Genomic DNA, 56,011 nt, shown 5'->3' on the forward strand with positions numbered 1-56,011 from the left:
CCCCCTTGACGCCGAATGGTGACCGGTGTCACAATAGATCCACAGCGTGATCAATCGATTTATCAGCTTCTTCACAAGGGACGTGACTTTTCTTGGGCCAGCCTCGCATCTCAGACGTCGCCCAGGCTGCCGGCGTCTCCGCGAGCACCGTTTCGCTGGTCCTGAACGACGCGCCTTCCCGCATTTCCGCCGTAACCCGCCTGCGGGTCAGGGAGGCGGCGGAGAAGATCGGCTACCGTCCCAGCTCGCTGGCGCGGGGTCTTCGGACCCGGCAGACCAGAACCGTAGGCCTCATCTCGGACCAGATCGCCACGACACCGTTCGCCGGCCGGATGCTCGCCGGAGCCCAAGATGCCGCAAGAGAGAACGGCCGCCTGCTTTTGCTCGTGGACACCGCCGGCGACCCGGCTGTCGAGCGGGACTCGATCAGCGCACTGGCCGCCCATCAGGTCGACGCGATGATCTACGCCAGCATGTACCACCGGGTCGTGCCGGCACCGGAAGGCCTCGTGAAGGAAACGGTGTTCCTCGACTGCCGGCCGTCGCAGGCCTCGCACAGCGCCGTCGTACCGGACGACCAGGCGGGCGGCCGTGCGGCGGTCCGGGAACTGATCGCCGCCGGCCACCGGCGGATCGCCTACGTGGACAGCAACGAATCCGGCGTGCTCGCTTCGGGTCTCCGCCTGACGGGATATCGGGAGGCCCTCGCGGCCGCGGGGCTCGAGGCGGATCCCGCACTCCACGTGCGTGGGGACACCACAGCTCTTGGTGGCCGGACCGCCACCGACGAGCTGCTGGATCTGCCCGCGGAGAAACGCCCGACGGCGGTCTTCGCCTTCAACGACCGCATGGCGGCGGGCGTCTACGTCGCCGCCCACCGCCGGGGCCTGCGGATTCCCCAAGACCTCTCCGTGGTCGGCTACGACGATCAACAACTCGTGGCCGCGGAGCTGGATCCCCCCTTGACCACCATCGCGCTTCCCCATTACGAAATGGGCCGCTGGGCGATGGAGACCGTGCTCGGCGTCAACACGGTAAAAAACGGCACCGTTCACCGCATGGAGTGCCCCGTCGTGAGACGGGAATCTGTGGGCCCGCCGCCGGCCAAGCCGGCAAGCATCGACCGGCAGCGAGCCTGAACATCCGAGACGCCGTCCCGCTGGGGCGGCACCCGAACAATGGCCGGCGCTGAAGCCGTCCACCTATGAAAGGTAACCACAATGGCGCGACGCACCGCACCACTACTTGTCTCCACCGCCCTCGTTTCCGTCCTAGCTTTCACGGGATGCGGCCAGGCAGGGCAGGACAACACCACGGCCGACGGCCGTTCCGAGTTGAAGATGTGGACGCACTCGGCCGGAAACCCCGCCGAGCTCGCCGTCTACGAACGGATCATCAGCGACTTCAACGAGTCGCAGGAGGACTACACGGTGGTCCACGAGTCCTTCCCGCAGGGCGCCTACAACGACGCCGTCGTGGCCGCCGCCGCCTCGGGCGACCTTCCCTGCCTGCTCGACCTCGACGGCCCGATCATGCCGAACTGGGCGTGGGCCGGCCACCTTCAGCCGCTGAACCTCCCCACCGAGCTGACGGACAACCTGCTTCCGACCGCGGTCGGCGAATGGGAGGACGAGATCTACTCGGCCGGCTACTGGGACGCCGCGCTGGGCATCTTCGCCCGCAAGTCGGTCCTCGAGGCCGAGAACATCAGGATTCCGACCATGGAGCAGCCGTGGACCAAGGACGAGTTCGGGTCTGCCCTCGAGAAGCTCAAGGCCGCGGGATACGAAACGCCGATCGACATCGGCGCCGAAGACACCGGCGAGTGGTGGCCCTACGCCTACTCGCCGTTTCTGCAGAGCGCCGGTGCGGACCTGATCGACCGGGAAACGATGCTTACCGCCGACGGCGCGCTCAACAGCCCCGAAGCCGTGGAGTGGGCGGAGTGGTTCGCCGGGCTGTTCGAGTCCGGTTACGCCAGCAACGACGGCACGGTGGGTAACCAGGAATTCATTGACGACGAGGTCGCCCTCAGCTACACGGGCGTCTGGAACGCGATGGACGCCATCGACGCCGTGGGCGACGACCTGCTGATCCTACCGCCGGTCGATCTGGGCGAGGGCCCGAAGATCGGCGGCGGCTCCTGGCAGTGGGGCATCTCCTCCTCCTGCGCCGCGGCCGACGGCGCCCGCGAGTACCTCGAGTTCAGCTTCCAGGACGAGTACATCACCGAGTTCGCGGACAAGCAGGTGGTCATCCCGGCCACCGAGGCCGCCGCCCAGGCCTCGGAACACTTCGGCGACGACGGCGTTCTCCGGCCCTTCGTCGAGTTCTCCCAGGAATACGCCGTCCTTCGTCCCGAGACGCCGGCCTACGCCGTCATCTCCAGCACCTTCGAGAAGGCGGCGAAAGACATCATGAGCGGCGCCGACGCCCAAGAGGCACTGGACTCCGCGGTCAACGAAATCGACGCGAACATCGCCTCCAACGACGGCTACGGCTTCTAGGGATCGGCACGGCGGCGGGGGCTCCCGGCCCCCGCCGCCCCTGACGGAAGAACACGATAATGACCGCTGCAGCACCCACGACGACGGCGGCCCGCCGTCGTCCCCCTCGCAAGTTCCGCTCCGCGCGCGGCCGGGAGAGTTGGGCCGGGCTCGCGATGATCGCGCCGGCCGGAATACTCCTGGTGACGTTCCTGCTGATCCCAGTCCTCCTGACCTTCACGCTCTCCTTCACCAATGCGCGCCTGATCTCGCCGAACCCGCCGCGCGCGGTCGGATTCGACAACTTCCTCCGCGTCTTCACCGCGGACCCCGTCTTCCTGGACTCCGTCTGGAACACGGTGATCTTCGCCGTCGTCGTGGTCCCCGTGCAGGCCGGGCTGGGTCTGCTGCTCGCGGTGCTGGTCAACCAGAAGCTCCGCGGCGTAACCGCCTTCCGGGTGATCTTCTTCATCCCCGTGGTGACGTCGATCGTCGTCGTATCCATCCTCTGGAAGTTCATGTACCAGAAGGAGGGGCTCATCAACTCCTTCATCGACATGCTGACGTTCGGTCTGTGGAGCGGCGTCGATTGGCTGCAGAATCCGGATACGGCGCTCGGCGCCATCATTGTGCTCTCCATCTGGCAGGCCGTGGGTTTCCACATGATCATCTGGCTTTCCGGCCTGCAGACCATCCCGGATGAGCTCTACGAGGCCGCGCGCATGGACGGGGCCGGCCCATGGAAGCAATTCACGAACGTCACCTGGCCCGGGCTCAAACCGACCATGGTATTCGTCCTAGTCACCATCACCATCGCCGCGCTCGGGTTGTTCGTACAGATCGACGTCATGACCCAGGGCGGACCGCTGAACTCGACCACCACCCTGGTCTTCCACGCCGTCCGCAAGGGCTTCGAACAGCAGGAGATCGGCTACGCGGCCGCCATTTCCTTGATCTTCTTCATCGCCGTCCTGCTCATCACGCTGGTTCAGCGCTGGCTTACCCGAGAGAGGACCTGACATGGGCACCACACAACTAGCAACCGCACCGCGGGACGCCCAGCGTCCCGGAAAGGCCGCCCCGTCCGCGTCGCGGCAACGGCGGATCCGGCGGATCGGCTTCTACCTGGGCATGTCCGCCCTGGCCGTGCTCTTCCTGTTCCCGCTGGTCTTCATGTTCGTCTCCAGCCTCAAGCCGGATGCGCAGATCCTGCAGGACATCGACTCGCCGATGGCGTTCGTCCCGAGCGGGGACATCAGCCTGGACAACTACTTCGGGGTCTTTGACCGCGTGCCCGTGGCGCAGTTCCTCTTCAACTCCGTCCTCGTCACCGTGTTGACGGTCGGGATCGGGCTGGTCGTCAATTCGATGGCCGGTTTTGCGCTCTCCCGGATGCGATGGAGGGGCCGTGCAGTGGTGCTGACGTTCGTCGTCGCAACGCTGATCGTCCCGTTCGAGACCATCGCGGTGCCGATGGTCTACTGGGTGAACAAGCTGCCGACGCTCGTTTTCGAAGGCGGCCTGCTGAAGTACGATTTCGGCTGGCTGAACTCCTACGAGGTGCAGATTGTGCCGTTCATCGCCAACGCGTTCTCGATCTTCCTGTTCACGCAGTACTTCTCCACCATTCCGCCGTCGTTGGACGAGGCCGCCCGCATCGACGGCGCCAGCTGGTTCGGGATCTACCGGCGCATCATCGTTCCGCTGTCCGGCCCGGCCTTCGCCACGGTGGCGATCCTGACGTTCCTGCCGGCGTGGAACCAATACCTGTGGCCGCTCATGGTGGTCCAGGAGGAGGCCAAGCGTCCGGTGATGGTGGGAATGCAGTACTTCTTCCAAATCAACACGGCGTGGGGCGAGGTCATGGCCTACACCTCGCTGATTACGCTTCCGGTCCTGATCGTCTTCCTGATCTTCCAGCGTGCCTTCGTGAGCAGCATTGCCGCGAGTGGCGTCAAGGGCTAGTCGCCCGGCCGGTACACCCCCACCACTTCCGCCGGCTTGGCGCCGGCCAACGAAAGGATTCACATGTTCGACCTGCCCGATTCCTGGGTCTGGGACTACTGGTTCGCCGACGACGGCGAGACCTACCACCTCTTCTTCCTCTACGCCTCGCGCGCCCTGCACGATCCGGACGCCCGCCACCACCGGGCGTCGATCGGGCACGCCGTGTCTGCGGACCTGACGTCCTGGACCCGCGTCGCGGACGCCCTCGTCCGCAGCGACGCCCCGGCGTTCGACGACCTCGCCACGTGGACCGGTTCGGTGGTCCGGCACCCCGACGGCACGTGGTTCCTCTTCTACACGGGGGCCTCGCTGTCGCCGGACGGGATCAACGTGCAGCGCGTCGGCTATGCGACGTCGTCGGACCTCATGGTCTGGGAGAAGCACGGGGCGCCGGTCCTCGAAGCGGATCCGGCGCGCTACGAGACGCTCGCCTCCGGAGCGTGGCACGACGAGGCCTTCCGCGACCCCTGGGTCTTCCCTGCGCCCGACGGCGATGGCTGGCACATGCTCATCACGGCCCGTTCCCCGCAGGGTCCGGTGCTGGGACGCGGGGTGGTCGGCCATGCGTCGTCCGCCGACCTGCGTTCCTGGGAGCTCCGCGACCCGCTCACCGCTCCTTCCGAGCGCGGCTTCGGGCAGTTGGAGGTCCTGCAGGTGGAGGAGGTCGAGGGCCGCCCGGTGCTCATCTTCTCCTGCGGCGCCGCCCACTCCACGCAGGCCAGACAGGGCGAACGCGGCGGCACCTGGGCCGTGCCCGCGGAATCCCTCCTGGGACCGTTCGACATCGAGAACGCCTACCCGCTGACGGACGAAAGCCTCTACGTGGGCCGGCTGCTCCAGCGCCGTGATGATCGGTCCTGGTGGCTCTTCGCATTCCGCGACGCCAACGAGACTGGCCCGTTCCTGGGTGGCATCATCGATCCGTTGCCGGTCCGGTGGGAAGGAGACCGCCTGGTAGCCGGCCCCTAGCCAGCCGCCCCGCTCCTCCCCTCCCGTTTCGACGAAGGTAGATGTCCGTTTTGGGCGGAATTCCAGCATCTACCTTCGTCGAAACGGGGGGCGGGGACATCTGGCTTTGTCGAGATGCCGACGTCGCAAGCCCCCGCCGCGGGACCCCGCTACTTCTTCTCCTCGATCGTGACCGTCCAGCCGCTCATGTTGGCCGCGGTCACGTTCAGGTAGTAGCTGCCGGCGTTCTTGTGCAGGGCGGTGGTGGAGCTTTCCGGTTCGCTCAGCATGACCAGCGGGATCCCGCCGTCGGCGTGGAGGTCCGTTCCCTCGGTCAGCACGTAGACGGCACCGATTGACATGTCCGGGTCGCCCTCGAAGCTGTAGGTCATGCGCGCCTCGCCACCGGTGAGCTCGAAGGTGGGGCTGGCCGCGTCGGCACGTCCATCCAACGCGACGACCTCGGTCCACGCGGCCTCGGCCTCGACGGGTGCCTCTTCCTCAATGGACGCCGCCGCGGTCGGCGACTCCACCGCCGCCACGGCGGCTTCTTCCACGGCGGCCTCTTCCACCACGGCCTGCCCGCCACCGGTCGGCACGGTGGCCGCCCCGCCCGCGCCGGCGGCCCCATTGACGGCGCCGAGCACGACGACGACGGCGCTCACGATCCACGCCACCATCCGCTGCTTGGACGTGGACCGCAGGGGCAGACGGCTCTTGTCGCGCATCCCTCCGGCCAGGATCATGACCAGGTCCACCAGCGCCCAGACGCCGAGCCCTCGCAGCGTGACCAACTTGAGCAGACCGGTCCCGACCTTCCCCAGATAGAAGCGGTCGACGCCGAAGATACCCAGGAACAGCGAGAGCAGCCAGGTGGTCAGGAACGATTTCGGTTCGGCGGCCGGGAAGGGCATGCCGTGCGGGGCGGCCGGATGCTGCATGGTGTTGCTCACGGTGAGTCCTTTCGGGTGGGCCTTGCGGCCCGAGTGAATGCGCTGGATGTGGTGAATGCGGTGGATAACGGCGAAAGCGGAGCGGCTACTGCTTGCTCCAACTCCCGCAGCGGTTGGACTTGAAGTCCTGCCCCTTGGAGAGGTTCACGCTCGGACGCCCGCCGCCCGGGAGGTCGTTTTCGACGATGTCGTCGCCGTTGCTCCCGGTGCGCAGGATGGCCCAGTAGCAGTTCGAGTCGACCGGCTCGGTGGCCCGGTAGGTTCCGGCGGCGATGTCCACCCCCACGGTCCAGGTCCCGTTGGACACCGTGTTGGCTTCCTAGGGGAAACTGGCCGACATCGCCCGGCAGCTGGTGACGATCATGCGCCGGGACGTGCGGACGGACTGGACGGTCCGCGAGGACGTGCGGGCGAAGCTGCGGTCCTCGATCAAGCGGTTGCTGGTGCTCAATGGCTACCCGCCGGACAAGCAGCCGGAGGCGATCAAGCTGGTGATCGAGCAGATGGAGTCGATGGCCGCGAGAATCCAGGCTCCGGCGTTCCCCTAAAACGACCTCACCACGGGCCAAGGTTCATGGGTTCCGCCTTCACGCTTGCACTGTCCCATATTCGGGACAAAACTGGTACTGTCCCATATATGGAGCAAGTTTTAGTAGGCGAGTGGATTCGACGGGCGGGGCTGAGCAAGTCCTACGTATCGCTTGCTTCAGGGGTGTCTCGATCATCCATCCACCGCATCCAGCGTGGAGAGACTGACCCGTCGCTGGGAACGCTGCGCGAACTGGCTATCGCCTGTGGTTTCGATCTTGACCTAGATGTACGTCCCCTGAGCGACCCCTTCGCCGCCCAAGCGGCTCGGGTCCTCTTGGAGCAGGGTTTCGAGCCTGACCATACGAACGAAACAGATCAGTGGGTGCGGCGATTCGAAAGGGTCGGACTCGACGATCCCGTCGCTATCCTCGACTATGCCGGTCGATCGTCAGGACTCCTTGTTCTCCGCCCGCCGAGCGTCTACCTCCGGGGCAACGTTGATGACCTGCGTCTTGCATCCGCCGGCGATGCCACGGGCACGGCGTGGGCCCTATCGGGGCAGCCCCACCTACAGCTTGGATCCGGGCGTCCGCTCGATGGCGCGAAAGTACTATGGACCGCACAACCGAGCCTAGTTAAATCGCTCCTGGCCGAGACCATGCAGGACGCTCGCTCGCCCCGCACCGCTTCAGTTATCGTGGCGACCGCCACGCCAGCATTGTTCCAAGGATCCTTCATACTCGAGGGAATTAATTATGTTGCGCCGATTCAGGCCCTCATTGACGGGTTTTCCTTGGGCGGCCATCTCGCCGAGGTAGCCGAGTCAATTGCAAGGCAGTGGTGAGCATGGCAGAACGGCGAAAGTGGGCCGTTGGTCCCAATCAGTACGTAAAGAAGTTGGCCCCCGCGGCCAATGCCCGCCCGCTCCCACCAAGGACCCGCGAAGACAGTGCCAGATTAGAACTCTGCGGTTTCGCCTGGGACTCAACGGCGATAGACGTCACGCGGATTCGCCGCGTGGGGAACGACAAGGCCCGGGCACGCTTCCGCGCATCGCTCCCGAACCTCATTTGGAATGCCGCCGCCTTGGAGGGCAACAACTTCACGCTGCCCGAGGTAAGAACTTTGCTCGACGGCGTGACTGTGGGCGGAAAGTCCCTCGAGGAAACAGAACAGATCATAGCCCTCAGTGAGGGCTATTCCTTGACGGATGAGCTGGTGCGCGACGGTGTGTTCACGCTGACCAAATCAATCTCTGATCGGCTCCACAGTCTGGTGGCCCGCCACGAAGCCATCGAGAGCGGACACTTTAGGGGCGAGGGATCAGTCTCGGGCGGTGGACATGTTCGCCTGTCGCACGGAGGCATTTATTCTCCAACCGAGCCCGGCATGGGAGGCGCACATCTTCTTGAGGAGATGGACTCCCTCCTGGAGTATTTGGGAAGCATCAGTGACCCCCGTGAACGAGCGCTCGCCTATTTTGCCGGGGCCACCCGCCGGCAGTTCTACTTTGATGGCAACAAAAGGTCGGCCCGGCTCATGATGACGGGCGAACTACTGAAGCACGGGTATGACGCGGTTGATGTCCCCTTTGCCCGAAAGCTGGAGTTCAACGTCTCCCTTGACACCCTTTTCGACACCGCGGACGGGACTCCGCTGATGGCCTTTCTTGCGAGTTGCAGCAAAGGATAGCCGTCTCATGATTCGCAAGAACTCGGGATCTAAAAGTATTGAACTTAGCAGCGAGCGGACTGGAACTCACGGTCCTTATGGCTGCCCCAGCTGCGGCGTGAGCTGGAGGCTACGGCCCTGGGAATCGTCTCGTGGAGACCATGCCATGGCTATGCCCTCCTTGCCCAAGGGCCGCAATCATTCCATGCTGGTGGCCAAGCTGAAATTGTCGGAACAAGGCTTGCCCGAAGGCTGCTCGAGGAGAATCAGGAACCGTTCACGCGAAGGACGCCGTCTCTAACTGAGACGGCGCCCTTCGCGTGTGCTTTTTGTCCTAGACTGCGGGCTCCTCGGCAACCGGCTGCTCGGCCGCCAACTGCGCCTCGTAGGCAGCGGCGAGAGCCTGGTACTCGGCGCGAGCCTCAGCTACGACGACTCGGTTCTCGGCACGAAGTTCCTTCAACGCAACAGCGTTTGCCTTGCGCAGGTTCTTCAGCTCAAGCTGGGCGGCCTTCTTGGCCTTACCCTTTGCCAACTTCACCTCGACAGCGACGGTCTTGACCGCCGCGGCAGCGGTAACGCGAACCTGCTTTTCAGCGGCACGCGCATCGATCTGAGCCTGCTTGAAAACACTCTTCGAGATTGCGACGTCAATTGCGGTGATCGGCGCGGGAGCCACCTCGGTGATGACGGGCTCAGTGGTTCCGGCGGCGTGCTCCGTGGCAAGGGCCGCAGTGGCGCTTCCGCCCACGAGGAGGGATGCGGTGAGGACTCCGGCTGCAATCTTGGCGATCATTCGTGCTCCATGTTCAGGATGATGGTGGCGAGCCCTGCGCTGGCCACAAATCAAAATTAGCAATCCGGCTCTTCGCAAACACCGACCTTGCGCATAACCTGTCCGAAGCCTGCTGCTACTGCCCGAAAGCTGTACCTTTGCTGCGGCAAGACCGTGCCCGAACCACACGGCCCCCTCTGCCGCGTTTCGCCAAAGGTAGATGCTCATTTGGTGCCGGACTCGAGCTTCTGCCTTCGTCGAAACGTGCGACAGGGACATCTGGGGTCGTCGAAAGAGGAGCAGATCCCGAACTCAGGTCAGGCCGCGAAGTTCTCTCGAAGAATGCTCGGAAGGAACCCCAATTCATCGAGTTGCCGGATGGCGGACGGCGCCAGCGGACCCCGTTCTGGTCCCTCCGGCCCTGCCCCCCCATGATGCTCGTCCAAAAGTTGGAACAGATCGTCACGAGAAGCACGCGGGCTGCGGAAGCGCCCACGTCTGGTCCTTGAAACATCGCCTACCGCGGCGCCCTGGCGGTTATATCCCGCGAAAGGAACCTCGGGACCGTGGCGGTAGGCTCGGCATCGAACCGACCGACGGGGGCCCATGCACACCAAGATTTCGCGCCCGCCACTGGGCGTGAGATGGACGCAAGACCCTTGCGCATCGTGTCGTGGAACTGTGCCATGGCCTATGCCAAGAAGCGGCACCTGATCGAGTCGCTGAGGCCCGACGTCGTCATTTTGGCCGAGGTTTCCCAGAAGGCGGTCACCGAGTCCACCGCACCGTTCAAAGCATGGATCGGCTCCAACCCGAACAAGGGACTGGGCGCCATTGGCTTCACCGAGCGCAACTACGAATCGCACGACGCCGACCCGCGCCTGCCATGGCATCTTCCGTTCACTGTCGATGGGTTGAACATCATTGGACTGTGGGCCCACGTCCGCGACAAGGACCTGAAGTATGTTCGCGTCACCCACCAAATCGTCGACCGGCACCGGGACTTCCTAGAGCGTGCGCCGTCGCTATTGATCGGCGACTTCAACAGCAGTGCCAACTGGGATCGCCTACACACGGGACGGAACCACTCGATGCTCGTGGAAAAGCTGGAACGGTTCGGCCGGCACAGCGCCTACCACGGACAGGAAAAAACCGCCCAGGGAGCGGAGCGGCACCCGACGTTTTTCGCGACCAGGAACATTGAGAAACCGCATCACATCGACTACGCCTTCGCCGGAAGGCTGGCGGCGAGCGTGGCTGTCGGCCGACCCGACGACTGGCTCGAGCACAGCGACCATATGCCACTGATCGTCGATATCGAGGGCCAACACTCCGACCCGGAAGGGATACCGGCTGAAGCCGCCAGCCGAACGCAACGCACCGGCGTCGTACTGCAATCCACCAACACGGGAGCCATCGCATGAGCAAAACGGCCGGAATCCAAAACCCCGACTCCGCTGGCGGCTCCGAGGCGCCCGCTGGGCCCGCGGACCTGATCGACTTCGATGCGCTGCTCACGCCCGCGGAACTTCAACTCCGCGACCGGGTGCGGGAGTTCGTGAAGACCGAGATCAAGCCGAACATCGCGCGCTGGTACGAGGACGCGCATTTCCCGCTGGAGATCGTTCCGAAGATGGCCAAGCTCGGCCTGCTGGGGATCCACCTGACGGGCTATGGTTGCGCGGGCCGCTCCGCCGTCGAATACGGCCTCGCCGCCGCCGAGCTGGAGGCCGGGGACTCCGGACTGCGCACGTTCGTCTCCGTCCAGGGTTCCCTGGCGATGTCCGCGATCCACAAGCACGGTTCCGAGGAGCAGAAGCAGCGCTGGCTGCCCGCCATGGCCGCCGGCGAGGCGATCGGCTGCTTCGTGGTCCCCGCCGACACCGCCGGGATCACGGCCACACCGATCGAACCGAAGCTGTCGATGCGCGCCTCGATCCAGTGCGAGATCGACCTGGCCGACGTCCGCCTCCCCGCGGACGCGGTGCTGCCGAACGGCGTCGGTCTCAAGGGCCCGTTCTCCTGCCTGAACGAGGCCCGCTACGGGATCGTCCGGGGCGCCATGGGCGCGGCGCGCGACGCGTTCGAGGACGCGCTGGCCTACTCGCGGACCCGCATGCAGTTCGACAAGCCGCTCGCCTGGTACCAGATGACCCAGCAGAAGCTCGTGGACATGGCGCTGGAGATCAACAAGGGCCTCCGACTGGCCCACCATTTGGGCCACTCGCCGCTGCGCCACGCCAACAACCTCGAATCGGTCCGCACCTACGAGGGCACCGACGAGGTGCACATCCTCATCCTCGGCAACAAGATCACCGGCGTCCCCGCCTTCCGCTGACCGCCGATCCCACCATCCACGCCCCACGGGGAACCAGCGGGGGTCGCCGCGCCCTCGTGCCATGCCCCGGTCCCGCGGCACCCGTGCCGGCATTTGGACGACGGCAGATGTCTCGACGCTTCCTTTCGACCAAGGCAGATGCTCGATACGGCGGCGAATCCTGCATCTACCCTCGTTGAAACGAGGGCGCGGAAATTGTTGGGCATCTGCGTTACATAATCGGTTGAACTGTGACTTAATCCATCAAATTTTCTCAAGGTATTCTTTCATACACTCTTCCTTCGTCAAATATTCGGGGTTACGCTCCCTAGCGGCACGCGCCTCATCCGCTTGATCACCGGTACTCCCGCGCGGGCATCACAAATCAAAAAGGAGACCATTCATGGCACGTTTTGCCACCCCCCTCACCCGAACCCTGGCCGCTTCCGCGGCCGTGGCCATCGGTTTCGCCGGCATTGGCGCCGGCGCACTCCCGGCCGCCGCGGTCCCGACCTCCGTGTCGGCCGCCAAGCCCGCACCCGCGCCGAACGGCGACTCGAAAGCCACCATCGGCTCGATCGAACCCGGCGAAAGCTACGACCAGTTCATCGTCCAGTACAAGCGCTCCGCGAAGGCCGCGGGCAAGTCCGAACGCGCCAAGGCCTGGGGCAAGGCCGCCAAGGACGCGGGTGTTTCCGTCAAGGAACTGCGCGCCATGGCCGTCGGCGGCTTCGTGGTCAAGGCCAGCAAGGAACTCGAGGGCGCCGACGCCAAGGCCTTCATGGCTGGCATCGCGGCCTCCGGCCTCATCGAATCCATCGAGCCGGACGCCATGATGAAGATCTCGATGAGCCCGAACGACACCCGCTACGGCGAGCAGTGGCACTACAGCGGCACCAACGGCATGCGCCTGCCGGCCGCCTGGGATTCCTCCACGGGATCCGGCAGCGTCGTCGCCGTGCTCGACACCGGCATCACCGACCACTCGGACCTGAACGCCAACGTCCTGCCCGGCTACGACTTCGTCTCCAACTCCACCTCGGCGCGCGACGGCAACGGCCGCGACGCCAACCCCCTGGACCAGGGCGACTGGTACGCGGCCGGCGAATGCGGCGCCAGTACCCCGGGCAACTCCTCCTGGCACGGCACGCACGTCGCCGGAACCGTAGCTGCCGTGACCAACAACTTCAAGGGCGTTGCCGGCGTCGCTCCGGACGCCAAGGTCGTCCCGGTCCGCGTGCTCGCCAAGTGTGGCGGCAGCCTCTCCGACATCGCCGACGCCATCGTCTGGGCTGCGGGCGGATCCGTCCCCGGCGTGCCCGCGAACCCGAACCCCGCCGACACCATCAACATGTCCCTCGGCGGCGGCGGCGCGTGCGGCACCACCTACCAGAGCGCCATCAACTCCGCCGTTTCCCTCGGGACCTCGGTGGTCGTCGCTGCCGGCAACGAAAGCCAGGACGCGCTCAACGTGCGCCCGGCCAACTGCGGCAACGTGGTGGTGGTCGCCGCCAGCAACCCCTCCGGGAGCCCGACCTTCTACACGAACTACGGTTCCGCCATCGACGTGACGGCCCCGGGCGGCGACACGCGCTACGCCGGCCAGGGCGTCCTGTCCACCATCAACACCGGCACCACGACGCCGGCCAACGAGGGCTACGCCTTCTACCAGGGCACCTCGATGGCCACCCCACACGTCGCCGGCATGGTTGCCCTCATGAAGTCCAAGTCCCCGACGCTCACGCCCGCCCAGGTCGAGTCCGCGCTGAAGGACGGCACCCGTCCCATGCCGGCGGGCTGCAGCATCGGCTGCGGCACAGGACTGGTGGACGCCACCAAGATCATGAACGCGCTCGGCGGATCCACCCCGGAGCCGTCACCGGAGCCGAGCGGGAACCTGCTGACCAACCCGGGATTCGAGAGCGGCTCGACCGGTTGGACGGCCAACCGCGCCGACACCTTCGAGACCGGCTCCGCCGCCCGCACCGGTAGCGGCCTGGCCGCCCTGAACGGCTGGGGCAGCTCCACCACGTACACGCTGGACCAGAAGGTCGCGATCCCGTCCAACGCCACCTCCGCGGAGCTGAGGTTCCACCTGCGGGTCCTGACGAACGAGGGCACGTCCTCCTACGCCTACGACAAGTTGACCGTCCAGATTTTGGACGGCAACGGCACGTACAACATGGGCACCTGGTCCAACCTGGACGCGGGTTCGACGTACCAGGAGCGGACGGTCAACCTGAACAACTTCCGCGGCAAGACCGTCGCCCTGCGGTTCAAGGGCGTCGAGGACTCCTCGTATGCGACCCTGTTCCGCATCGACGACGCATCCGTCACGGCCAACTAGCGCCCCCATCTCGTTTCGACGAAGGTAGATGTCGCTTTCGGACCAAACTCCAGCATCTACCGTCGTCGAAACGAATGGCGCCGACATCTGTCTCCGTCGAAAGCACGACGCCGGGGCGCGGCTCCGCGGTGCGGCGCACCGGCGTCGTACCCTACAGGGTGACGACGACGTAGGCCGTTGCCGAGCCCGGCGCGATCTCCGTGCGGCCCGCGTCCTGGATGACGGGCCCAGCCGCGGCGCGGGCGCCGGCCCGGAAGTCGCGGCGGACGAGATCACGGACCGACAGCGGGCACCCGGCCGCGCGCCAGGCTCGGACAGTGGCCGGATCCGCCTGAAGCAACCACGCGAACAACGCGTGGGCGGCCTGCGCGGCGGCCTTGCCGGTGGACATGTCCAGGGACGCATTGAGCGCGATCGTCACGGGCGCATCCGGCAGCGGCGGCCCGGCGGGGAGTTGCGTGCCGGAAACCTGCAGCTTCGCGAGCGGCTTCGGGAGCCCGTCCGCGGGCATCGGCCCGAGCCCGGCGGCCCGGCCCTTTCCGACCTCAGCAAGAGCGTGGTCCGGGTGCGCGGCGAGCATCTTGGCGAACGGATTCACGTCGGCCCGGCGGACGGTCTTGGCGAACGCACCCGCGGCCCACGCCTGCCAGTCGGGATTATCGAGGTCGCCGAGAAAGGCCTGCACGGAGGCGAGTGCCGCCGCGGCCACCCCCTCGGCGTGGGACGCGGGATCGGCCTTGTCGACCAACAGGATGATCGGTTGGACCAGCTCGCCGGACGCGCGTTCGGTGTATTCGCTCACCCGTCAAGGCTAGTTTGTCCGCGGTTGCCGCACGGCCGCGGCCGCGCGCCTCATCCGTTTCGACGAGGGCAGATGTCCTCCCACCCCTTTTCGACGGAGGTAGATGTCGGAATTCCCCCGAAAGAGAGCATCTACCTTCGTCGAAACGGGAGAAGGGGCTAGAGGTCGCGGACTATGACCACGTCCAGTTGGCGGGGGCCGTGGACCCCCTCGACCCGCTCCAGTTCGATGTCACTCGTCGCGCTCGGCCCCGAGATCCACGTCTGCGGGCGGACCGGGTCCAGCCGCGGGAGCGCCTCGGGCAGGATCTGCACAATGGACGACGCCGGCACCACGCACACGTGCTGGTCCGGGATCAGGCTGATCGCGCGCCTCCCCTGGTTCGGGCTGCCGTCGAGCATGATCGTCCCGGATTCGGCCACGGAGACCGTGCTGGAGGTCAGCACCGCGTCGGTGGCATCCAGTTCGGCCACGGTCAGCGGCGCGTCCACGGCATCCACTCGGCGCCGGGCGTCGCCGGCCAGGTCCGGGTGGTCCAGCCACGCGGCGTCGATCCCCGGGGGGACCACGTAGCTGCCCGCGCCGGACAGCAGTTCGGCGAGCGCCGCCGGCAGTTCCGCGGCGGCGACGTTCCGGACGCTGGCCTTGTAGTCCACCAGCCGGTCGATGTGCATCTCGATCAGCGCGTCGGCGTCCAGGTCGCCGGCCTGCCGGTTCTCCCGCGGGATGGGCGGGGCGGCCGGGGCGTCGGACAGGGCCGCGCGCAGCCGGTCGAGGATCTCTTCGCGGGCGCTCATTTGCCGTTCTCCTTCGGTGGGGTCCCGCCGCCGGATGCCCCGGACGGTGGCCGGTGTTCCTTCGCCCACCAGTCGCGGAAGGCCCGGGCCGGGGGCGCCGGGATGTCCCGGCTGCTGGTCCAGCCGGCGGCGATCCCGGGCAGCCTCTTGATCTTCTTTTTCCGTCCCGCTGCCAGCCGGCCCAGGGGCAGCGCCTTCTCGAGCAGTCCCAGGTGCTTCCCGGAGGAGAACGCCCAGGAGGCTCCGGTCATCATGAGGTCCATCTGGTTGGGGATCCGGCGTTCCTTACGTTGCGCCTCGACGTCCTGCGCGCGCAGCTCCACCAGGATCTCGGGGATGTTGATCTTCACGGGGCAGGCGTCGTAGCAGGCCCCGCAAAGCGTGGAGGCGTAGGGCAGCGAGCCGTTCTCCTCGGACGTGATCCCGGTGAGCAGCGGCGAGAGGATCGCTCCGATCGGTCCCGGGTACGTGGAGCCGTAGGCGTGCCCGCCGGTGCGCTCGTAGACCGGGCACACATTCATGCATGCGCTGCAGCGGATGCAGTGCAGCGCGGCGCGGCCCATCTTGTCCGCCAGCGCGGCGCTGCGGCCGTTGTCCAGCATGACCAGGTGCATGTCCTGAGGCCCGTCTCCGTCCGTGGTTCCGGTCCACGTGGAGGTGTACGGGTTCATCCGCTCGCCCGTGGAGGAGCGCGGGAGCAGCTGCATGAACACGCCCATGTCCTCCCACGACGGCAGCAGCTTTTCCACGCCCATCACGGTGATCAGCGTTTCCGGGAGCGTCAGGCACATCCGCCCGTTGCCCTCGGACTCGACGACGCCGAGCGTGCCGGTGTCCGCGATCGCGAAGTTCGCGCCGGAGACGGCCACGCGGGTGTCCAGGAACTTGCGGCGGAGGTACTTCCGGGCCGCGGCGGCCAGCAGCGCCGGGTCGTCGGTGAGTTCCGGGTCGACGCCGGGCATCTCGGCCAGGAAGATGTCGCGGACCTCGGTGCGGTTCTTGTGGATCGCGGGCACCAGGATGTGGCTGGGCTTGTCGTGCCCGAGCTGCACGATCAACTCCGCGAGGTCGGTCTCGAACGCGGAGATCCCCTCCGCCTCGAGGTGCTCGTTCAGCCCGATCTCCTGGGTCGCCATCGACTTGACCTTGACGACGTCGGTGGATCCGGTCGCGCGCACCAGTTCCGTCACGATGCGGTTGGCCTCGGCGGCGTCGCGCGCCCAGTGGATGGTCCCGCCGCGGGCGGTGAAGTTCGCCTCGAACTGCTCCAGCAGCTCCGGCAGCCGCGCCATCACGGCCTCCTTGGTGGCCGAACCGGCATCGCGCAACTGCTCCCAGTCGGAGAGTTCGCCGACCACCTTCAGGCGCTTGTCGCGGATGGTGTGGGTTGCGTGACGGAGGTTGGCGCGCAGCTGCGGCTTGCCGAGCTCGCGCTCGGCGGCGGCCGGGAAGGCCTCGTCGGCGTGCAGGTTGCCGGTGCCGAAGACGGGGAGCGCGGGCATGCCCAGGAACGTGCCGCTCATCGGGACGCCCCCGTCCGCACGGTGGCATCGCCGTCGTGCGCCAACGGTGCCTCCAGCGTGCTGGCGAGGATCTCGGCGAAGTGCACGGTTCCGGCGTCGCTTCCGGTGCGCGAGAGCCCGCCGCCGATGTGCAGGAGGCAGGAGGCGTCGCCGCCGGCGCAGAGGGAGGCGCCGGTCGATTCGATCGCGGCGGCCTTGTCGGCGAGCATCGCGGAGGAGACGCCGGCGTTCTTCATCGAGAACGTGCCGCCGAAGCCGCAGCACTGGTCCGCCTCGGGGAGTTCGACGACGTCGATCCCGCCCACCGTGCGCAGCAGGTCCAACTGCCGGTCGGCCAGACGGAGCAGGCGCATGCCGTGGCAGGAGGGGTGGTAGGTGACGCGGTGGGGGAAGTGCGAGCCGAGTTGCGTTGCCGCGTCCGTGACGCCGAGGACGTCGGTGAGCAGCTGGGACAGTTCGTAGGTCTTCGCTCCGACGGCGGTCGCCCGGCCCTCCAGCGCCTGGTCGCCGCAGCGCCGCGCGAGCATCGGGTGCTGGTGCTTCACCGAGGCGACGCACGAGCCGGAAGGCGCGACGGCGACGTCGTACTCCATGGCCTCGAAGGCGGAGACGTGGTTGCGCACCACCGGGAGGGCCTCGTCGAAGTAGCCGCTGTTCAGGTGCATCTGCCCACAGCAGGCCTGTCCGGCGGGAAAGACGACCTCGTGGCCGAGCCGTTCGAGGATGGCCACCGTGGCCCGGGCCGTGCTCGGGTACATGGCATCGACGATGCAGGTGGCGAAGAGTGCGATTCTCATGGAGCGCCTTTCGGGGGATGGGGCTACACACGGCGCCGCCGTGTGGTCAGACCATAGTAGGCACGCCTCCGCAACGGAGTCCAACATCACAGGTCGCGCGACCTTCGCGTGATGCCCCTCACAACATGCAGTAATCCTAGGTTATGCTTCTGTGGTCGGACCATAGTGGTCCGACCACAGTCTCTTCGTCTCGGCGCGGTCATGCGGAATCCCCCACGCAGCGCAAGAATGGTCAGAGAGGACCAGAAACATGGACAACCTAGCCGTACTCGCGCTTCTTGCGCTCTCGCCGATCCTCGTGGTGGGCGTGCTTCTTGCCGGCTTTCGCTGGCCGGCCAAGTACGCCATGCCTGTGGGCTACGCCGTCGCCGTAGTGGTGGCGCTGCTGGTGTGGAAGATGGACTTCAGCGGCGTGCTCGCCGCGTCGCTCGAGGGCCTCGTGGTCGCCGGCACCATGCTCTACATCGTGTTCGGCGCGCTGCTCCTCCTCTCGACGCTGACGGTGGGCGGCGCGATGTCCACCATCCGCGCCGGATTCAACAACATCTCCCCGGACCGCCGTATCCAGGCCATCATCATCGGCTGGCTTTTCGGGAGCTTCATCGAGGGAGCCTCCGGCTTCGGCACCACCGCCGCCGTCGTCGCCCCGTTGCTACTGGCGATGGGCTTCCCGGCCATGGCCGCCGTCATGGTGGGCCTGATCGTGCAGAGCACCCCGGTGAGCTTCGGCGCCGTGGGCACGCCCATCCTCATCGGGGTCAACCAGGGACTCGGCGGCGACCCAGCCGTCGCGGAGCGCGTCAACCTGCTCGGCCTGACCATGCCCGAATTCGTCAATGCGATCGGGTTCCAGGTCGCGGCGATCCACGCCGTCATCGGGCTGCTCATCCCGCTGCTCCTCGTCTGCATGCTCACGGGGTTCTTCGGCCCCGAGCGGCGCTTCCGGGACGGCCTGGCCATCTGGCCGTTCGCGCTCTACGCGTCCGTCGCCATGACCATCCCCTCGGTGCTTACCGCCCGGTTCCTGGGCCCGGAGTTCCCGTCGCTGTTCGGCGGACTCGCGGGCCTGGCCCTGGTGATGTTCACGTCCAGCCGCGGGTTCCTGATGCCCAAGGACACCTTCGACTTCGGGCCGGCTTCGGGCTGGGAGGCACGCTGGACCGGCACGCTGGAACCGGCGAAGGCCGCAGACATGTCCGCCCCGATGAACACGGTCCGGGCTTGGGCTCCGTACGTCCTGATGGGCGTGCTGCTCGTTGCCTCCCGCGTCATTCCGGACCTCAAGGGTTTCCTCACCGGCCTCGCCATCCCCGTCGAGAACATCCTGGGGACGGGTATCACCACCACCGTGCAACCGTTCTACCTCCCGGGCTTCATGCTCATTCTCGCCTCGGTGTTCGCTTTCATCCTGCACCGGATGAACGGGACGCAGATCGCCCGCGCGTTCAAGGTCTCCGCGGGACAACTGTTCGGCACCGCCGTCGCACTGCTCTTCGCACTTCCCTTGGTCCGCATCCTCATCCAGTCGGGCCCGGAACTCAACGCCTCGGGCCTCTCCAGCATGCCGGTCACGCTGGCGGAGGCCGCGGCCGCGGTCTCCGGAGGGGCCTGGCCAGCGATCGCGCCGTGGGTGGGTGCCCTCGGCGCCTTCGTCGCCGGATCCAACACTGTGTCCAACCTGACCTTTGCGCAGTTCCAGTTCTCCACCGGCGCCCAGATCGGCGTTCCCCCGGAGACGGTCGTCGCGGCGCAGGCAGTGGGCGGGGCGGGCGGCAACCCGATCTCCATCCACAACATCGTCGCCGCCTCCGCGACCGTCGGGATGCTGGGCCGGGAGGGCGACCTGCTGCGCAAGACCATCATCGTCACCACCTACTACTGCCTGGCCGCCGGTACGCTGGCACTACTCGTTATCCACGGGCTGGGCCTGAACCTCGGAACGGTCATGCTGGTCCTGCTGCTCGCGGGCATCACGCTGGCGATCCGGTGGATGCTCAACCAGAAGCCCCACCTTGCCGTCCCGCGGTCCGCCGGCCGGGCGTCCGGAGACTGATCCCGTGCCACGCAGCGAGGGGCGGGCACACTCGTTCCAGGCGCCCCCGCCCCTCGTTACGTGGGAGGATGATTCGGTGAACAGCCAGCCCCCCAGATCCCCCAGCCCGCGGGCCTACGAAACCGTGCTCGAGGCGATCGAGGCGGAACTGCGCTCGGGCTCGCTGAAGCTGGGCGACCAGCTTCCGGGAGAGCGGGCCCTTGCCGAGACGCATGGGCTCTCGCGGGCGTCGGTTCGAGACGCCATACGAATCCTAGACGTGCTCGGCGTCGTGCGGACGTCCACGGGGTCCGGCCCGAACGCCGGCGCGGTCATCGTGTCTCGGCCGGCCGCCGGGTTGGCCGCCGCTCTGCGGCTGCACGTCGCCACCCGCCAGCTGACGGTCGCCGAGATCGTCCAGACCCGCATCCTGCTGGAAACCGGCGCTGCGGAGGCCACGAAGATCGACCCGGAAAACGACGCCACACGCGCGAAACTCGCCGTGGCCGCGGATTTGCTCAAGCAGATGGACGACCCGGCGCTCGGCCGGTCGGATTTCCACGCCCTCGACGCCCGTTTCCACGTCCTGCTTTCTTCGCTGGCACGGAACGCGGTCATCGAGGCGATGATGGAGTCGCTGCGGCTGTCGATCAGCGACTACGTGGCCGAGTCGATCCGCAGCGACGAGGACTGGGAACCGGTCGCGGCCGTGCTGCGCACCCAGCACCACGGCATCCTCGGGGCGGTCTCGGCCGGGGAAGGCCAGCGCGCCTCGAAGCTGCTGCGCGAGCACATCGAATGGTTCTACGCGGAGACCCAGGGCTAGCCCCCACCGCGACGCCTTCTTTCGACGAAGCCAGATGTCCCCCACCCCCGTTTCGACGAGGGTAGATGTCCGAATCCGGGGGGAAACCGACATCTACCTCAGTCGAAACGCAAGGGTGGGGCATCTGGCTTCGGCGAGATCCGGAGGCCTACTGCCCCACGGCCCCCTGTCCGCCGGGGGCCGAGGTCGCCTCGCCCTCGATCTGGTCGGCGCCGTTGTCCCGGCTGCCCGTCTCGACGGCGATCTTGCGCGGCTTCGCGCTCTCGCGCACCGGGATGGTGAGCATCAGGACGCCGTTGTTGTAGTGCGCCGTGATCGCCTCGATGTTGATGCCCTGGCCCAGGTTGAGCTGGCGGACGAAGCTGCCGCCGCGGCGTTCGCGGGTCAGCCACTTCACGCCTTCCTGCTCGCCCAGCGTGCGCTCGGCGCGGATGGTCAGCAGCTGGCCGTCGACGTCGATGTCCACCGATCCCGGATCGATGCCCGGCAGGTCGGCGCTGAGGATGTAGTGGTCGCCCTGGCGGTAGAGGTCCATGGGCACGTCGCGCAGGCGGTTGTCGAACAGCGCGCCGGCCACGCGGTCGAGCTCGCGGAACGGATCGAATGTGTTTGCCATGATGATCAACTCCTTCGTGGGGCACCACCCCGGTGCCGTGTTTCTCGTGTTGTGGGGGTCGATCGACGGTCCTCAAACTTGAGTCCCATCCGCTCAACCCAGGATTAAATTAGCACTCTCCGCCGCGGAGTGCCAGTCCCTTTTTGGCTCATTTCTCCCACGGCGAACGACGCATTTCCACCCCCGTGCCCACAGGCTCCGCGCCCCTGTGGTGGGATGGTCCCATGAGACTCGCCACCCTTCGCCACCCGGAATCCGGCGGAACATTCGCCGCCCTCATCGACGGCTCCGCCGCCGTCGAAATAGAGGGGTTCGACGACGTCGGCGCCCTCCTGGCCGCGCCGGCCGCGGAGCGCGAGTCCGCGCTGAACGCGGCCAAGGCAAACGGCGCAAGGCACGACGCCGGCGCCGCCACCTTCGCGACGCTGATCCCCGCCCCGGCCAAGGTCTTCTGCATCGGCCTGAACTACCGCAACCACATCGCGGAAACCGGCAACGAGACCCCCAAGTTCCCGACCGTCTTCACGAAGTTCGCCGAATCCCTGACCGGCCCCACGGACGAGATCGAAATCCCCGCGGAGGACCACCGGATCGACTGGGAGGGCGAACTCGCCATCGTCATCGGCGCGGCCGGCCGGCGCATCCCGGAGGAGGACGCCGAACGGCACATCGCCGGTTACGCGGTGTCCAACGACGTCTCGATGCGCGGCTGGCAGGGCCGCACGCCGGAGTGGACCCAGGGCAAGTGCTGGGAGGCGGCCAGCCCGGTCGGCCCCTATCTCGTGACCCCGGACGAGTTCACCCCCGGCGCCCGGATCACCACCCGCGTCAACGGCGAGGTGGTGCAGCAGGATTCGACGGCGGACCTCGTCTTCTCCCCCGCCGCGCTGGTCGCGTACCTCTCCACGATGGTGACGCTGCGCCCCGGCGACCTGATCCTCACGGGCACCCCGGCCGGCGTCGCCCTGGGTCGGCGCAACGAGCACGGCCGCCACCCCTGGCTGAAGGCCGGCGACGTCCTGGAGACGGAGATCGAAGGTCTCGGCGCCCAGCGCAACGTCCTGGTCGCGGCGCCCGACGGACACTAGGTACGTGGACCTGGCCGCGGTCGCCGCCGAACTCTACGGGTCCATGCCCGGCGGGTTCGTCGCCGCGCGGACCCGCGAACTGGAGCGGACGGCGCGCAAGTCACAGGGGGCCACCCGCGACCTCGAGGCGACCGCAAAGGAGTCGAACCGGGCGCGCCGGCTTCTCGACGACGCGAGGGTCCAGGCACGGGAGACCCAACGCGAGGCCGACGCGGTGGAGCGGCGCGCGGAATGGGCCGCATCGCCGTCGTCCGCCCCCTCGGGCGCGGCGTCATAGACGCACCAAGGCACGTCACATCCGGCAACGCGGCACCGCGCCGTGGCCGGAAAAACGTTCCGATTTCACCGAAATCCACCCGCAACCGGGACAAATGTGAACTTTCGGCGTCCTGCGGGAAACCAATACCCCGTATCGCTTGCCACACCGCCCACGTCACCATACGTTTAGGGGAGGGACCCAGCGATGCTGCGAGGCTCCCTGATCTACGATCGCAGCTGTACGCAATATCGAAGGAAGCATCATGGCAACAGGCACCGTTAAGTGGTTCAACGCAGAAAAGGGCTTCGGATTCATCGAGCCGAACGATGGATCGGCGGACGTTTTCGCTCACTTTTCCGCAATCGCGAGCAGCGGCTACCGCTCGCTCGACGAGAACCAGAAGGTCGAATACGACGTCGTGCAGGGTCCCAAGGGTCTGCAGGCAGAGAACATTCGCCCGCTGTAACCCCATAGCTCCACCCGCCGTCAGGCGAGGTTGAACGACGAAAGGCCCCGGAAGCGCCATACGGCGCAACCGGGGCCTTTCCGTTTGCCCGAAAGGCCTAGGCGTTCCAGAGCCCGTAGGAGTCCGCGAGGTCCGCGATCTTCTGCGCGCGGGCCAGCCGCGGGAGATAGGAGCCGTCGCCGATGGAGGCGCCGGCGGCGTGCGCCGAGAGCATGTCGTGGGCCCAGCTGAGTTCGTCGGTGCTCGGGGACAGGCCGGTGTTGACGTCCTCGACCTGGTCCGCGGAGAGGCAGAGCTTGCCGGTCATGCCCATCGACGCCGTGGTCTGGCAGGCGGCGTGGACCTCTCCCCCGGTCGCGCCGGGAGTGGCCGGGCCGTCGATGGCGCCCGGGAGCTGGCCGACGCGGGAGGCGACCACCAGTTTGCCGCGCGCGTACGCCAGGGCCAGGGGGTCCTCGGAGACGCCGGTGTCCTTGCGGAAGTCGTTGGTGCCGAAGGCCAGCCGGAACGTGCCCGGGGCGGAGGCGATCGCCGTCGCGTTCTCGATGCCGATGGCGGATTCGATCAGCGCGAGCACCGGCGTGCCGGCCTGCAGGCGCATGGCCGTGTAGGTCACCTGTTCCGGCTTCTCCGTCATGGCCAGCATGACGCCGCGCAGGCCCTTGGCCTTGGAGAGGGCCGCGAGGTCGTCGGCCCAGAATTCGGTTTCGAGGCCGTTGACGCGCACCCAGGCGGTCATTCCGGAGTTCAGGGCGTGCACGACGGCGTCGCGCGCATCGGTCTTCTGCGCGTCCGGGACCGCGGCCTCCATGTCGAAGATGACCGAGTCCGCTTCGGAGGCGAGCGCGGGCGCGTACAGTTCCGGCTTCGCGGCGTTCACCAGAAGCCACGAGCGGGAAAGCTTGGCGGGCAGCGATGCCGCGCGTCGGTTGCGAAGGGACATGCCCCCAGCCTACTCACTCCGCCTTGGGGCGTTCCACCGAGTGTCCCGCCATACGCGTCCTGACTTGCCTCTTCACGCCCTACAGGTGCCGCAGGCCACATGAGGGTGGATGATGAAACCATGTGGTTCGGCTGGATCGAGTTCGATCTCCTCCTCGGCGACGTGCATTCGCTCAAGGAGAAGCGGGCCGCCGTGCGCCCGATCATCTCCGAGGTGCGGCGCCGCTTCGAGGTCTCGGCCGCCGAGACGGGGCACCTGGACCTCCACCGGCGCGCGGGGATCTCCGCGGCCGTCGTCGCCGCGGACCGCGCGCACGTGGTGGAGGTACTCGACGCCGTCGAACGCCTCGTCGCGTACCGTCCCGAAGTCGAGCTGCTCAGCGCGCGGCGGCGGATCGGTTCGTCCAAGGACGAATAGGCGGGGACGGATAGGCGGCGCCGCCGCTACGGCTGCGGGGCGAACCCGACCGGAACCGCGGTGGCCGTCCACACGCTGCCGTCCTTGGCGCTGGTTTCGAAGAGCACCAGCGCGCCGCCTCCGGAACCGGGGTTGTCCCATTCGACGTTCCCGCTGAACGGCCCCATGTCCGGCCCGGATCCACCCATCACGATCCCGGTCCCGAGCGGCTCGTCCCTGCCGTGGGCTCGGACCGCAACCTCGACGGTGGCCTCGAACGCGCGCGAGGAACCGGACAGCGTGACAGGCGAGACGATCTGCTCGCCTGCAGCGGGCGATTCCAGTTGGATTTCCGTGCTCATCGCCCCGAGGGCGTACCAGTTGCCGTCGGACAGTTGCCGCAGCAGCACGGTGGTCACCGCGCCGTCCGCGACCGCGCGGACCTCCAGTTCGCCGGAGCGCGAATCGCCCTGCATGAACTCGCCGTAGACGGGATCGGTGTACCCCGCGAGCTCCTCGGCGAAGCCGGCGGCGGCCTCCTTCGGGTCGCCGTACCGCAGGGTGCCGTCCGGATCGGGCCAGACCACCGTGGCCGCCTCGGCGGCGGGCAACGACGGCGCGGTGCCCGGAAGGTCGGAGGCGGACGCCGTCGGCGACGGGCTTGGAGATGGTGACGGGCTCTGCGAGGGGGTCGGCGTCGCGGAACCACCCGCGGAGGTGGGCGCCGCGCTCGAGTCCGGGGGCGGCGTCGTACCGGGGGTTCCGGCCTCCGGTCCGCCCGCCTGCTGCATCAGCAGGACCGCCACCCAGACCAGGGCGGCCACCAGCGCCACCGCAAGCAGTGCGACGGCTGTCTTCCGGCCGCGGCCGGTGGGGGTTGCGTTCTCGCTCATGACGGCACCGTAACCGCTCCCCGTCCGCGCAAACGAGAACGGACAGGGAGCGGTTCGGTGACGTTTCGGCGCGCTCCTAGACCGTCCCGCGGATGAGATCGGCGCACCGCTCACCGATCATCATGGTGGTGATGTTCGGGTTCACGGTGACCAGCTCCGGCATCACCGAGGCGTCGGCGACACGGAGCCCGGCAATCCCCTTGACGCGTAGTTCGGGATCGAGCGGCGCGGACGGATCAGCGGCGGCGCCCATTTTCACGGTGCCGGCCGGGTGGTAGACCGTGTTGTGCGTCTTGCGGATGTAGTCGCGGATCTCGTCGTCGGACTGCACCTCCGTCCCTGGATACAGCTCGCGGCCCGCCCACTCGGCCATCGCCGGCTGTGCCACGATTTCGCGGGCCTTGCGGATCCCCGCGACCATGACGCGCATATCGTGTCCTTCGGCGTCCGTGAAGTAACGCGGATCCACCATCGGCTTGTCACGGTAGTCGCGACTGCGCAGCCGAACCGTCCCCCGGGAACGCGCATGCGTGACGTTGGGGGTCAGGCAGAAACCGTTCTCCGTGGTCGGGTATCCCTGGCGAAGCGTGTGCATGTCGAACGGAACGGTGCCGTAGTGCATCATCAGGTCCGGTCGGTCCAGCCCCTCCTCGGTGGGGGTGAAGACACCGATCTCCCACCACTGGGTGGACTGCTCCACCATGGGCTTCTTCGCTTCCCACTGGATGACACCCTCGGGGTGGTCCTGGAGGTTCTCCCCGATGCCGGGGGAATCGACGAGGACCTCGATGCCGTGCTCGGTCAGGTGCTGGGCGGGGCCGATGCCGGAGAGCATCAGCAGCTTGGGCGAGTCGACCGCGCCCGCGGACAGCACCACCTCGCGGCGCGCGGAGAGCGTGTGCGTGGTGCCGAACGCGGAGTCCACAACATCGACGCCGGTGCATCGGCGGTCCGCGTCGAAGTTCAGCACGCGGGCGCGCAGGCCCGTCAGCAAGGTGAAGTTGGGCCGCTCCATGATCGGGTGGATGTAGGAGACGGAGCTGGAGGACCGCGTGCCGTCGCTGCGCCGGTTGATCTGGAAGAAATTCGCCCCGTTGACCACGGTGGTGCCGTCGTTGAAACGGGAGCGCGGGATCCCGGCCTGCTCACACGCGTCTAGGATCGCCACGCCGGACGGGTCCACGGGCGGCACGTTCATCAGGTGAACCGGGCCCGAGCTGCCGTGGTGTGGCGCGTCCGGTCCGGCGTCCTCGTTGGTCTCCAGGCGCCGGAACAGCGGGTAGGTGGCATCGGCGTTCCAGCCGGTGGCGCCGTGGACAGACTCCCACTCGTCCAGGTCCTCCCGCGGGGCCCAGAAGGCGATGCAGGAGTTGTGGCTGGAGCAGCCGCCCATCACCTTGGCGCGGGCGTGGCGCATGAAGGAATTTCCGTTCTCCTGCGGCTCGATCGGGTAGTCCCAGTCGTACCCAGACTCCAGGAGCTCCATCCAGCGGTCCAGCTGCAGGATTTCCGGCAGGTCCCTGTCGTCGGGGCCGGCCTCGACGAGGACCACCTCCACGGATGGGTCCTCGCTGAGCCGTGCGGCAACGGCGGCCCCGGCGGAGCCTCCCCCGATGACGATGTAGTCGAACTCACGCCCGTCCAGCTGTTTGTTCGTCATCACTTCCCCTGTCCGTGGTCAGCGAACCAGCCGGTGACCTGCGGATCCGTGTTCTGGTAGATGTGCTTGGCCTCCTGATACTCGGCGAGCCCGCTGGGGCCGAGCTCCCGCCCGACGCCCGATTGGCCGAAGCCGCCCCACTCGGCCTGCGGCAGGTAGGGGTGGAAGTCGTTGATCCAGATGGTCCCGTGGCGCAGCCTGCCTGCCACCCGCTGCGCGCGGCCCGCGTCCTGGGTCCAGACGGCGCCTGCGAGGCCGTAGTGCGTGTCATTGGCCGTGGCGACGGCCTCCTCCTCACCCGAGAACGTCTCCACCGTTACCACCGGGCCGAAGGCCTCGTCCACCACCACGCTCATGCCGCGCGTCACCCGGTCCAGGATGGTGGGCAGGTAGTACTGGCCCACCGCCAAATCCCCGGCACCGAACTCGCCGCCACAGCGCAACCGCGCCCCCTCGGCGACGCCGGCGCGCACGTACGCGTCCACCTTGTCCCGATGTGCCGAGGAGATCAACGGGCCGGTCTCAGAGTTCTCATTGAACGGACCGCCTAGGCGGATCTCCCGTGCGCGGCGAACCAGTTCGTCGACAAAACGCTCGGCAATGGACTCCTCGACGATCAACCGGGCGCCCGCGGAGCACACCTGGCCGGAGTGCACGAACGCGGCGTTCAGTGCGTTGTCCACCGCGGCGTCGAAGTCGGCATCCGCGAAGACCACGTTCGGGTTCTTGCCGCCCAACTCCAGGGCGACCTTCTTCACGGTCGCGGCCGCGGCGGCCGCGATCCGCTTGCCGGTCTCCAGCCCGCCGGTGAAGGACACCATATCCACGTCCGGGTGCTCGGAGAGCGGCGCGCCGGCCTCGGCGCCCGCCCCCGTGACCAGGTTGGCGACCCCGGCCGGCAACCCGAGCTCCTCGAAGACGTCCATCATGAGCATCGAAGTGGAGGGCGTCAGCTCCGAGGGCTTGAGCACGAAGGAGCAGCCCGCGGCGATCGCGGGGGCCATCTTCCACGCCGCCTGCAGCAGCGGATAGTTCCACGGCGTGATCATGCCGCAAACGCCGACCGGCTCGTAGGCCACGCGACTGACGACGCCGTTGTCCCCGGCGTCGACGACGCGCCCGGCGTCTTGGCCGGCGAGGCGGCCAAAGTACTCGAAGCACGCGATGATGTCATCCATGTCGATACGGCTCTCGAGAATCCGCTTACCGGTGTCCAGCGACTCGGCACGGGCGAACTCCTCGCGGCGCTCGCGCAGCCGCGCCGCGGTCCGCAACAGGAAGTCGCCGCGGCGGGGTGCCGGTACGGCGGACCAGACCCCTGAGTCGAAGGCGCGGCGCGCGGCGGCGATGGCCAATTCGCTGTCTGCGCGGCCTGCCTCCGAGACCGTGGCGACGACTGCGCCGTCGGCCGGGCAGACGATGTCGCGGGTGGCCCCGGAACGGGCCGCCGTCCAGACTCCGTCGATGTACAGGGACTTGGCCGCGGAGGCCGAAGCGATGCTCATGGCGTCTCCTTCTCGGGGTGGTTTCGGTGGGTGGATGTTGTGGTTGTCGAGACGGAATCGGCGGAGGCAGCTGCGGGGACGAGGGACTCCTCGTCCACGGTCTCGTAGTCGCCTTCCCATTCCGCCTTGGGTGCCGCACTTTCGGCGACGGTGCTGGAAGCCAGCGTCCCGCGGTTCTGGTGCAGGAATTCCAGGTGGACCTCGTAGTGGTCCAGGACGTCGGCGATGAGCTGCTCGCGAGAGGACCCGAAGAGGTCGTAGCCGTGGCTTCCCTCGAGGGAGAACACCTCCATGCGGTAGTACTTGTTACCCGCCGCCGTGGACTTCGCGTAGGACGGGACGTCATGCTGCACCGGGTACACCTGGTACTTGAACACCCGTTCGTCGCCGAGCTCGACGTACAGGTCCGCGGTGTCTATCCCGATCTGCTCCACGACGCCGCTCTCCAGGCGAGCGTCGACACCCTGCTCGGCGAGTTCGCCGCGGACCTCATCCAGTGCCGGATAGGCGATGTCCTCCACGAAGCGCTGCGCCTGACGGCGGCCGGGGTAGCTCATCGCCCGGGACACGCGCTGCCGCCAGCCGCGGAGGGGGTCCTGGCCCGCGGAATTTGCCCGCGACGAGAGCACCGAGGGCAGTCCGGCGCGGAAGCTGGCCGCGAGCGCCGTCTCGACACGCAGCGCCTTATAGAGCCCCAGCATGATGAAGAGGAGGACCACGGAGAAGGGCAACCCCATGATGACCGTGGCGCTTTGCAGCGTCGGCACTCCACCAACCAACAGCATGGCGAGCGTCAGCACCCCGGTGGCCATGGCCCAGAAGATCCGCAGCCACTTGGGTCCGTCCGAGTCGGCGTCCTTGAGGTGCGAGGTGAAGTTGCTCATCACCAGGGCACCGGAGTCCGCACTGGTCACGTAGAACAACAATCCGGTGAAGGTGGCGACGGCCGCGCTCAGCGGGGCCGCCGGGTATTGCTCCAGCAGGCCGTAGAACGCCCGTTCCGGCGTGTTCATGGCCGTTTCGCCGAAGGCGGCGTTGCCACCCATGACGAGGCTCAGGGCGCTGTTGCCGAAGATGGAGATCCAGAGCAGGATGAACGCGAACGGCACCACGAGCACTCCCGTGACGAATTCACGGATGGTGCGTCCGCGGGAGATGCGCGCCAGGAAGAGCCCGACGAACGGAGCCCAGGCGATCCACCAAGCCCAGAAGAAGAGCGTCCAGGCGTTCAGCCAACCATCGGGACGGTCGTAGGCGAAGGTGTCCAGCGCCATACCCGGGAAGCGGGAAAGCGTGTCGCCGATGTTCTGGATGATCGCGTCGAAGAGGAACGTGGTCTTGCCCGCGATGAGCACGAACAGCATCAGCGCTGCGGCCAGGAGGATGTTCAACTCGGAGAGTCGACGGATGCCCTTCTCCACGCCACTGACGACGGATACGGTGGCCATCGCCACGGCGACTGCGATCAGCGCGATTTGCACCGACGTGGTTTCAGGGACACCGAACATGAAGTTCAGGCCGTAGTTCAATTGCGCGACGCCGATGCCCAGGCTTGTCGCGATGCCGAAGATGGTGCCGAGCATCGCCGCGATGTCCACGGTGTCGCCGATGCGGCCATGGATGCGCTTGCCGAGGATCGGGTACAGCGCCGAACGGATACTCAGCGGAAGATTGTGCCGGTAGGCGAAGTAGCCTAGGGCTAGGCCCATCAGCGCGTAGAGGCCCCAGCCGAGGATCCCGTAGTGGAACAGCGTCCAGACCATAGCTTGGCGCGCCGCGGCAACGTCCCCGCCCTCTCCGGTCGGCGGCGCGAGGAACTGCGTGACCGGCTCGGCGACGGAGAAGAACATCAGGTCGATCCCGATTCCGGCCGCGAACAGCATGGCCGTCCACGTGAACAGGTTGAAAGTGGGCCGGGAGTGGTCCGGTCCCAGCCGGGTCTTGCCGACCTTGCTGGCCGCCACAACCACCACGAACGCGAAGACCAGGACCACGATCAGCGAGTAGTACCAGCCGAACGTGGCCCCGACCCAGGTCACGACAGTGCCGATGACGGCGTCCGCGGTTTCGCGGTCGAGGATGGCCCACAGGGCGATGGCCAGAATACCCGCGGCGGATCCGAGGAAGACGGTCTTGTTGACGCGCGTCTGCGCTTGCACGCCGGGCGGCGCGGGCTGGGGGTTGGCCGAGTTCATGTTCGTCCTTGCATCGAAGCGGGATCGTACGCGGAAAGGGCCCGCACCATCACGCCGATGGCCGGACTGCTTCCCCACGCTAACAAAGCACCCCGCAAACCCATGCCGGTCACGCGCGCATTTACCACAAACAGTCCGGTGACCAACCCCACAAACATGGAGGGAGCTTACCGCCGTACAGCCGGCGCCACATTGGGCCGCGCCATGCCCCCGCGCGCGGGACCAGCCCGCCCAGGTGCGCTGCCTTTCGCGGAATCGCGGCGCACGCGGGCTCAGGCACCACGCAGCGGGCACCTGCGCAGCTCCAATGTGGCGCCGGCTACCGCGGGAGGCCGGTTACCCCCGGGAGGCCTCGCCCACGGCCTTCGCCACGGCCTCGGCCACGCGCGGATCCAGCGGCGACGGGACGATGAAGTCCGCGCTGAGGTCCTCCTCGGCCAGCGCCGCGATGGCGTGGGCCGCGGCGATCTTCATCTCCGGCGTGATGCGGCGCGCTCCGGCGTCGAGCGCGCCGCGGAAGATGCCCGGGAACGCCAGCACGTTGTTGATCTGGTTCGGGAAGTCTGAACGCCCCGTGGCGACGACCGCCGCGTACTTGGCCGCGACGTCGGGCAGGACCTCCGGGTCCGGGTTGGAGAGCGCGAAGATGATGGCGTCCTCGTTCATCCCCGCCAGGTCCTCCTCCGCGACCTTCGAGGAGGAGACGCCCACCAGAACGTCCGCGCCGTCAAGCGCCTGGCGGATGCCGCCCATGATGTCGTTCTTGTTGGTCTTGGCGGCGTACTTCGCCTTGATGGCGTTCAGGTCGTCGCGCTCGCGGTTGATGGTGCCGCGCGAATCCACCAGCACCACGTCGCCGACGCCCGCGTTGACGAGGATCTCGGCGATCGCGATGCCAGCGGCGCCCGCACCGCTGACGACGACGCGCAGGTCGCCGAACGCGCGCCCGGTCACCTTCGCGGCGTTGGTGAGGGCGGCCAGGACGACGACGGCGGTGCCGTGTTGGTCGTCGTGCATCACCGGGCAGTCGAGCGCCTCGATCAGGCGCTCCTCCAGCTCGAAGCAGCGCGGCGCGGCGATGTCCTCGAGGTTCACGGCGCCGTAGCTCGGGCGCAGCCGCACCAGGGTCTCGATGATCTCGTCGACGTTGGTCGTGTCCAGCACCAGCGGGATGGAGTTCAGCCCGCCGAATGTCTTGAACAGGGCGGACTTGCCCTCCATGACGGGCAGCGACGCGGCGGGGCCGATGTCGCCGAGACCGAGGACGGCGGTGCCGTCGGAGACCACCACGACCAGTCGCGAGGCCCAAGTGTGGGTGGCGGCCTTGGCGGGATCCTCGGCGATGGCGCGCGACACCTGGGCGACGCCGGGCGTGTACGCGATGGACAGGGCGCGCTTGGAATCCAGCGGCATGGTGCACTCGACGGAAAGCTTGCCGCCCTCGTGGGAAGCGAAGATCTCCTCCTCGGTGATGGGGGAGACGGCGTTTTGGGGGTCGGTCGCAGTGGTGGGCATCTTTGCTCCTGGGGAAAGTCTCTGATCGGTCAGCGGGCGCGACGCGGGTTCCGCGGGAACATCGCGGCCCGGGGTGGGGCGGCGGGATTCCTGCCTCGCTCTGCGGATGACGGCCAAGGGTAGTGGCGCGCACCTTCGCAGTGGTCAGTACTTTCTTTAGACCTCGTTTCCACGGTACGGCATCGGCGGCGGCCGCGTCATGTCGAATGCCCGAAAACGTCCCGGTCCAAAATCGCGCCGGACGGCGCACAATATCCCTATGACAATCCCATTCCCGGGTCCGGACGCCCTGGGTCCCGACCACGTAGACCTCAGCATCTCCGCCCGCGTGCTGGCCGACAGGCTGCCCCCGGGCTTCGTTCTCGGCGCCGCGACGGCCGCCTACCAGGTGGAGGGAGCCGTCCGCGAAGACGGCCGCGGACCCAGCGTCTGGGACACCTGGGTGGCGGGCAAGGAGGCCGCCGTCGACGGCTCGACCGCCGACGTCTCCACCGACCACTACCACCGGATGCCGGAGGACGTCGCGCTGATGGCCGGACTGGGCCTGGACGCGTACCGCTTCTCCACGGCGTGGCCCCGGATCTTCCCCGACGCCTCCGGCGTCCCGAACCGCCGCGGCCTGGACTTCTACCACCGCCTGCTGGACCAGTTGGACGCGCGTGGGATCGCCCCGATGCTGACGCTTTTCCACTGGGACACGCCCCAGTACATAGAGGACGACGGCGGGTGGATGGAACGCGACGCGGCGTACCGGTTCGCCGACTACGCCGCGGTCATGGGCCGCGAGTTCGGCGACCGGGTCCGCTGGTGGTGCACGGTCAACGAACCGGCCACGGTGGCCGGGAACGGCTACGGCTCGGCGCTCCACGCGCCGGCGGGGAACGCCGGCGTCAAGTCGCTGCGGGCCGTGCACCACCTCCTGCTGGGCCACGGCCTGGCTACCCAGGCGCTCCGGGCCGAGGGTGTGGCGGGAGGGATCGGCATGTCCAACGTCCACTCGCCCAGCGAGCCTGCGGATCCGACCAGCCTCTTGGACCGGACCGTGGCGGACCTCGTGGACACCGCCTACAACCGGCTCTTCGCCGATCCGGTGTTCCTGGGGACCTACCCGGCGGCGGTCCAGGCGGCCGCCCGCTTCGCCGGCCTGAGGATCCGCGACGGGGACCTGGCAACCATCAACCAACCGTTGGATTTCTACGGGCTCAACTACTACATGCCCACTCTCGTCGCCTCCGGACCGGGCGAGGAGGGTCCGCTGCCGGCGTCGTTGGTATTGCCCACCGGCGGGGAGCCCGAGGAGGCCGCCACCCCGTTCCACGTGGTCGAATGGCCGGGCGCCGAGCTCACCGCGTACGGCTGGCCCATAGTCCCCGGGCGCCTCGGCGTCATGCTGGGGCGGATGCGCGATCGGTACCCGAACATGCCCCCGGTCTTCATCACGGAGGGCGGCGTGAGTTTCGAGGAGACGCCGGAACTCGACCCGGCGACCGGCGTCGTGCAGGTCCAGGACACCGCCCGCGCCCACTACCTGCGGGATCACGTGACCGCCGCCCTGGACGCGGTGAAGCCGGGCGGACCGGCCGCCGGGATGGACCTGCGCGGGTACTTCGTCTGGACGCTGATGGACAACTGGGAGTGGGCGGCGGGGTACCGGCAGACGTTCGGGCTGGTGCACGTGGACCGCGAAACCCTGAACCGCACGCCCAAGGCGTCCTACCACTGGCTGGCGAAGGTCATCGCGCACCGTGCGGGGCTGCCCGAAGAGGACGGTGCGGTGGAATCAGACGTCGTCGGGGCATGATGGTGCCATGCCGTCGGAGACCACAGCACTGACCAAGTCCACGCACCACGAGCCGCTGCCAGCCCCGGAGGCGGCGCGGCTGGCGCAGGCCCTCGGCGACGCGCCCGACGCCACCGTCTTCGTGGACGGGACCGCGCTACGCCTCTCCGCCGGCGCGACGGACGCCGTGATGGACCTGCTCGCGCGGCTGTCCCGCGGGGAGGCCGTCACGATCAGCACCAGCGAACTGTTGCTGAACACATCGCAGGCCGCGCAGCTCGCGGGGGTCTCCAACACGTACATGCGCCGGCTGACCGACGCGGGGACCATCCCGGTCGAGTACCGCGGCAGCCACCGCCGGATCCGGCCGCGGGACGTGCAGGCGTGGCTGGAGGCGCGGGCCCACTGACGGCGGGGGCGGGCGACCGCGGGGGCGCGCCGACAGTGCGGGCGGCCCGAAACGTCGCCCAACCGATGCCGAGATGTGCTGTGTGGCGGGGCGGCCGCGACCTACCGTGAAGCCAGGCGCCACCCGCGGCGCCCGGGCCCGAAGGGAGCGCCATGTCGGCCGTTCGCAGCGTTGGCGCGGTCCTCGCGACACTGGCGCTCGCGGCCGCGGCGGGATGCGCCGCCGTCGTGCCGGAACCCGGCGGCGCGCCGTCGGACCGTGGTGTGGACCTGTCCCCCGGCGCCCCGCGTTCGGGGCCGCCGTCCGCGATGCCGGCCGGACCGCCGGCGGCCGCGAGCATCACCGCGCTGGCGCCGCTCACCGTTTTCTATGTGGCGGTGGACGACGGCGGCGTGGCGGGCCCGGCGATCGGGTGCGGGGACAGCGTCGTCGCCACGGCAACGGACCCGGCAGAGTTCACCGACCAAGTGGAGGGCGCGATACGGCACCTACTGGCCGGGCGCGAGCGCTTCGTCGCACCGTCGGGGCTCCTGAACGCGCTGCACCGGTCCGAGCTGGAGTACGTCGGGGCGACCGTGCGCGGGGACACGGTGACCGTCCTGCTGACCGGCGCGGTGGTTTCCGGGGGCACCTGCGACGACGCACGGATCCACGAGCAGCTCCGGCATACGGCCATGCTGGCGGCCGGGACCCCGAGGGCGGAGATCCTGGTCGACGGGACGCCGCTGTGGGATCTCGCGGGGACCGAGTAGGGGCCGCCGGGATGCATCCAGGGAACAACTGTTGCTTATTTGGCAACTTGGGTTGTTAGGATGTGTCGGTGACCACATCCAATATCCCCCTTGCCGCCAGTGATCCGGTCCAGACCGAAACGGACGTCGCGCTGGCCCGCGCCGCCGCCGCACACCGCCACGAATCCCTGTATTCGCAGCGCGCCGCCAACATCAAGCAGTCCGCCGTCCGCGACGTCTTCGACATCTCGATGCGCCCGGGCCTCGTCTCCCTGGCCGGGGGCAATCCGTTCCTGCAGTCGCTGCCGCTCGAGAAGATCGGCGGAATGGCCTACCGGATCATCACCGAGGAGGGGCTCTCCGCGCTGCAGTACGGCGGCGGGCAGGGCACTCCGGGGCTGCGGTCGCAGATCTGCGAGGTGATGGCCGAGGAGGGCATCACGGACGCGCGGCCGGAGAACGTCGTCGTCACCACGGGTTCGCAGTCGGCGCAGGACGTCGCGTGCAAGGTGTTCTGTAACCCCGGCGACGTGGTCCTGTGCGAAGACCCCACGTATGTCGGGGCGCTCAACACGTTCGAATCGCACGAGGTCACCGTGGTTCCGGTGGGCATGGACGAGAACGGCCTGCTGCCCGAGGAGCTCGAGGCGCGCATCGCGGAGGTGCGGGCCGGCGGCGGGACCATCAAGTTCCTCTACACGATCCCCAACTTCAACAACCCCTCCGGCATCACGCTCGCCGAGGACCGCCGCCAGCGGATTGTGGACATCTGCCGCGAGGCCAACATCCTGGTGGTGGAGGACAACCCATACGGGCTCTTGAAGTTCGACGGGGAACCGCACACCACGCTGCGGGCCGCCAACCCAGAGGACGTGCTCTACATGGGGTCCTTCTCCAAGATACTGGCCCCCGGGCTGCGGATCGGCTGGGCGCTGGTTCCGGAACACCTGCTGCGCCGCTTCTACCTGGCCAGCGAGGCCGTGACCCTCTGCCCGCCGACACTGAACCAGGACCTGATCAGCGCCTACCTGAACGAACACGACTGGCGGGGACAGATCCGCACGTACCGCTCGCTCTACGCGGAGCGGTGCGCGGCCATGCTGGACGCGCTGGAGGAATTCATGCCGGCCGGCGTGGAATGGACGAAGCCCGAGGGCGGATTCTTCGTGTGGGTGACGCTTCCGGAGGGGATCGATACCTATCCGCTGCTGGCGCGGGCCATCGACGCGGGGGTGGTCTTCATCCCCGGGGCCGCGTTCACTCCCTCTGACGAGCCGAGCAACAAGCTGCGGCTGGCGTTCAGCGCGGTGGCGGCGGACAAGATCCACGAGGGCGTCCGGCGGCTGGCACCGGTGCTGGCGGAGGCCATGGCCGGCTAGCTCCCCGGGTTTCCCCTGCCGCGCTCGCGGTGACCGGTTGTCCGGTGGCCGGCGTGCGGTGAGCCGGCGCCACATTGCGGGAAGCCACTAACCCCTCCGGATCCGCAACCGGTCACCGTGACCGGTTTTTCCCGGACCCGCAGGCAATCCGCACAGCAAAACGCCCCTCCACCCGAGACTCCGGGTGGAGGGGCATTCCGATGTGGCGCCGGGTGCCGCGTGTGCCTAGGCGTCGACCGCGATGGCCGTGATGACCGGGCTGCGGCGGTAGGCCCGCTTCATCCAGACGGCGACCGCGTCGGCGATGACCTCCTCCGGATCGCGGTTCCGCGCGCCGCTGAGGGCCTTCTCGATGGCCGCGATGGCCGGCTTGAAGTCCGCCGGCTCGTGCACGAAGCCGCGGGGGAAGAACTCCGGATCCTCGACGAGCTTGTTGGTCTTCGGGTCCAGGATGGCCAGCACCGTGACGGTTCCGTCCTCGGCCAACTGAATGCGCTCCTGCAGCGAGGCCTCCGTGGCCTTGCCGACCACGCCGTCCTCCACGTAGACGTAGCCGGCGGGGATGCGGCCACTGATCTTGGCGTGGCCCTTCTGCAGGTCGATCGTGACGCCGTCCTCGGCAATGATGACGTTTTCCTTCGGGACACCGGTGCGGATAGCCAGTTCGCCGTTGGAGCGCAGGTGGCGGTGCTCGCCGTGCACGGGCATGACGTTCTTCGGCTTGACGATGTTGTAGCAGTACACCAACTCGCCGGCGGAGGCGTGTCCGGAGACGTGCACCTTGGCGTTGCCCTTGTGGACCACGGTCGCGCCGAGGACGGTCAGGGCGTTGATCAGTCCGTAGATGGCCGTCTCGTTGCCCGGGATCAGCGAGCTGGCCAGCAGCACCGTGTCGCCGTCATTGATGTTGATCATGTGGTCGCGGCTGGCCATGCGGGCCAGGGCGGCCATCGGCTCGCCCTGCGAACCGGTGCAGACGAAGACTGCCTTGTTGTCCGGCATCTTCTCGAGGGTCTTGAAGTCCACCAGTAGGCCACGCGGCACGTTGAGGTAGCCCAGCTCGCGGGCGGTGGTCATGTTGCGGACCATGGAACGGCCGACGAACGCGACCTTGCGGCCGTGCTCGTGCGCCGAGTCCAGGATCTGCTGGATGCGGTGGATGTGGCTCGCGAAGCTGGACACGATGATCCGCTTGGGCGCCTTGCGGAAGACCTCGTCGATGGCCGGCAGGAGGTCCTTCTCCGACGTCGTGAAGCCCGGCACGTCGGCGTTGGTCGAGTCCGTCAGGAAAAGGTCCACGCCCTCGGTGCCGAGGCGCGCGAAGCCGGCCAGGTCGGTGATGCGGTTGTCGAGGGGGAACTGGTCCATCTTGAAGTCACCCGTGTGCAGCACCATGCCGGCCGGCGTGCGGATGGCGACGGCCAGGCCGTCCGGGATGGAGTGGTTGACCGCGACGAACTCGAGGTCGAACGGACCCATGGGGGTGCGGTCGCCCTCCTTGACCTCGACGGTCTTGGGGTTGATCCGGTGCTCCTTGAGCTTGGCCTTGATGAAGGCCAGCGTCAGCGTGGAGCCGATCAGGGGAATGTCTCGGCGTTCGCGCAACAGGTACGGGACGCCACCGATGTGGTCCTCGTGGCCGTGTGTCAAGACGATGCCGACGACGTCGTTGATGCGGTCGCGGATGGCGGTGAAGTCCGGGAGGATGACGTCGACGCCGGGGTGGACCTCCTCGGGGAAGAGGACGCCGCAGTCGACGATCAGCAGTTTTCCGCCGAACTCGAACACCGTCATGTTGCGGCCGATTTCACCGAGGCCACCGAGGGCGACGATGCGCATGGCTCCCTGAGCGAGCTTGGGCGGGGTGGACAATTCTGCGAGCGACTTGGTCATGTGTTCGGCTTCCTCGGGTCTGCGATCTTCGTGGTGCGGCGGCAGGCTGTCCTGCGACGTGGGTCCGCGGTGCTTCAAAACTGTGGTTTATCTCAACCGGTGTGCATCGAAAATTTGGGGGATGCATCATGTGCGGCCGGCCGGGCGGGCGGGGACATGGCGCCACCGTCACGGTACATCGGCGGTGCGCCTACGCTTCGCGGGTCGGGCGGCGGGCAATCAGGCATCGGTACGACTCTACCGCGCAAGGGTCCAGTTCCCCAGCCGGACTAGTCGGTTCGGCTGTAGACCCAAGGCAGGGAACTCATGTCCAGCCGGTGTCGCGCCGCACCGCCCGCCACCCGCGCAGCCGACGCCGGGGCACCGGCGTCGTACTCCGCGTCGCCGTCCCAGGCCACGGCCCGCCCGCCGCCGGGCAGCGAAAGCATGCGGCTGCGGAACGTCTCCGGGGCCGCCCCCGCCGCCGCGGACAGCGCTTCGCCGACCGACGGCACGCCCGCCAACCCGTGGAGCGTGACCCAGGTGGGCGTGACCAGAGACACCTCGCCGCGGCCGTGGCGCTCGAGCAGGTCGGCCGGGCGCATCCAGAGGTGGTCGAGGTGCTCGTCGGGACTGAGGACGACCTCCGCGTCGGGCGCGTGGGCCAGGAAGAACCACGTCCGCAACCGCTTGGGGGCGCTGGCCGGAGGCAGCCAGACGGACAGGTGAACCAGCTCCTCGACGCCGATCCGCAGACCCGTCTCCTCGAACGTCTCGCGGGCGCCGGCGCGCCGGGCCGCGGCGTCCGAATCGTCGTCGTGCCGGTCCTCCGGATCGACGTAACCGCCCGGGAAAACCCAGGCGCCCGCGAACGATCCCTTGTGGCGCAGGCGCTCCAAGAGGAGGACCTCCGGACCGGTGGCGGAATCGCGCAGGAGGACGACTGTTGCCGCGTCCCCGTGGAATTCGGGTTCCGCGGCTGGTTTCTTCACGTTGGTCATGCTTGGGCCTTTGCGCGGTCGTCGTAGTCGTCCCGGGCCGCGAGGATGCCCGCGGCGTGCTGCTCGGCCCAGATGCGAACGGCGTCGAGAGGCCCCAGCAGCGTGCGGCCGGTGTCGGTCAGTTGGTACTCCACGCGCGGGGGCACCTCCGCGTAGACCGTCCGGCGGACCAGACCGTCGCGCTCGAGGGCGCGAAGTGTCTGTGTCAGGACCTTGGGCGTCACGCCGCCGACCGCCGAACGAAGCACGGAGAATCGGCGCGGGCCGTCCTTCAGGCCGTGGATGACCAGGGGCGTCCACTTGTCACCGATGCGCTGCAGCACCACGCGCGAAGGGCAGCCGGGCTCCATCACATTGAAGCGGCGCCCGGTGTCCATAGGGGTACTGTATGACTTTGAGGTGCTCGGTATCAAGTTGATACTATTGTCGGGAACAGGCCACCGACCGGTGGCTTCAACCCCACGAAGGGACCACCCATGAAGATCGCAGTCTACGGAGCCACCGGCATGGTCGGCAGCCAGATCGTCGCGGAGGCCGTGAGCCGCGGGCACGATGTCACCGCCGTGTCGCGTTCCGGCGCAGAGGTTCCGGGCGCCGCGGCGGCTGCCGCTGACATCGCCGATGTCCCCGCGTACAAAAAACTCGCCGGATCCCACGACGCGGTCGTGCTCTCCGTTGCACCTCCGCGCGACGGCTCGACCCACGCGCCGTTCGTCGCCGCACACGAGAACATCTCCGAGACCCTCGTTTCCGCACGCGTGTTCGTGGTCGGCGGAGCCGGAGCCACCGAAGTGGACGGCGTGCAACTCAAGGACCTGGCCGGGTTCCCCGATGCCTACAAGCCCGAGGCGACCACGATGGGTGAAGTCCTCGAGGCCTACAACTCCGCCTCCGGGCTCAGCTGGACCATGCTGGCCCCGGCTCCGCGGATCGCACCCGGCGAGCGCACCGGTTCCTACAAGCTGGGCGTCGACTCCCCCGCGGGTGAATCGGTGTCCACTGAGGACTTCGCCGTCGCAGTGCTGGACGAGCTCGAGGACCCCAAGCACGAGAACCGCCGCTTCACGGTCGCCAACTAGCCCGCGCCCCCTGGCAGCCGGCGCCACATTGCCGCTCCGCCGCCGTTCCCGCGACTCCCGCGGGCGGGTTCCATCCGCCGGAATGCGGGGATCCATCCGCGGGCGGACACAGCCCCACCCTGGATGGCCGGCCGATGTGGCGCCGGCTGACGGGGTCGCACGCGCTGTGGACCGGCTGTGGCGCCGGTCTGGCCGCGCGCCCGCATGCAGGGGTGTGTTTTGCTGGAGGCATGCGCATCGACTTTGACGCCGGGTCCGTCCCGGCGCGAGACATCTACCGCCTGCTGACGTCGTTGGTCATTCCCCGACCCATCGCCTGGGTGTCGACCATGGACGGGGACGGCGTTGCGAACCTGGCGCCACATTCGTTCTTCACGGTCGCCGCAACGGACCCGGGAATCGTCCAATTCACCTCGGAATCACGCAAGGACACCCTCCGCAACATCGAGGCAACCGGGGAGTTTGTGGTCAATGTGGCGCCGGCTAGCCTGCTCAAGCAGGTGAACGCCTCCGCCACCCGCTTCCCTCACGGCACCAGCGAGTTCACGCAGGCTGCCGTCCGTCCAGAACCGAGCCTCACGGTGGCGCCGCCCCGTGTCGCCGACTCCCCCGCCGCGATCGAGTGCACGCTCCACCAGGTCATCTCCGTGGCGAACTCGTTTCTGGTCCTGGGGCTGGTTCGGCACATCGCCGTCAACGAGGAGGCGCTGGAGGACGGGCAGCCGGTTCCGGAGCGGCTGGACCCGCTCGCGCGCCTCGGCGGCAATGGATGGAGCACCCTCGGGGATGTCGTCCATCTGGACCGCATCCGCATGGCCGATTGGAACACCGGCAAACGCTGAGCAGGCGGTCAGGCCAGGAGGCACCAGGCAGTCAGGCCACGGGAAGTAGCGGAATTCACGCCGCGGGAGATAGCGGGAGTCAGGCCCCGGGACCCGCGTAGGCAAGGCCGCGCACCGCGAGCTGCTCCAATTGCCACACCATCCAGGGGCTGAATGCCCACGGCGTGGCGTCGGCGCCCGACAGCAGATCCTCCGGCCGCACCCAGTGGAAATCGGCGACCTCGCCGGGAACCGGATCCGGTTCCCCCGAGGCGCGCGCGAAGTACACGGGGCAGAATTCGTTCTCGACGATCCCGGAGGCATCCACGGCGCGGTAGCGGAAGTCCGGCAGGACCAGGGCCAGCGCGTCCAGGTCGAGGCCAAGTTCGAAGCGCGCGCGGCGACGGACGGCATCGGCCATGTCCTCGCCGGGCCCGGGGTGCCCGCAGACGGAGTTGGTCCAGACCCCGGGCCACGCCTTCTTGTCCAGCGCGCGGCGCGTCGCGAGCACACGCCCGTCGGAGTTAAAAATATGGCAGGAAAACGCTAGGTGCAGCGGCGTATCCTCCGTGTGGATGGTTGCCTTGGGCGCCGTGCCGATCGGGCCGTGCGCGCCGTCCAACAGCACGACGCTCTCGGGAACATTCCCGTCCTGTGACATCAATCCACCTCGCCTTGGCCTGTCCGGAAAGGCTATCCGATTCCCCGCCCCGCAGTCCCGTCGGCGGGGTTCCACCGGAGCCGTCCACCATGGCGGACGACGCCGGTGCCCCCACGCCCGCTAGAGTCGAGTGAACGATCCGACGCCGGCGAGCCAGCCGCCCGGGTCGGCCGGCGGGGCGTCAGCCGGGGCGCCCGCAACCGCGCCGGCAGGGGAGCCCGCCGGGGATCCCGCGGATCGTACCGCCAGGAGCTGCTCGCCCAAGCGGCGGAATCCGCTGCCCTGGCTCAGGAGCGGTTCCGCGTCTCCGACGGCGAGCGCCACCACCTCGCCGACGACGATGACGTGGTCGCCGCCGTCGTACAGGTTCCAGGGACGGCACTCCATGGTGGACGCGTTGCCCTCCAGTACCGGAACGTCCCCGTGGAGCGACCAATCCGGCGCCGGGATCACCGTATCGCCGGCGAATCTCCGCGCCACGTCCGCCTGGTCCGCGGCCAGGATGTTGACCGCGAAGGGCGAGGACTTGAGGACGCGCGTGGCCTTCGACGTGCGGCGCAGTGTCACCTGCACCAGCGGCGGATCCTCCGACACGGCGGCAAAGGACGTGACGGTCGCCCCGTACGGCACGCGCTCCTCGTCCAGCGTGGTCACCACGGCCACGCCGGTCCCGAGGCGGCCGAACGCGTCGCGCAACGCCCGGGGCCGGACCGCGCGCAGGGTGTTGTGTCGGGTCATCGCTGGCTCCTTCGGCACGGCAGGCATAAACGGGGTTAAAAGACGCGGCGGTCCGGTTGCCGAGGCAACCGGACCGCCAATGCGGTCTAGGCCTGCGGGTCCAGCACGAAGTCGTACGTGGTCTGGACGCCGTTGTCGGCCGGCTGGATGTCCAGCATGAGTTCCGGCTTCACGGCGGTCGCGATGTCATCCTCGTTGTGCGGGTCGCCCGGGAAGTACAGCTGGGCGGTCAGCAGCTCGTGGCCCGGGGCGGACACCTTCAGGTGCAGGTGCGCGGGACGCCAGGCGTGCCATCCGGCGGCGGCGATCAGCTGGCCGCAGGCGCCGTCCGTGGGGATCTGGTACGGAGCCGGCTGCATGGTTTCGATCTGGAAGTTGCCCTGGTCGTCGGCGATGAAGGCGCCGCGGAGGTTCCACTCCGGGATGTTCGGGGCGAACTGCGAGTAGAAGCCCTCCTCGTCGGCGTGCCAGAGCTCGATCTTGGCGCCGGCGAGCGGCGATCCGTCGGTGGAGCGGACCTGGCCCTGGAAGAGCAGCGGGGTGCCCAATTCGTCCTCGCGCATCGAGATCTTGGCCGGGGACTTCTGCTCCGGGGACTCGGGGACGTAGTACGGGCCCTCGATGGAGCCCTTGTTGCCCTCGCGGTGGCTGGTGGCGACGTCCTCGACGGAGTGCTCGACCCAAACGTCCATGAACAGCGGCCATTCGCCGTCTTCGCCGACGCGGATCAGCCATGCCTTCAGGGCGTTGAACTCGTCGTAGGTCACGCGCTCTTCGAGCACGATGTCGTTGGCGGCCTTGATCAGCTTGCCGGCCAGAAGGCCAACCCGCTCGACGTCGGCCGCGACGGCTCCGGTCTTGCCGGACTGGCGGAAACGGTCGGTGGCGGCGCTACCCGACTTGGCGGCGGATGCGGTTTCGTTCTCGATGCTCATGGTCTATTCCTTTTCTGCTTCGGCACCGGCGGCGTCGCCGGCGTGATGTGGGTCTCGCTTGATGCCTGCTATCAATTTAGGCGTGACATCAAGTAAGGGGAAATATGCTTTTCGCCCCGATTGATAGCTTTTTCGCCCTAATCAAGGGGTACGGCCGCTAGTGGATCGAGTTCGGGTGCTTGGCCAGCGGCGTGACCTTGACTTTCATGTATGGGTACATGGGGAATCCGCTGAGGATGGTGTGGAGCTCGTCGTTGGATTCGACGTCGAACAGCGAGTAGTTCGCGTATTCGCCGACCACGCGCCAGATGCCGGCGAACCGGCCGTCCTGCTGGAGCGCCTGCGAGTACTCCTTCTCGAGTCCCTGCAGCCGGGAGATCTCCTCGGCGTCAAGGTGCGGGGGGAACGTGACGTCCATGCGGGCCAAAAACAGCATGCTTCTCCTTCGGGTGGTGGGGTGGGTCAGTTCATGCGGTAGCGGGCGAGTTTTCCCTCGTCCACCTCGATGCCGACGCCGGGGACGTCGCGCACGGCGATGGTGCCGTCGACGATCCTCAGCGGCTCGGCGAGCAGGTCGTCGGCCATGTCCAGGAAGTTGGACAGCTCTCCGGCCCGGCGGGACGTCGCCTCGAACGCGGCGCCGAACGTCACGGTGGCCAGCGACCCGATCTGCGTGTCGATCTGGTTGCCCATCGTGACGTCCACGCCCAGTCCGGTGCACAGGCCCAGGATCTCCTGCGCCTCCGTGAAGCCGCTGCGGGCGGTCTTGATGCAGATCGAGTTGCAGCCGCCGGAGAGCAGTTCGCGGGACACGTCCCCGGCCGTCGGCACGGATTCGTCGCCGACGATCGGGATGGGCGACTTCACGACGAGCCGCTGGCGGCTCATGGCCTCCTTGGCGTCGCACGGCTCCTCGAGGCGGGTGATGCCCAGTCCCTCGGTGCGCTGCAGGACCTCCATGGCCTCGTTTGCGGTCCAGCCTCGGTTGGCGTCCAAATACAGTTCGACGTCGTCGCCGAGCCCCTCGCGGAGCACGTGGCACGCCTCGATGTCCAGGGCCAGCGGGCGGCGGCCGACCTTGAGCTTGAACGTGGTGATGCCATAGTCCTCCCCGAATCGCAGGGCCTCCTCGAGGAGTTCCTGCGCCGGCCGGAAGCCCAGCATGTGGCTCACGCGCAGCCGGTCGGTGTAGCCGCCGAGCAGCTTGTGCACGGGCGTGCCGACGGATTTGCCGATCACGTCCCACAGGGCGATGTCCACGGTGCCCTTGGCGACCTGGTTGTGGATGGTGCGGTCCATCACGGCGCGCACCTTGCTGCGGTCCAGGACGTCGAGGCCCACGAGCTGCGGGGCGAACACCTTCTCGACGATCGAGAGGATCGAGTCCTGCGTTTCGCCGTAGGTGTAGGGGCGCGGCGGGGCGTCCGCGGTGCCGATGAGTCCGTCGTCGGTGTGGACGCGGATCAGGACGTGCTCGGCTGCTTCCACCTCGCCGCTCGCGAACTTCAGGGGGTGGGTGTACGGGATCGCGTAGGGGATCGCCTCGATCCGCTCGATTTTCACGCGGTGGTTCCTTCCGTGGAGGCTGGGGGGTCGAAGAGGTCTAGGAAGTTGCGCACCAGGGGGCTGACGTTGCCGGACTTCCAGCCGACGGCGAGGTCCACCACCGGCGCGTCGCGCAACGGGCGGAAGACGATGCCCTGGAGGGCGAACATGCGACGCGTCGTGGGGACCAGCGCGACGCCGGTTCCGGACGCGACGAAGGACAGCAGCGTCGAGGTCTCGCGGGCCTCCTGCACGACGTCTGGGCGGAACCCGGCCTTGCGGCAGGCCTCCACGAAAATGCTGTTCACGGCGGAGGCGTGCGGATAGGAGATGAAGGCCTCTCCGGAGAGGTCCGCGAGGTCCAGCGTTCCGCGCGAGGCCAGCGCATGGTCCTCCGGGAGGGCGACCACCAGCGAGTCCTGTTCGAGGAACTTGAGGTCGATGTCCGTGGAACGGATCGGGGGCCGCAGCACGGCGACGTCGATGCGTCCTTCTTCCAGCGCCTCCTCCATCTGGGGAGTGAGCATCTCCCCCTGGACCTTGAGCCGCAGGCCCGGCATGCCCCGGCGGGCGGCCTCGACAATGCGCGGCATCAGGCGGTAGGTGGCCGAGCCGGCGAAACCGACCCGGATGACGCCGCTGGCGCCCTCGCCGACCAGGCGGACGTCGTGGGCCAGCTGGTCGACCTCAGCCAGCAGGACCCGGGCGCGGGTCAGCAGGAGCTCCCCGGCGGGGGTCAGGTCCACCTTGCGGGTGGTGCGTGCCAACAGCTGGGTGCCGAGCTGCTCCTCGAGCTGCTTGATCTGCTGGGACAGGGGCGGCTGGGCCATGTGCAGGCGGCTGGCCGCGCGGCCGAAGTGGCGCTCCTCGGCCACGGCGACAAAGTAGCGCAGCTGTCGCGTCTCCATTGGCGCTCCTCGGGTCCACGGGGCCGTGTGCCCCACGCAACAGAGTAGGCGCGCGGACTAGGCGAGGGAAATACTCATTGGGCCCTTACTGAGAGGCAATCCATATCAATGCCTAGTCCAGCAGTAGCGCGGGCTCCTCCATGATCGCGGCGACATCCGCCATGAAGCGCGCGGACAGGTCCCCGTCCACCACGCGGTGGTCGAAGCTGCCGCCGAGGGTCGTGATCCAGCGCGGAACCACCTCCCCGGACACCACCCACGGCTTGAGCTTGATGGTCCCGAACGCGACGATCGCGACCTCGCCCGGGTTGATGATGGGCGTGCCGATGTCGATCCCCAGCGCGCCGATGTTGGTGATGGTCAGGGTCCCGTCGCGCATCGCGTCCGGGCGGGTGCGGCCCTCGCGCGCCGTGGTGGCGAGCTCGTTGAGGTTGACCGCGAGTTCGCGCAGGTTCATGTCCTGCGCGTCCTTGATGTTGGGAACCAGCAGCCCGCGCGGCGTGGCCGCGGCGATGCCCAGGTTCATGAAGTGCTTCACCCGGATCTCGGCGCCCTGGTCCGTGTCCACCCAGCTCGCGTTGACGCTCGGGTTGCGCGCCGCGGCCCACACCACGGCCTTGGCGAGGATCAGCAGCGGGGATACCCGGATGCCCTCGAAGTCCCGGCTCTTCTTGAGCCGCTGCACGAATTCCATGGTCCGCGACGCGTCGACGTCGACGAAGATGCTCACGTGGGGAGCGGTGAACGCGGACTCGACCATCGCCTTGGCGGTGGCCTTGCGCACCCCCTTGACCGGGACGCGCTCGATCCTGCTGTCCAGCGGGGCCTCCTTCGCCGCCCAGAACGACGGCGCCGCCGCCTGCTCGGCCTCGCGCTGGGCCTGGTAGGACATCAGGTCCTCGCGGGTGACCTCCCCCCGGCCGCCCGTTCCCGGGACCTTGGAGAGGTCGATGCCCAGCTGCTTGGCGATCTTGCGGACGGGCGGTTTGGCGAGCACGCGGCCCAGGAACTCGGCGGCCATCGGCCCTGCGGACGCGGCGGCCGCGGCGGCAGAAGCCGCGGTCCAAGGGCGGGAGGCGGCGCCGGGGGCGGCGTTCGCCACGGGGCCCCTTGCCGGAGCCGCGCCGGATGGGACGCCTCCCGGGGCGCCCGACGGGGCCGGCGTCGTCCCCGAGGCACCGCCGGCGTCGCTGCCGGCGCCCGGGCGCTGGCGCGGCCGGCGTCGTACGGGATCGGCCTTGGGGCCGGAGCCGACCAGCGGCCCCGGCGCGGCCGACTTGTCCTCCTCCGACTGGCCTTCCACGGCCACGCCCTCCTTCGGGGCGTCCGGATCGGCCACCTCGATGGGCAGGTCGGGACCCGCGGACCCGTCGGCCTCCTCGTCGACGGAGAAGAGCGGCGCGCCGACGGCGAGCGTCTCCCCCTCGGCCGCGTGCAGCGCGGTGACGAGGCCGGCGTACGGGCTGGGGAGCTCGACCAGCGACTTCGCGGTCTCGATCTCGACGAACACCTGGTTGACGGCGACGGTGTCCCCCGGCTTGACCTTCCAAGAGACGACGTCGGCCTCGGTCAGGCCTTCGCCGACGTCGGGGAGGGTGAAGGTGCTCATGGTGTCTCCTGGGTGGTTCGCTGGCGACGGTCTGTGGGCGGACGGCGGAAAGGTCAGAAGCTGAAGGAGCGGTCCAGCGCCTCGAGCAGCTTGTCGATGTCGGGGAGGTACTGCTCCTCGACCTTCGAGACCGGGTAGGGCATGTGGAAGCCGCCGACGCGGATCGCCGGGGCCTCCATGGACAGGAAGGCCCGCTCCGAGACGCGGGCCGCGACCTCGCCGCCGATGCCGCCGAACGTCGGGGCCTCGTGCGTGACGATCAGGCGGCCGGTCTTCTCGACGGACGCGACGACCGTGTCGAAGTCGATCGGGCTGATCGAGCGCAGGTCGATGACCTCCACCTCGCGGCCGTCCTCGGTGGCGGCCTCCGCCGCGGCGAGGGCGACCGGAACCAGCGGCCCGTAGGTGACGATCGTGGCGTCGGTGCCCTCGCGGACCACCTGGGCGGAAAACGCGTCGGGTGCGGGGTTCTCGGTGTCCACCTCGCCCTTGAGCCAGTAGCGGCGCTTCGGCTCGAAGAAGATGACCGGGTCCTCGCAGGCCGCGGCCTGCTGGATCATCCAATACGCGTCGTTCGCGTTGGACGGGCTGACGATGCGCAGGCCGGCGGTGTGCGCGAACAGCGCCTCCGGCGACTCCGAATGGTGTTCGATCGAGCCGATGCCGCCGCCGTACGGGATGCGGATGACCACCGGGGCGCCCAGCCGGCCCTCGGAGCGGGCGCGCATCTTGGCAAGCTGGGTGGTGATCTGGTTGAACGCGGGGAAGACGAAGCCGTCGAACTGGATCTCGGCGATCGGCGCGTAGCCGCGCAGGGCCAGCCCGATGCTGGTGCCGACGATCCCGGACTCGGCCAGCGGGGAATCGACGACGCGGTCCTCGCCGAAATCGGCCAGCAGTCCCTCCGTGACGCGGTAGACCCCGCCGAGCCGCCCGATGTCCTCCCCGATCAGCAGGGACTTCGGGTTGTCCTCGAGCACGCGGCGCAGGCCGGCGGTGATCGCCTTCGCGATGGTCATGGAGGTCATCGGCCGGACTCCTTAGTGGAGGCGTCGGTGAAGCCGGCCTCGTAGTCGAGGTGCCAGCGCAGCTCCTCCTGGATCAGCGGATGGGCCTCGGCGTAGACGTTGCGGAAGGACTTCTCGAGTGGCGGCGCCTCGAAGGCGAGGGCCTCGCGGCGCACGCGGGCGGCCATGGCGTCTCCGTCGGCGGAGACCCGCGCGAAGAACGCGTCGTCGGCCTGCCCCTCGGCGCGCAGGTGCTTCTCGAGCCGGGTCAGCGGATCCTTGGCGATCCACGGCTCCTCGTCCGCGCTGAGTCGGTACTTGGTGGGATCGTCCGCCGTCGTGTGCGCGCTCATGCGGTAGGTGTGGGCCTCGATCAGGACCGGTCCCCCTCCCCGGCGGGCGCGCTCCAGCGCCCAGCGCGTCACGGCGAGCACCGCGAGGACGTCGTTGCCGTCCACCCGGACCCCTGGGAAGCCGTAGCCGTGGGCGCGCTGCGCCAGCGGGACCTGCGACTGGACGCTGAACGGGACGGAGATGGCCCACTGGTTGTTCTGGCAGAAGAACACCACCGGGGCCTTGTAGCTGGCCGCGAACACCATGGACTCGTGGACGTCGCCCTCGGAGGACGCGCCGTCCCCGAAATAGGCCACGACGGCGGTGCCCTCCTTCTCCAGGCGGTCGCTGTCCCAGCCGGCCTGGTCGCGCTTGACGCCCATGGCGTAGCCCGTGGCGTGCGGCGCCTGGGCGGCGAGCACCATCGTGTACATGTGGAAGTTGTTTTCCCGCGGGTCCCAGCCGCCGTTGGAGATCCCGCGGAAGATCCGCAGCATCTGCGGGAAGTCGACGTCGCGGGTGAGGGCGACCCCGTGCTCGCGGTACGTGGGGAAGATGTAGTCGTTGGGGCGCGTCGCCCGGCCGGAGCCGATCTGCGCGGCCTCCTGGCCGCGGAGCGGGACCCACAACGCCAACTGTCCCTGCCGCTGGAGCGCCGTGGCCTCCTCGTCGAACCGCCGGGTCAGCGCCATGTCGCGGTAGAAACTCCGCAGCGTCTCGGCGTCCACGTCCGCAACGTAGGGCGAATAGTCCGCGTCGAAGCCGACCGAACCGTCCGGGCCCAGCAGTTGGACCATGCCGGCCTCGCCGGTGGCCGACTCGGTGGTTTCCTGCCCTGTGGACGTCATGCGCCGCTGCCCTTCGCTTGAAATATGCCTGGTCGGGAATGCATTCCCGACCAGGCATATGACGGAACCGTTTCCTCCAGCCTACTGGCCGTCCGGGACCGTCCCCCGTTCTGTTACCAACTAGGAAAGGGTCGGCCGGTTTGGATAGTTGCTACAAAGCTCGAGGAAACGGGTGTTGGCCTCCGGCTCGCCGATGCTGACCCGCACGCCCTCGCTGCCGAACGCGCGCACCGACAGCGCGCGTTCCGCGGCAAGCCGGGCAAACTCCTCCGTATCGGCGCCCAGGTTCAGCCAGACGAAGTTGCCCTGGGCGTCCGGAACGTCCCACTGCAGCTCGCGCAGTCCGCGCACGACGCGTTCCCGCTCGTCGACCAGGCTTTGTACCCTTTCGACAACATCGCCGAAATTCTCGACCGACGCGACGGCTGCCTTCTCCGCGAGCGACGAGACGGCGAACGGCGTCGCCATCACCCGCAGGTGCCGCGTGATCTCCGGGCGGGACACCGAATAACCGACGCGCAGGTTCGCCAGCCCATGCGCCTTGGAGAAGGTGCGCAGGACGACGACGTTCGGGTGCCGGCGGTAGACGTCGATCCCGTTGACGGCGTCTTCGGCGCGGACGAACTCGTTGTACGCCTCGTCGATGACCACCAGGACGTTGCGGGGGACCGTCGCGAGGAAGCCCTCCACCTCCGCCGTCGTCAGGATGGGACCGGTCGGGTTGTTCGGGGTGCACAGGAGCACCACCGACGTGCGGTCGTTGACGGCCGCGGCCATGGCGTCCAGGTCGTGGCGCCCGTCGGCGAGCAGCGGGACCTTGACGGAATCCGCGCCGGTGGCGCCGACGCAGATGGGATAGGCCTCGAAGGAGCGCCAGGCGTAGACGACCTCGTCCGCGACGCCGTCGTCGTTCTGGCCCGCGAAGGTCAGCAGGATCTGGGTGAGGGCGCCGAGGCTGCCGGCACCGGTGACGACGTCCTCGGCCGGGACGTCGAGGAAACCCGCCAGGGCGTCGCGCAGCTTCGTTGCCACGGGATCGGGGTAGCGGTTGTAGTCGACGCCGTCCTTGATGGCGGCCAGGACGGCCGGCACCGGGGGCATGGGGTTTTCGTTCGAGGAAAGCTTGTACGCGGACAGCCCCTCGACGGCCGCTGGCGGCTTGCCGGCGGCGTACTTGGGCAACACCTCGAGCACGGGGCGGGGCTGCACCTCGTTGGGCGCGACGGAATTCTCTGAAGTCATGGCCCCAGCCTAACGCCGCACGGCCTTCCTCACGGGAGCGCAGAACGGCGGTGAGAAACCATTTCGCCAAACGCAACACGGGCCGGCGCTGCCCGAAACGCGGCGTTGGCAGGCTGGGGCCAAACGAATCCAGACCAAGTGGAGGTTCCGAATGGGTCCCGCCGAGCAACTCACAGCCCGCACCCGGGCACAGCCCCCCGTCCTGGCCATGCGCCCCGGACGGTGGATCGACAACTGGAACGCCGAGGACTCGCACTTCTGGGAGGCGATCGGCCGCGACACGGCGCGCGTGAACCTCAAGTGGTCGATCTTCTGCGAGTTCCTGGGTTTCGTGGTGTGGCAGCTCTGGTCGATCGTGGCCATCTACCTTCCGGCGGCGGGCTTCGAGCTGACCACCGGACAGATCTTCTGGCTCATCTCCATGCCGAGCCTGGTCGGAGCGACCCTGCGAATCCCCTACACCTTCATGGTCGCCCGGTTCGGCGGCCGGAACTGGACGGTGGTCTCGGCGCTTCTGCTGCTCATTCCGGCAGGGGGGCTGGCCTGGGCGGTCTCGGATCCGACCACGCCGTTCTGGATGATGCTCACCCTCGCCGGCCTGGCCGGCTTCGGCGGCGGCAACTTCGCCAGCTCGATGGCGAACATCACCTACTTCTATCCGGCTCGGGAAAAGGGCTGGGCGCTGGGACTGAACGCCGCGGGCGGGAACCTGGGCGCCGCCGTCGCGCAGTTGATCGTCCCGCTGGCCGTGACGGCGTTCGCCGCCGGCGCGTTGAACCTGCCGATGGCCGGGCTCTTCTGGATCCCGTTCATCCTCTTCGCCGCGTGGGGCGCGCGCCACCACATGCACAACCTCAGCCACGCCAAGGGGGACGTCGCCGGGTCCCTCGCGGCGCTCAAGGAACCGCACCTGTGGATCATCGCCTTCCTCTACATCGGGACGTTCGGCTCGTTCATCGGCTTCTCCGCGGTCTTCCCAAAGCTCATCAAGGACACGTTCCCGGAGTTCTCCACCTTCGCCGTCGTCGGCGCCTCTTTGTCGCTCGCCTTCCTGGGCCCGCTGGTCGGTTCGCTCGCCAGGCCCCTCGGGGGCCGGCTCGCGGACCGGATCGGCGGGGCGCGCATCACGGTCACCGCGTTCGCCGTCATGGCGGCCATCACCCTGGCCGTCACGCTGACGCTTCCCGTGGGCAACTTCTGGCTGTTCCTGGGGCTGTTCATCCTGCTCTTCACCGCCAGCGGGATCGGCAACGGATCCACCTACCGGATGATCCCCACGGTTTTCGCGCTGCGCTCGGTCGGCAAGGCCCCGTCCACCCCGGAAGCGCTCTCGGTCTCGCCGGAGCGGCAGGCGTCCGCCGCCCTGGGGCTGGTCTCCGCGATCGGCGCGTACGGCGGTTTCCTCATCCCGCAGGCGCTCGGCGCCTCGGCCGGGGCCACCGGCGCCTACACGGCGGCCTTCGTCGGGTTCATCGCCGCCTACGTGCTGATGCTGGCGGTCACCTGGTTCTGCTACCTGCGTCCGGGCACGGCCTTCGCACGGCAGGGGGTGTAGCGTGCCGGCCTCCGCACCCACCCCGACGCATTGCCCGTATTGTGCCCTGCAGTGCGCCATGACAGTGACTCCGGTCGACGGCGGCGTCCCCGAGATCCGGGCACGGGACTTCCCCACCAATGGCGGCGCGCTCTGCCGCAAGGGGTGGTCCGCGGCCCAGCTGCTGGGCTCGCCGGAACGCATCACGCAACCCTTGCTGCGCGGTGACGACGGCGAGCTGCGCCCCGCCACGTGGGACGACGCGCTGGACGCCGTCGCCGACCGGGCGCGCGGCATCCGCCGGGACCACGGCGCGGACGCGGTGGCCGTGTTCGGCGCCGGCGGGCTGACCAACGAGAAGGCCTACCAGCTGGGCAAGTTCGCCCGGCTGGCCCTCGGGACCGCGATGATCGACTACAACGGGCGGTTCTGCATGTCCTCCGCGGCCGCCGCCGGCAACCGGGCGTTCGGCCTGGACCGCGGCCTGCCATTCCCGCTGACCGACCTCGGCCGCGCCGACGCCATCCTGCTCTTGGGCTCCAACGTCGCCGAGACCATGCCGCCGTTCGTCCGCCACCTGCAGGGCGCGCGAGACGCCGGCGGGCTGATGGTCGTCGATCCGCGCCGCTCCCCCACGGCCAAACTGACGGAAGACGGCGCCGGCTTGCACCTGATGCCCACCCCCGGAACGGACCTGCAGCTGCTGCTCGGCCTCGCCCACGTGGTGCTCACGGAGGGCCTGTCCGACGAGGCATACCTCGCCGATCGCACGGTGGGGCGGGACGCGATCGTGCGTTCCGTGGCTCCCTGGTGGCCCGAGCGCGTCCAGGCCAGCACCGGGATCCCCGCCGGCCTGGTCCGGGAGGCCGCGCACCGCCTCGCCGCCGCGGCCGAAACCGCGCGCTCCGGCGGTCCCGGCGTGTACATCCTCACCGGCCGCGGCGTGGAACAGCACGCCAACGGCACGGACACCACGACGGCGGCCATCAACCTGGCGCTGTTGCTGGGGCTTCCCGGCACGACGGCGGGCGGCTACGGCACGCTGACGGGGCAGGGCAACGGGCAGGGCGGGCGGGAGCACGGGCAGAAGTCGGACCAGCTGCCCGGCTACCGCAAGATCACGGACCCCGCGCACCGCGCGCACGTCGCCGCGGCCTGGGGCGTGGACGAATCGCTGATCCCCGGCCCCGGCGTTCCCGCCACCGAACTCCTGCACAGCCTGGGCCTGCCCGGCGGGCCGCGGATGCTGATGGTCCACGGCGCCAACGTCGCGGTGTCGGCGCCCGACGCCGGTCGCGTCATCGCCGGCCTGCGGCGGCTGGACTTCCTGGTGGTGTCCGACTTCTTCCTCTCGGAGACCGCGGCCGAGGCCGACGTCGTGCTGCCGGTCCTGCAGTGGGCCGAGGAGGAGGGCACCATGACCAACCTGGAAGGGCGGGTGCTGCGACGCCGCCGCGCCACCGAGCCGCCGGGTCAGGCGCGATCCGAGTTGTGGATCCTGTCCGAGTTGGCCCGGAGGCTCGATGCGCCCGGCCGCTACCCGGCCGACCCGCGCGAGGTGTTCGCCGAGCTGCGCGAGGCCTCCCGCGGCGGCCTCGCCGACTACTCGGGCATCAGCTACGAGGAGCTCGATGCCGGCGCGGCCGTGTACTGGCCGTGCCCGGACGGCACCGCGGACGCCGACGGGACCGGCAACGTCGTCGGAGCCGGCGGGACGAATGCCGCCGACGCGTCGCGCCTAAGCGGCACGCCGCGGCTGTTCCTCGAGCGCTTCGCCCACCCGGACGGGCGCGCCCGGCTCGTCCCGGTGCGGCTCTCCGCCCCGGCCGAGACGCTCAACGAACCCGGTTCCCTGACGCTGCTGACCGGCCGGCTGCTGGAGCACTACCAGTCGGGCGCGCAGACGCGGCGGGTGCCCGAGCTGGCGGCCGCGCGACCGGAGCCGCGCGCCGAACTCCACCCGTCCACCGCGCTGGCCCTCGGCGTGGCCGACGGCGACGCCGTCTCGATCAGCAACGATCGCGGCCGGGCCGTGGCCCGCGCGAGCCTGACCGCGGACGTGCGCCCGGACTGCGTGTTCCTGCCCTTCCACTTCGGCGGTGACGGCAGCGCGAACCTGCTCACCCCGGGCCTAACCGATCCCATCAGTTCGATGCCGGCGTTCAAGAACACGTCGGTGGTGGTGCGGGGCCTCCGGACCGCGGCGGAACCGCAGGCCATCCTGGCGGGTGCCCGATGAGCGCCCCGAAAAACACCGGAACCGTGGCCGGTTCCTCGGCAACCGGATCTCCGGAACGCCTCGTCGTCATCGGGTTCGGACCGGTGGCCGCGCGGTTGGTCGAGGAGCTCCTGCCGCGGGTCGCCGGCGGCGACATCGCCGTCACCGTCCTCGGCGCGGAACGCCACGCCGCGTACAACCGCGTCCTGGTGGCCGACGTCGGAACGGGACGCACCACGCCGGAGGCCGTCTCCCTCGCCGACGCGGCGGAACTCGCGGCCTCCGGGGTCGGCGTGCGACTGGGAACCACCGCGCTGCGCGTGGACCGGGCCCGCCGCACGGTGGCGGTGTCCGACGGTCCGCCGGTCCCCTACGACCGGCTGGTTTTCGCCACGGGAGCCCGTCCTACCATCCCCGTCCTGCGCGGGCTGGATTTCTCCCCGCACGGCGAGCCGTCGCTTCCGGACGGCGTCATCGCGCTACGCGGGCTCGACGACGCCGCCGCCCTGCTGACGGTCGTCCGATCCGCCGGCCGCGTGGTGGTGCTCGGCGGCGGCATCCTGGGAGTGGAGGCGGCGCTGGCGATCCGGGAGGCCGGCGCCTCGGCCACCCTGGTGCACCACGGCGACGTTCCGTTGGCCCGTTCCGTGGACCACGACGGTGGCCGGGTCCTCGCGGCCGCGCTGGGAGCCGCCGGCGTCGACGTGATCCCCCGGGCGAAGGCGGTCGGCGTGCGGCTGGAAGCCGGACACTTCGCCGGGCTGGAACTCGACGACGGTTCCGTGGTGCCGGGCGACCTGCTGGTGGTTTCCGCCGGAGTTCGCCCGCGGGCCGGCCTGGCCGAGGGATGCGGCCTGGTGGTCGAGCGTGGCATCCGGGTCGACGGGCAGCTGCGGGCGGACACGGAGGACCGGGTCTTCGCGATCGGCGACTGCGCCTCCGTGGAGGGGCGTCCGCCGAGCGGCCTGATCGGCCCGGGGTGGACGCAGGCGTCCTGGCTGGCGGGGTACCTT

Annotated in this window: 52 protein-coding genes and 1 pseudogene (1 of these 53 cut by a window edge); 26 read left to right on the plus strand and 27 right to left on the minus strand. The window is 68.5% G+C overall.

What is annotated here, in order from left to right; translation table 11 throughout:
* Positions 1-92 precede the first annotated feature (92 nt).
* The 5 genes from ACHAAJ_RS09095 (at position 93) to ACHAAJ_RS09115 (ending at position 5,462) form a co-directional block, all read left to right on the plus strand.
* Positions 93-1,139 carry a LacI family DNA-binding transcriptional regulator gene (locus tag ACHAAJ_RS09095; RefSeq protein WP_435727770.1) on the plus strand — a complete coding sequence of 349 codons (1,047 nt, stop codon included), beginning with the start codon at positions 93-95 and terminating at the stop codon, positions 1,137-1,139.
* An 81-nt stretch (positions 1,140-1,220) separates the two neighbouring features.
* Entirely contained in the window at positions 1,221-2,507 is a 1,287-nt protein-coding gene (locus ACHAAJ_RS09100) for a sugar ABC transporter substrate-binding protein (RefSeq protein WP_435727771.1), read from the plus strand.
* Positions 2,508-2,566: 59 nt separating this feature from the next.
* The gene (locus tag ACHAAJ_RS09105; protein WP_435727772.1) at positions 2,567-3,505 is read left to right on the plus strand and encodes a carbohydrate ABC transporter permease; all 939 of its coding nucleotides are present in this window, start codon (positions 2,567-2,569) and stop codon (positions 3,503-3,505) included.
* A 1-nt stretch (position 3,506) separates the two neighbouring features.
* Positions 3,507-4,451, plus strand: a complete 945-nt coding sequence (locus ACHAAJ_RS09110) for a carbohydrate ABC transporter permease (RefSeq protein WP_435727773.1) — start codon at positions 3,507-3,509, stop codon at positions 4,449-4,451.
* A 63-nt stretch (positions 4,452-4,514) separates the two neighbouring features.
* Entirely contained in the window at positions 4,515-5,462 is a 948-nt protein-coding gene (locus ACHAAJ_RS09115) for a glycoside hydrolase family protein (protein ID WP_435727774.1), read from the plus strand.
* A gap of 149 nt (positions 5,463-5,611) precedes the next feature.
* Here the strand turns inward: ACHAAJ_RS09115 and ACHAAJ_RS09120 are convergent, their stop codons facing one another.
* Entirely contained in the window at positions 5,612-6,394 is a 783-nt protein-coding gene (locus ACHAAJ_RS09120) for a TM2 domain-containing protein (protein WP_435727775.1), read from the minus strand.
* 85 nt (positions 6,395-6,479) lie between these two features.
* Positions 6,480-6,701 carry an Rv1352/Rv1906c domain-containing protein gene (locus ACHAAJ_RS09125; RefSeq protein ID WP_435727776.1) on the minus strand — a complete coding sequence of 74 codons (222 nt, stop codon included), beginning with the start codon at positions 6,699-6,701 and terminating at the stop codon, positions 6,480-6,482.
* Between the two features lie 19 nt (positions 6,702-6,720).
* Between ACHAAJ_RS09125 and ACHAAJ_RS09130 the strand changes: the two are divergent.
* The 3 genes and pseudogenes from ACHAAJ_RS09130 to ACHAAJ_RS09140 form a co-directional block, all read left to right on the plus strand.
* Positions 6,721-6,942, plus strand: a pseudogene (locus tag ACHAAJ_RS09130) (type I restriction enzyme endonuclease domain-containing protein); the annotation flags it as partial.
* Positions 6,943-7,031: 89 nt separating this feature from the next.
* The gene (locus ACHAAJ_RS09135; protein WP_435727909.1) at positions 7,032-7,769 is read left to right on the plus strand and encodes a helix-turn-helix domain-containing protein; all 738 of its coding nucleotides are present in this window, start codon (positions 7,032-7,034) and stop codon (positions 7,767-7,769) included.
* 173 nt (positions 7,770-7,942) lie between these two features.
* The gene (locus ACHAAJ_RS09140; protein WP_435727777.1) at positions 7,943-8,617 is read left to right on the plus strand and encodes a Fic family protein; all 675 of its coding nucleotides are present in this window, start codon (positions 7,943-7,945) and stop codon (positions 8,615-8,617) included.
* A gap of 313 nt (positions 8,618-8,930) precedes the next feature.
* Here the strand turns inward: ACHAAJ_RS09140 and ACHAAJ_RS09145 are convergent, their stop codons facing one another.
* The gene (locus ACHAAJ_RS09145; protein ID WP_435727778.1) at positions 8,931-9,392 is read right to left on the minus strand and encodes a hypothetical protein; all 462 of its coding nucleotides are present in this window, start codon (positions 9,390-9,392) and stop codon (positions 8,931-8,933) included.
* A gap of 647 nt (positions 9,393-10,039) precedes the next feature.
* On the opposite strand from ACHAAJ_RS09145, the gene ACHAAJ_RS09150 reads away from it, so the two are divergent.
* The 3 genes from ACHAAJ_RS09150 to ACHAAJ_RS09160 all read left to right on the plus strand — a co-directional run bounded on the left by ACHAAJ_RS09150 (position 10,040) and on the right by ACHAAJ_RS09160 (position 14,035).
* Positions 10,040-10,795, plus strand: coding sequence for an endonuclease/exonuclease/phosphatase family protein (locus ACHAAJ_RS09150; protein ID WP_435727910.1), 756 nt, complete (start codon positions 10,040-10,042; stop codon positions 10,793-10,795).
* The gene (locus ACHAAJ_RS09155; protein WP_435727779.1) at positions 10,792-11,709 is read left to right on the plus strand and encodes an acyl-CoA dehydrogenase family protein; all 918 of its coding nucleotides are present in this window, start codon (positions 10,792-10,794) and stop codon (positions 11,707-11,709) included. Before ACHAAJ_RS09150 ends, ACHAAJ_RS09155 begins: the two co-directional genes overlap by 4 nt.
* 382 nt (positions 11,710-12,091) lie before the next feature.
* Positions 12,092-14,035 carry a S8 family serine peptidase gene (locus tag ACHAAJ_RS09160; RefSeq protein WP_435727780.1) on the plus strand — a complete coding sequence of 648 codons (1,944 nt, stop codon included), beginning with the start codon at positions 12,092-12,094 and terminating at the stop codon, positions 14,033-14,035.
* A 151-nt stretch (positions 14,036-14,186) separates the two neighbouring features.
* Here ACHAAJ_RS09160 and ACHAAJ_RS09165 read toward each other — a convergent pair whose 3' ends face one another.
* The 4 genes from ACHAAJ_RS09165 to ACHAAJ_RS09180 all read right to left on the minus strand — a co-directional run bounded on the left by ACHAAJ_RS09165 (position 14,187) and on the right by ACHAAJ_RS09180 (position 17,954).
* Complete coding sequence (locus tag ACHAAJ_RS09165; protein WP_435727781.1) at positions 14,187-14,837, minus strand: peptidyl-tRNA hydrolase; 651 nt, start codon at positions 14,835-14,837, stop codon at positions 14,187-14,189.
* A 158-nt stretch (positions 14,838-14,995) separates the two neighbouring features.
* Positions 14,996-15,634, minus strand: a complete 639-nt coding sequence (locus tag ACHAAJ_RS09170) for a LutC/YkgG family protein (protein ID WP_435727782.1) — start codon at positions 15,632-15,634, stop codon at positions 14,996-14,998.
* Complete coding sequence (locus tag ACHAAJ_RS09175) at positions 15,631-17,157, minus strand: lactate utilization protein B (protein WP_435727783.1); 1,527 nt, start codon at positions 17,155-17,157, stop codon at positions 15,631-15,633. Before ACHAAJ_RS09175 ends, ACHAAJ_RS09170 begins: the two co-directional genes overlap by 4 nt.
* Complete coding sequence (locus ACHAAJ_RS09180; RefSeq protein WP_435727784.1) at positions 17,154-17,954, minus strand: (Fe-S)-binding protein; 801 nt, start codon at positions 17,952-17,954, stop codon at positions 17,154-17,156. Before ACHAAJ_RS09180 ends, ACHAAJ_RS09175 begins: the two co-directional genes overlap by 4 nt.
* Positions 17,955-18,204: 250 nt before the next feature.
* Here ACHAAJ_RS09180 and ACHAAJ_RS09185 point away from each other — a divergent pair, with 250 nt between their 5' ends.
* Both ACHAAJ_RS09185 and ACHAAJ_RS09190 read left to right on the plus strand, forming a co-directional pair.
* Positions 18,205-20,007 carry an L-lactate permease gene (locus ACHAAJ_RS09185; protein ID WP_435727785.1) on the plus strand — a complete coding sequence of 601 codons (1,803 nt, stop codon included), beginning with the start codon at positions 18,205-18,207 and terminating at the stop codon, positions 20,005-20,007.
* Positions 20,008-20,083: 76 nt separating this feature from the next.
* Positions 20,084-20,812, plus strand: coding sequence for a FadR/GntR family transcriptional regulator (locus ACHAAJ_RS09190; RefSeq protein ID WP_435727786.1), 729 nt, complete (start codon positions 20,084-20,086; stop codon positions 20,810-20,812).
* 148 nt (positions 20,813-20,960) lie between these two features.
* Here ACHAAJ_RS09190 and ACHAAJ_RS09195 read toward each other — a convergent pair whose 3' ends face one another.
* Positions 20,961-21,428, minus strand: coding sequence for an Hsp20/alpha crystallin family protein (locus ACHAAJ_RS09195; protein WP_435727787.1), 468 nt, complete (start codon positions 21,426-21,428; stop codon positions 20,961-20,963).
* 224 nt (positions 21,429-21,652) lie between these two features.
* Here ACHAAJ_RS09195 and ACHAAJ_RS09200 point away from each other — a divergent pair, with 224 nt between their 5' ends.
* The 3 genes from ACHAAJ_RS09200 to ACHAAJ_RS09210 all read left to right on the plus strand — a co-directional run bounded on the left by ACHAAJ_RS09200 (position 21,653) and on the right by ACHAAJ_RS09210 (position 23,241).
* Complete coding sequence (locus tag ACHAAJ_RS09200) at positions 21,653-22,516, plus strand: fumarylacetoacetate hydrolase family protein (RefSeq protein ID WP_435727788.1); 864 nt, start codon at positions 21,653-21,655, stop codon at positions 22,514-22,516.
* A 4-nt stretch (positions 22,517-22,520) separates the two neighbouring features.
* Positions 22,521-22,793 (plus strand): hypothetical protein, encoded by a 273-nt coding sequence (locus ACHAAJ_RS09205; protein WP_435727789.1) that lies wholly within the window; start codon positions 22,521-22,523, stop codon positions 22,791-22,793.
* Between the two features lie 244 nt (positions 22,794-23,037).
* Positions 23,038-23,241, plus strand: coding sequence for a cold-shock protein (locus tag ACHAAJ_RS09210; RefSeq protein WP_435727790.1), 204 nt, complete (start codon positions 23,038-23,040; stop codon positions 23,239-23,241).
* 97 nt (positions 23,242-23,338) lie between these two features.
* Here ACHAAJ_RS09210 and ACHAAJ_RS09215 read toward each other — a convergent pair whose 3' ends face one another.
* Entirely contained in the window at positions 23,339-24,184 is an 846-nt protein-coding gene (locus ACHAAJ_RS09215) for an HpcH/HpaI aldolase/citrate lyase family protein (protein WP_435727791.1), read from the minus strand.
* Positions 24,185-24,304: 120 nt separating this feature from the next.
* On the opposite strand from ACHAAJ_RS09215, the gene ACHAAJ_RS09220 reads away from it, so the two are divergent.
* On the plus strand, positions 24,305-24,601 hold the full coding sequence (locus ACHAAJ_RS09220) for a DUF503 domain-containing protein (RefSeq protein ID WP_435727912.1): 297 nt from the start codon (positions 24,305-24,307) through the stop codon (positions 24,599-24,601).
* 26 nt (positions 24,602-24,627) lie between these two features.
* Here ACHAAJ_RS09220 and ACHAAJ_RS09225 read toward each other — a convergent pair whose 3' ends face one another.
* The 5 genes from ACHAAJ_RS09225 to ACHAAJ_RS09245 all read right to left on the minus strand — a co-directional run bounded on the left by ACHAAJ_RS09225 (position 24,628) and on the right by ACHAAJ_RS09245 (position 32,348).
* The gene (locus ACHAAJ_RS09225; protein WP_435727792.1) at positions 24,628-25,473 is read right to left on the minus strand and encodes a Gmad2 immunoglobulin-like domain-containing protein; all 846 of its coding nucleotides are present in this window, start codon (positions 25,471-25,473) and stop codon (positions 24,628-24,630) included.
* A 76-nt stretch (positions 25,474-25,549) separates the two neighbouring features.
* Positions 25,550-27,133 (minus strand): GMC family oxidoreductase, encoded by a 1,584-nt coding sequence (locus tag ACHAAJ_RS09230; RefSeq protein ID WP_435727793.1) that lies wholly within the window; start codon positions 27,131-27,133, stop codon positions 25,550-25,552.
* Entirely contained in the window at positions 27,133-28,638 is a 1,506-nt protein-coding gene (locus ACHAAJ_RS09235; protein ID WP_435727794.1) for an aldehyde dehydrogenase family protein, read from the minus strand. The genes ACHAAJ_RS09230 and ACHAAJ_RS09235 overlap by 1 nt, the downstream gene beginning before the upstream one ends.
* Positions 28,635-30,833, minus strand: coding sequence for a choline BCCT transporter BetT (gene betT, locus ACHAAJ_RS09240; RefSeq protein WP_435727795.1), 2,199 nt, complete (start codon positions 30,831-30,833; stop codon positions 28,635-28,637). The genes ACHAAJ_RS09235 and betT overlap by 4 nt, the downstream gene beginning before the upstream one ends.
* 336 nt (positions 30,834-31,169) lie before the next feature.
* Positions 31,170-32,348: an NAD(P)-dependent malic enzyme gene (locus ACHAAJ_RS09245; RefSeq protein ID WP_435727796.1), complete on the minus strand. Its 1,179-nt coding sequence runs from the start codon at positions 32,346-32,348 to the stop codon at positions 31,170-31,172.
* 259 nt (positions 32,349-32,607) lie between these two features.
* On the opposite strand from ACHAAJ_RS09245, the gene ACHAAJ_RS09250 reads away from it, so the two are divergent.
* From ACHAAJ_RS09250 to ACHAAJ_RS09265, 4 genes are all read left to right on the plus strand, one after another.
* A complete protein-coding gene (locus tag ACHAAJ_RS09250; RefSeq protein ID WP_435727797.1) occupies positions 32,608-34,149 on the plus strand; it encodes a glycoside hydrolase family 1 protein in 1,542 nt (513 codons plus the stop codon).
* 7 nt (positions 34,150-34,156) lie between these two features.
* Positions 34,157-34,537: a helix-turn-helix domain-containing protein gene (locus tag ACHAAJ_RS09255; RefSeq protein ID WP_435727798.1), complete on the plus strand. Its 381-nt coding sequence runs from the start codon at positions 34,157-34,159 to the stop codon at positions 34,535-34,537.
* Positions 34,538-34,689: 152 nt separating this feature from the next.
* Positions 34,690-35,289, plus strand: a complete 600-nt coding sequence (locus tag ACHAAJ_RS09260; RefSeq protein WP_435727799.1) for a hypothetical protein — start codon at positions 34,690-34,692, stop codon at positions 35,287-35,289.
* A gap of 68 nt (positions 35,290-35,357) precedes the next feature.
* Entirely contained in the window at positions 35,358-36,647 is a 1,290-nt protein-coding gene (locus tag ACHAAJ_RS09265) for an aminotransferase-like domain-containing protein (protein WP_435727800.1), read from the plus strand.
* Between the two features lie 225 nt (positions 36,648-36,872).
* Here the strand turns inward: ACHAAJ_RS09265 and ACHAAJ_RS09270 are convergent, their stop codons facing one another.
* The 3 genes from ACHAAJ_RS09270 to ACHAAJ_RS09280 form a co-directional block, all read right to left on the minus strand.
* On the minus strand, positions 36,873-38,540 hold the full coding sequence (locus tag ACHAAJ_RS09270) for a ribonuclease J (RefSeq protein ID WP_435727801.1): 1,668 nt from the start codon (positions 38,538-38,540) through the stop codon (positions 36,873-36,875).
* A 269-nt stretch (positions 38,541-38,809) separates the two neighbouring features.
* Complete coding sequence (locus ACHAAJ_RS09275) at positions 38,810-39,520, minus strand: NUDIX hydrolase (RefSeq protein WP_435727802.1); 711 nt, start codon at positions 39,518-39,520, stop codon at positions 38,810-38,812.
* A complete protein-coding gene (locus tag ACHAAJ_RS09280; protein ID WP_435727803.1) occupies positions 39,517-39,897 on the minus strand; it encodes a winged helix-turn-helix transcriptional regulator in 381 nt (126 codons plus the stop codon). Before ACHAAJ_RS09280 ends, ACHAAJ_RS09275 begins: the two co-directional genes overlap by 4 nt.
* 99 nt (positions 39,898-39,996) lie before the next feature.
* Here ACHAAJ_RS09280 and ACHAAJ_RS09285 point away from each other — a divergent pair, with 99 nt between their 5' ends.
* A complete protein-coding gene (locus ACHAAJ_RS09285) occupies positions 39,997-40,599 on the plus strand; it encodes an NAD(P)-dependent oxidoreductase (protein ID WP_435727804.1) in 603 nt (200 codons plus the stop codon).
* A 230-nt stretch (positions 40,600-40,829) separates the two neighbouring features.
* A complete protein-coding gene (locus tag ACHAAJ_RS09290) occupies positions 40,830-41,441 on the plus strand; it encodes a flavin reductase family protein (RefSeq protein WP_435727805.1) in 612 nt (203 codons plus the stop codon).
* A 79-nt stretch (positions 41,442-41,520) separates the two neighbouring features.
* On the opposite strand, the gene idi is transcribed toward ACHAAJ_RS09290, so the two are convergent.
* The 10 genes from idi to ACHAAJ_RS09340 all read right to left on the minus strand — a co-directional run bounded on the left by idi (position 41,521) and on the right by ACHAAJ_RS09340 (position 51,246).
* A complete protein-coding gene (gene idi / locus ACHAAJ_RS09295) occupies positions 41,521-42,081 on the minus strand; it encodes an isopentenyl-diphosphate Delta-isomerase (RefSeq protein WP_435727806.1) in 561 nt (186 codons plus the stop codon).
* Between the two features lie 120 nt (positions 42,082-42,201).
* A complete protein-coding gene (locus ACHAAJ_RS09300; RefSeq protein WP_435727807.1) occupies positions 42,202-42,819 on the minus strand; it encodes a flavin reductase family protein in 618 nt (205 codons plus the stop codon).
* 86 nt (positions 42,820-42,905) lie between these two features.
* The gene (gene catA, locus ACHAAJ_RS09305) at positions 42,906-43,754 is read right to left on the minus strand and encodes a catechol 1,2-dioxygenase (protein ID WP_435727808.1); all 849 of its coding nucleotides are present in this window, start codon (positions 43,752-43,754) and stop codon (positions 42,906-42,908) included.
* A gap of 157 nt (positions 43,755-43,911) precedes the next feature.
* Entirely contained in the window at positions 43,912-44,190 is a 279-nt protein-coding gene (gene catC, locus ACHAAJ_RS09310) for a muconolactone Delta-isomerase (protein WP_435727809.1), read from the minus strand.
* Between the two features lie 26 nt (positions 44,191-44,216).
* The gene (locus ACHAAJ_RS09315; RefSeq protein ID WP_435727810.1) at positions 44,217-45,317 is read right to left on the minus strand and encodes an enolase C-terminal domain-like protein; all 1,101 of its coding nucleotides are present in this window, start codon (positions 45,315-45,317) and stop codon (positions 44,217-44,219) included.
* Positions 45,314-46,207, minus strand: coding sequence for a LysR substrate-binding domain-containing protein (locus ACHAAJ_RS09320; RefSeq protein ID WP_435727811.1), 894 nt, complete (start codon positions 46,205-46,207; stop codon positions 45,314-45,316). The genes ACHAAJ_RS09315 and ACHAAJ_RS09320 overlap by 4 nt, the downstream gene beginning before the upstream one ends.
* Positions 46,208-46,319: 112 nt before the next feature.
* The gene (locus ACHAAJ_RS09325; protein WP_435727812.1) at positions 46,320-47,816 is read right to left on the minus strand and encodes a dihydrolipoamide acetyltransferase family protein; all 1,497 of its coding nucleotides are present in this window, start codon (positions 47,814-47,816) and stop codon (positions 46,320-46,322) included.
* 53 nt (positions 47,817-47,869) lie between these two features.
* A complete protein-coding gene (locus tag ACHAAJ_RS09330; protein WP_435727813.1) occupies positions 47,870-48,844 on the minus strand; it encodes an alpha-ketoacid dehydrogenase subunit beta in 975 nt (324 codons plus the stop codon).
* Positions 48,841-50,004 carry a pyruvate dehydrogenase (acetyl-transferring) E1 component subunit alpha gene (pdhA, locus tag ACHAAJ_RS09335; RefSeq protein WP_435727814.1) on the minus strand — a complete coding sequence of 388 codons (1,164 nt, stop codon included), beginning with the start codon at positions 50,002-50,004 and terminating at the stop codon, positions 48,841-48,843. Before pdhA ends, ACHAAJ_RS09330 begins: the two co-directional genes overlap by 4 nt.
* A 120-nt stretch (positions 50,005-50,124) precedes the next feature.
* Positions 50,125-51,246, minus strand: a complete 1,122-nt coding sequence (locus ACHAAJ_RS09340) for a histidinol-phosphate transaminase (protein WP_435727815.1) — start codon at positions 51,244-51,246, stop codon at positions 50,125-50,127.
* A 151-nt stretch (positions 51,247-51,397) separates the two neighbouring features.
* Here ACHAAJ_RS09340 and ACHAAJ_RS09345 point away from each other — a divergent pair, with 151 nt between their 5' ends.
* The 3 genes in view from ACHAAJ_RS09345 to ACHAAJ_RS09355 are tightly spaced (at most 1 nt apart) and all read left to right on the plus strand, a layout consistent with a single transcriptional unit that may run on beyond the window.
* Positions 51,398-52,801 (plus strand): MFS transporter, encoded by a 1,404-nt coding sequence (locus tag ACHAAJ_RS09345; RefSeq protein WP_435727816.1) that lies wholly within the window; start codon positions 51,398-51,400, stop codon positions 52,799-52,801.
* Between the two features lies 1 nt (position 52,802).
* Entirely contained in the window at positions 52,803-55,019 is a 2,217-nt protein-coding gene (locus ACHAAJ_RS09350) for a molybdopterin oxidoreductase family protein (RefSeq protein ID WP_435727817.1), read from the plus strand.
* On the plus strand, positions 55,016-56,011 hold the 5' portion of the coding sequence (locus ACHAAJ_RS09355; RefSeq protein ID WP_435727818.1) for an FAD-dependent oxidoreductase. It continues 549 nt past the right edge of the window; only the first 996 of its 1,545 coding nucleotides appear in the window; the start codon lies at positions 55,016-55,018; its stop codon lies beyond the right edge, outside the window. The genes ACHAAJ_RS09350 and ACHAAJ_RS09355 overlap by 4 nt, the downstream gene beginning before the upstream one ends.

Origin of the sequence: Arthrobacter arnarulunnguaqae (assembly GCF_051262515.1) — a bacterium.
In the GTDB taxonomy this organism is placed as follows: domain Bacteria; phylum Actinomycetota; class Actinomycetes; order Actinomycetales; family Micrococcaceae; genus Arthrobacter_N.

Bases quoted from the DNA above. Each gene is read 5' to 3' on its own strand.
- ACHAAJ_RS09235 (WP_435727794.1), bottom strand. From the start codon at position 28,638: ATGAGCATCGCTTCGGCCTCCGCGGCCAAGTCCCTGTACATCGACGGA.
- ACHAAJ_RS09135 (WP_435727909.1), top strand. From the start codon at position 7,032: ATGGAGCAAGTTTTAGTAGGCGAGTGGATTCGACGGGCGGGGCTGAGC.
- catA (WP_435727808.1), bottom strand. From the start codon at position 43,754: ATGAGCATCGAGAACGAAACCGCATCCGCCGCCAAGTCGGGTAGCGCC.
- ACHAAJ_RS09215 (WP_435727791.1), bottom strand. From the start codon at position 24,184: ATGTCCCTTCGCAACCGACGCGCGGCATCGCTGCCCGCCAAGCTTTCC.
- ACHAAJ_RS09210 (WP_435727790.1), top strand. From the start codon at position 23,038: ATGGCAACAGGCACCGTTAAGTGGTTCAACGCAGAAAAGGGCTTCGGA.
- ACHAAJ_RS09230 (WP_435727793.1), bottom strand. From the start codon at position 27,133: ATGACGAACAAACAGCTGGACGGGCGTGAGTTCGACTACATCGTCATC.
- catC (WP_435727809.1), bottom strand. From the start codon at position 44,190: ATGCTGTTTTTGGCCCGCATGGACGTCACGTTCCCCCCGCACCTTGAC.
- ACHAAJ_RS09145 (WP_435727778.1), bottom strand. From the start codon at position 9,392: ATGATCGCCAAGATTGCAGCCGGAGTCCTCACCGCATCCCTCCTCGTG.
- ACHAAJ_RS09100 (WP_435727771.1), top strand. From the start codon at position 1,221: ATGGCGCGACGCACCGCACCACTACTTGTCTCCACCGCCCTCGTTTCC.
- ACHAAJ_RS09340 (WP_435727815.1), bottom strand. From the start codon at position 51,246: ATGACTTCAGAGAATTCCGTCGCGCCCAACGAGGTGCAGCCCCGCCCC.
- ACHAAJ_RS09200 (WP_435727788.1), top strand. From the start codon at position 21,653: ATGAGACTCGCCACCCTTCGCCACCCGGAATCCGGCGGAACATTCGCC.
- idi (WP_435727806.1), bottom strand. From the start codon at position 42,081: ATGTCACAGGACGGGAATGTTCCCGAGAGCGTCGTGCTGTTGGACGGC.
- ACHAAJ_RS09155 (WP_435727779.1), top strand. From the start codon at position 10,792: ATGAGCAAAACGGCCGGAATCCAAAACCCCGACTCCGCTGGCGGCTCC.
- ACHAAJ_RS09270 (WP_435727801.1), bottom strand. From the start codon at position 38,540: ATGACCAAGTCGCTCGCAGAATTGTCCACCCCGCCCAAGCTCGCTCAG.
- ACHAAJ_RS09185 (WP_435727785.1), top strand. From the start codon at position 18,205: ATGGACAACCTAGCCGTACTCGCGCTTCTTGCGCTCTCGCCGATCCTC.
- ACHAAJ_RS09320 (WP_435727811.1), bottom strand. From the start codon at position 46,207: ATGGAGACGCGACAGCTGCGCTACTTTGTCGCCGTGGCCGAGGAGCGC.
- ACHAAJ_RS09250 (WP_435727797.1), top strand. From the start codon at position 32,608: ATGACAATCCCATTCCCGGGTCCGGACGCCCTGGGTCCCGACCACGTA.
- ACHAAJ_RS09345 (WP_435727816.1), top strand. From the start codon at position 51,398: ATGGGTCCCGCCGAGCAACTCACAGCCCGCACCCGGGCACAGCCCCCC.
- ACHAAJ_RS09110 (WP_435727773.1), top strand. From the start codon at position 3,507: ATGGGCACCACACAACTAGCAACCGCACCGCGGGACGCCCAGCGTCCC.
- ACHAAJ_RS09325 (WP_435727812.1), bottom strand. From the start codon at position 47,816: ATGAGCACCTTCACCCTCCCCGACGTCGGCGAAGGCCTGACCGAGGCC.
- ACHAAJ_RS09115 (WP_435727774.1), top strand. From the start codon at position 4,515: ATGTTCGACCTGCCCGATTCCTGGGTCTGGGACTACTGGTTCGCCGAC.
- ACHAAJ_RS09255 (WP_435727798.1), top strand. From the start codon at position 34,157: ATGCCGTCGGAGACCACAGCACTGACCAAGTCCACGCACCACGAGCCG.
- ACHAAJ_RS09280 (WP_435727803.1), bottom strand. From the start codon at position 39,897: ATGGACACCGGGCGCCGCTTCAATGTGATGGAGCCCGGCTGCCCTTCG.
- ACHAAJ_RS09220 (WP_435727912.1), top strand. From the start codon at position 24,305: ATGTGGTTCGGCTGGATCGAGTTCGATCTCCTCCTCGGCGACGTGCAT.
- betT (WP_435727795.1), bottom strand. From the start codon at position 30,833: ATGAACTCGGCCAACCCCCAGCCCGCGCCGCCCGGCGTGCAAGCGCAG.
- ACHAAJ_RS09160 (WP_435727780.1), top strand. From the start codon at position 12,092: ATGGCACGTTTTGCCACCCCCCTCACCCGAACCCTGGCCGCTTCCGCG.
- ACHAAJ_RS09300 (WP_435727807.1), bottom strand. From the start codon at position 42,819: ATGACCCGACACAACACCCTGCGCGCGGTCCGGCCCCGGGCGTTGCGC.
- ACHAAJ_RS09275 (WP_435727802.1), bottom strand. From the start codon at position 39,520: ATGACCAACGTGAAGAAACCAGCCGCGGAACCCGAATTCCACGGGGAC.
- ACHAAJ_RS09105 (WP_435727772.1), top strand. From the start codon at position 2,567: ATGACCGCTGCAGCACCCACGACGACGGCGGCCCGCCGTCGTCCCCCT.
- pdhA (WP_435727814.1), bottom strand. From the start codon at position 50,004: ATGACGTCCACAGGGCAGGAAACCACCGAGTCGGCCACCGGCGAGGCC.
- ACHAAJ_RS09290 (WP_435727805.1), top strand. From the start codon at position 40,830: ATGCGCATCGACTTTGACGCCGGGTCCGTCCCGGCGCGAGACATCTAC.
- ACHAAJ_RS09175 (WP_435727783.1), bottom strand. From the start codon at position 17,157: ATGAGCGGCACGTTCCTGGGCATGCCCGCGCTCCCCGTCTTCGGCACC.
- ACHAAJ_RS09195 (WP_435727787.1), bottom strand. From the start codon at position 21,428: ATGGCAAACACATTCGATCCGTTCCGCGAGCTCGACCGCGTGGCCGGC.
- ACHAAJ_RS09225 (WP_435727792.1), bottom strand. From the start codon at position 25,473: ATGAGCGAGAACGCAACCCCCACCGGCCGCGGCCGGAAGACAGCCGTC.
- ACHAAJ_RS09260 (WP_435727799.1), top strand. From the start codon at position 34,690: ATGTCGGCCGTTCGCAGCGTTGGCGCGGTCCTCGCGACACTGGCGCTC.
- ACHAAJ_RS09170 (WP_435727782.1), bottom strand. From the start codon at position 15,634: ATGAGCGCCCGCGAAGAGATCCTCGACCGGCTGCGCGCGGCCCTGTCC.
- ACHAAJ_RS09245 (WP_435727796.1), bottom strand. From the start codon at position 32,348: ATGCCCACCACTGCGACCGACCCCCAAAACGCCGTCTCCCCCATCACC.
- ACHAAJ_RS09180 (WP_435727784.1), bottom strand. From the start codon at position 17,954: ATGAGAATCGCACTCTTCGCCACCTGCATCGTCGATGCCATGTACCCG.
- ACHAAJ_RS09330 (WP_435727813.1), bottom strand. From the start codon at position 48,844: ATGACCTCCATGACCATCGCGAAGGCGATCACCGCCGGCCTGCGCCGC.
- ACHAAJ_RS09285 (WP_435727804.1), top strand. From the start codon at position 39,997: ATGAAGATCGCAGTCTACGGAGCCACCGGCATGGTCGGCAGCCAGATC.